Raw genomic sequence first — 57058 nt, 5'->3', positions numbered from 1 at the left:
GATCTCCCGCAGCAGCATGCCGCGGGTCTGCCCGGCCGTGGAACCGATCAGCGACATCGCCGAGAACTCTTCGCGCCTGCGGCCGAGCGCGGCCACCAGGTTGTTGGTCAGCGCGATCGCCATGAACACCGCGATCAGGACCACCACCAGGTAGTTGATCGAGGCCAGCACCTGCGCGGTGCCGCCCCCGGCGGAATGCCGGTTCTCGATGCCCTGCATGGCGAGCGTGCCCGCGGAAACCCCGACGAGCAGCGTGAGGAACGTGACCGCGGGCCGCACCCGCGCCGGGGCCGCGGCGAGGTTGATGGCCGCCAGGTGCCCCGCCGCGCCGCGCGGGGACAGGACCGCCAGGACGCGGTTGCCCACGCCCACGAGTTCCGGCGCCAGCATCGACAGTCCGATCGCGACGAACACGGTGGCCGGGCCGGTCATCGCGGTGGTCGCGATGCTGTCGGCCGGCAGGCCGAAAACCGCCGAGGCGGAACCGATCCCGGCCACCAGCAGCACGGCCGCGGCCACCCGCCGCGGGCGGGCCGACCGCCGCGCCACCGCGGGCGGCGGGCCACCGACCGGGCTGCGCCCGGCCGTCCCGCGGCTGCCGATCCACGCCGCCGCCGCGCTCGCGACGAGCACGACGACGGCCCCGGCGAGCGGCAGCCCGAGACCGGGCGAGTAGGCCGAGGCCGGGTCGGTCAGGCCGGACGACCGGACCGCGGCCAGCACGATCCAGCCCAGCAGGTAGCCGGCGCCCAGGCCGGGCAGCAACGCCACGGTGGCGACGGCGAACGTCTCGGCCGAGACCATGACCCGGATCTGCTTCGGCGTCGCCCCGATCAGGCGCAGCCCGCCGATCTCGCCCGCCCGGCCGGCGAGGGTCACGGTGACGGTGGAGACCGTCGCGAACACCACGATCGCCACCACCCAGCCACCCATGATCAGCGGGAACTGGGTCAGGAACGACCGGTCGGCCACGGTCGTGGTGTCCGCGAGCCCGGTCGCGAGCAGTGCCGTCATCGCGGTGACCAGCGCCATCCCGATCACCGCGATCAGGCCGGTCGCGACCGCCGCGCCGCGGTGGTGGCGGAACAGCCGCAGCGCCAGGCCCACCACGTCAGCTCACCCCCATCGCGGCGCGCTCGGCCGACTCGACCAGCGTCGCCATGCGGCTCGCGACCGCCGCCGCGGACGGGCGGTCGAGGCGGTCGACGATCAGGCCGTCGGCCAGGAACAGCACCCGGTCGGAGAACGACGCGGCGACCGGGTCGTGGGTGACCATGATGATCGTCTGGCCGCGGTCGGCGAGGCCGCGCAGCAGGCCGAGCACCTCCCGCGCACTGCGGATGTCCAGCGCGCCGGTGGGCTCGTCGGCGAAGACGACCTCGGGGTCGGTGATCAGCGCCCGCGCCACCGCGACGCGCTGCTTCTGCCCGCCGGAGAGCTGGTCCGGCCGGTGACCGCCGCGGTTGGCCAGGCCCACGCTCGCCAGCAGCGCGTCGGTGCGCCGCGGGTCCGTGCGGCGGCCGTCCAGCCGCAGCGGCAGCTCCACGTTCTCGCGGGCGGTGAGCGCCGGGAGCAGGTTGAACGCCTGGAAGACGAACCCGATGCGGCGGCGGCGCAGCTCCGCCAGCCGGGTCTCGTCCAGCCCGGCGAGGCTCACGCCGTCCAGCTCGACGGTGCCCGCGGTCGGGGTGCGCAGCCCGGCCGCGTTGTGCAGCAACGTCGTCTTGCCCGAGCCGGACGGGCCCATGATCGCCAGGAACGAGCCCTTGGCGGCGTCGAGGTCGACGCCGCGCAGCGCGTCGACCGGTCCGGCCTCTCCCTCGAATCTGCAGCGCAGCCCCCTGATGCGCACGGCAGGTGTGCCCATGGTGAATCCCCTTCGATGGTTTGAACGTACGTTTAAAACGAACGTTTATCTGATACGATAGCAGACGTGGGACACCGGGAGAACCTGCTGACGGCGGCGCGGGATTGTCTGTTGCGCGTCGGCTACGCGCGCACGACGGCGCGAGACCTGGCAGCCGCGTCGGGGGCGAACCTGGCGTCGATCAACTACCACTTCGGGTCGAAGGACGGGCTGCTCACGCGCGCGCTGCACGACCTGAACACCGAGTGGGGCGAGCTGCTGTTCGAAGCCCTCGGCGAGGGCGACACGAACGAGGCGCGGTGGGGCCGGATCATCGAGTCGATCCAGGCGAACCGGCAGCTGTGGTTCGTCAACTTCGAGGGGGTGGCCTACCTCCAGCACGACGAGCGCATCCGGGAGATGAACGCGCAGGCCCAGCAGGCCGCGCGGACCGCGCTGGCCCGGGCGTTCGGCGGCCTGGCGCCGGACGCGGATCCCGCGCGGGTCCGGATCGTGGGGGCGCACTACTACTCGCTGCTCGTCGGGGTGGCGCTGCAGTGGCTGACGGACCCGGACCAGGCCCCCACGGCAGCGGAGATCGTGGCGGCGGACCAGCACGTGGCGGTCTGAGGCGCGGATAGCTCGCAGCGCGGCGCACCACCGGGGCCCGCCCGACCGTGTGCCGCCCAGCGGGACGTTCTTCTTGCGATCCCCGCGGGCGCGCACGAGAGTTTCGACCATGGATGCCACAGCGGTGCGGGAGGCGGCCGACCTCCTGCTGCAGGCCTACGCGGCGGGCAAGCCCATCGCGCCCCTGATCGAGACCTACCCGGGCGCCACCGTCGAGGATGCCTACCGGATCCAGCTCGACCAGGTGCGCGTGTGGACCGAGGGCGGCGAGGAGGTCAAGGGCCACAAGGTGGGCCTGGCCTCGGCCGCGATGCAGCGTCAGATGGGCGTCGACCAGCCCGACTACGGGCACCTCACCGGCGGCATGTTCCACCTGGAGCACCAGCCGATCCCCGTCGCGCGCTTCCTGCAGCCGCGGATCGAGCCGGAGATCGCGTTCGTGCTCGGGCGGAAGCTGTCCGGGCCGGGCGTGACCGTCGCCGACGCCGTGCGCGCCGTCGACTTCGTGGTTCCGGCACTGGAGATCGTGGACTCCCGCATCGAGGACTGGCGCATCTCGATCGTCGACACCATCGCCGACAACGCCTCCTCCGGCGGCGTGGTGCTGGGTAGCAGGCCGACCGCACTGTCCACCGTGGACCTGCGCCTGGCCGGCTGCACCCTGCACGCGGGCGGTGAGCTGGTGGCGACCGGGGCGGGCGGCGCGGTGCTCGGGTCGCCGCTGAACGCGCTGGTGTGGCTGGCGAACACGGTCGGCCCGCTGGGCATCGACCTGGAGCCGGGGCACGTGGTGCTGCCCGGGTCGATGACGCGGGCGATCCCGGTGCGCCCGGGCGAGACGGTGGTGTCGACGGTGGCGGGGCTGGGCAGTGTGACGGCCGTGTTCGGGCCGGAGGAGGACGCGTGACCGAGTGGAGCATCGCGGAGGCGGCGCGGGTGCTGCTGGCCGCGGAGGACGCGGGAACCGCACGCGGCCCGCTCACCGAGGAGTGGCCCGGCCTGGATGTGCGCACCGCGTACGCCGTGCAGGACGAGGCGTTGCGGTTGCGGCTGGCCCGGGGCGAGAAGCTGATCGGGCTCAAGCTCGGGCTGACGTCGAAGGCGAAGCAGGAACGCATGGGCGTGGACCGCCCGGTGATGGCGTGGCTGACCGACGCGATGGTGTTGCCCGCCGCGGACCCGCTGCCGAAGCTGATCCACCCGCGCGCCGAGCCGGAGATCGTGTTCGTGCTGGGCTCCCGCTTGGCGGGCCCCGGTGTCACGGCGGCGACCGCGATGGAGGCGGTGGACCGCGTCTACGGCGGGATCGAGGTCATCGACTCGCGGTACGAGGACTTCCGGTTCGCCGCCGCCGACACGATCGCCGACAACGCGTCGTCGAGCGTGTTCCGGGCCGGGCCGGTCGGGGTCGCGCCCGCCGGGCTCGATCTGTCCCTGGAGGGGTGCCTGCTGGAGGTCGACGGAGCGATCGTGGACAGCGCGACGGGAGCCGCGGTACTCGGCCACCCCGGCGAGGCACTCGCGCTGGCGGCGAACTCGCTGGCGGAGCGCGGGCTGGCGCTGGAGGCCGGGTGGGTCGTGCTGACCGGCGGCCTCACCGACGCGGTGCCGATCTCCCCCGGTTCACGAATCGCGGCGCACTTCACGAGCCTGGGTTCGGTGACGCTCGCGGGCTGACTCACTCCGGCTCCGGGTGGCCCAGCTTCGTCAGCCACAGCCGGAACAACCGGTGCAGCGATTCGGCCCCCACCAGCTCGCCCGGCGGCTCGAACTCCTTGGGATGGATCAGGAACCCGCGCTCCTGCTCCCCGCCGAGCCCGCCGTGCGACCCCACGTGCACCTCGAACGGCGAGGCCTCCCCGGTCTCGGGATCCCACCGGCTGTTGATCATGATGTCGGCGCAGTGCGGGAAGGTGTCCACCCGCCGGATCAGGTCCGGAGCGTGCTTCCCGTACAGCGCCAGCGGATCCTCGCCGAGCACCTCCCCGGAAGCCAGCCGGTGCACACCATCGCGGCCCAGCACCACCGGCCCGTGCTCGTCACTGCGCACCAGCATGAACCCGACCCCGGGGTGATCCACCAGCGCGGGCAGCAACTCCGGGTACTCGCGCTCGATCGTCTCCAGCGAAACCCGGCCCTCGTGCTCGGTGAACGACACCATCCCGACGTGCCCGGACACCACTACGACCACCCCGGGCGCCACCCGCATGACCTCGTGCCGCGCGTCCTCCTTGGGCCGGTGCTCGATCCGCCGCGCGCCGGTCACCCGCTCCCGCAGCCGCGTCGCCACCGGACCACCGGCGACCGGCTCCGGCGCCGGCCCGCCGCACAGCCGTCCGACCAGGTCCTCCAGCGACTCGCCGAACCGGTGCGCGAACGCCCACCCCTGCGTCTGCCCGTGATCCGACAGCACCACCAGGTGGTAGGGCCGGGGCCCGAGCCGCGACGCCCGGTGCAGCCGCCCGATCTGCTGGTCGATCGCGCGCAGCACGGCGAGCGTGTCGAACCGTTCGATGCCGGAGTGGTGGGCGACCTCGTCGTAGCCGAGGAAGTCCGCGTACACCACGGGCCGGCCGTTGAGCATGTCCTCCAGCACCGCGGACACCACGACGTCGCGTGAGATGACCGTGGTGCCGGTCCGGGCGATCGGGTAGATCCCGCCGCGCGGCACCCGCGGCACCACGCCCGCCCGCCGCTGTCGTGCCGAGGCCGAGACCTCGCGGATGATGTCGGCCAGTGCGGAACCCAGGGTGCGCAGCGCGTTGACGGGGTTGGCGAAGTAGGCGTAGTAGCCCGTGCCGACGCGGTCCTCGCGGCGGCGGCGCAGGCCCTTGGGCAGCAGCACCGACACCGCGCTCATGGTGAGGCTGACGTGCGGGGCGTCGCCGGTGAACAGGTTGCCGTGGCCGGCGCGGCCGAGCGCGAGCAGGCCGCGGCCGTCGGAGTGCCGACGCTCGATTTCGGCCGCGTCGCGCGGGTGGGCGCAGGCCATCACGTGGTCGCGGTCCTTTTCGTACCAGCGGAACCCGAGGATGTCGTGGTTGGAGCCGTGCAGGATGCCGCACACGCTCGCGCCGGTCTGGGAGCTCCAGTCGGTCTGCCAGCGCACCAGCGCGTGGCTGTCCTCGGCGAGCCAGCGGGCCAGCGTCGGCATGTCGCCGTCCCGGACCGCGCGGCGGACGACGTCGTAGCCGAGCCCGTCGACCTGCAGGAAGATCAGCCCGGCCGGGACGTCGGCCGCGAGCTCCGGGCAGCGGCGCGAGCGGCGGCGGGCCCGGCGGAAGAACACCTCGTCCTCGTCGAGGGCGAGCACGCTGGACACGACACCGCTCACCGCGGACACCCCGACCACGACGAGGAACCCGGTGCGCAGCCCGGTGACCTCCACGCCGGGCACCACGGCGAACGCGGCGACCGCGCCCGCGCCGAGCAACAGGAAGCTGCCGATGCCGAGCGTGAACAGCGCCAGCGGCAGGGCCACCCGCAGCACCTGCGGCCACACGACGGCGGTCAGCAGGCTCAGCAGCAGGCCGCACACCAGTGGCTGCCACCAGTCCGGCATCGCGAAGCCGTCGAGCAGGTCGTCCATGCCGACCAGCGCGAGCGACGTGGTCAGCCACACGAGGGCGAACCGCGCGAGCGACCGTCCACGCCGGAGAAGCCGGCCTCCTTCAGCGGTTGTCATCCCACCCTCGCCCTTTCCCTGCGGCGCTTGGCCACCAGGTTGATCACACCAGTCACCAGCAGCACGAGCACGGCGGCCAGCAGGGTCGCGACCAGCGGCGAGTCGAACAGGCCGCCGCTGACCACGCCGAGCAGCGCGTACGCGACGGCCCACAACACGCACGCGACCGCCGTCGCCGGCACCAGCCGGCGCCACGGGTAGCCGACCGCGCCGGCGGCCAGCAGCACCGGGATGCGCCCGGCAGGCAGCAGCCGCCCGACGATCACCAGCTGCCACCCCTGCCGCGCGAACCGCTCCCGCGCGGCGACGAGCCGTTCCGGCTTCTGCCCGCGCGCCAGCCACCGGACCGCCGCGTCGCTGCCCAGCCGGGCGACCGCGAAGGTGACGACATCGCCGATCATCGCCCCGGCGGTGGACAGCAGAAGCACCAGCGGAAGCGAGAGGTGCCCGGTCGTCATGGCGATGGCGGCCGCTCCCCCGACGACGGCCCCGGTGGGAACGATGGGCACGATCGAGCCGATCAGGACGCCGAGGAAGAGGGTCGGGTAGCCGACGCTGGAGAGGTCGGTCCAGTTCACGGGGCCACCCCATCACGCGGTGCCAGGAGGTGCCGCCGGGGCACGCCGATCAGCCTCGCGGCAAAACGTCACAGGCCACGGATTTTTCACCCGGTCCGGCGATGTTTTTGGGCTCGAGCGGCCCCCGGGCGGCGGGCGGTGCCCAGGGGCGGGGCAGCCGCCGCGCTCGGCTCAGCGGGCGGAGCGTGTCGGCTCAGCGGGCGGAGCGTGTCGGCGCAGCGCCGAAGCCCCCGGCAGCAGCCCAGGCACCGCCGGCAGCGCCCGAAGCCCCAGCAGCAGCCGGGCCAGTCAGCGGCCTCACCGGGGCACCTCGTGCGGTTTCACCCTCTCTCCGGGCTCCGTCACCGCCACCACGGTCTCCAAACCCCGTTCCGCCACCGTCGCCGCGAAGGTTCTCGGGGGGTCCACCAGCAGGCGCCGCATCCGGGGTGTTCGCGCCACGCCCGGCACCGCCAGCGTGCCCCAATGCACCGGCACCGCCACGCGGGGCCGGACCCGGGCGACCGCCTCCGCCGCTCGCGCCGGGTCCAGGTGGCCCGGCCCGAGGTTCGGCCCCCAGCCCCACACCGGCAGCAACGCAACATCCACAGGGGCCAGCTCGGCCATCCCGTCGTGCAGGTCCGTGTCCCCGGCCACGTACACCCGCACCCCCGGCGCCTCCACCACATGACCACTCGCCCGCGCCTGCGGGCCGTGCGTGAACCGCGGCCCCCAGCGGTGCCCCGAATGCTCCGCCCGCACCGCCGTCACCCGCAGATCACCCAGCGACAACCGCTCCCCGATGTCCAGTTCCGCGACCTCGGCGAAGCCCCGCCGCCGCAACCAGCCGCCCGCGCCGCGCGGCACCACCACCGGCACGTGCCGCCCCAGCAACCGCAGCGACGGCACGTGCAGGTGGTCCCCGTGGAGGTGGGAGATCAGCACCAGATCGACGTCGGCGTACGCGGCGGGATCCAGCGGCGGCGCGACCCGGACCAAACCGCCCACCGTGCGCGTCAGCACGGGATCGGTCAGCACGACCCGGCCAGCGATCTCCATCCGGACCGTCGAGTGGCCGAGGAAACGCAGCACCAGACCCTCCACATCCCGAGTATCCCGGCCTCCGGCCGCACCGCGTCCGTAACACCTTGATTACTTGATCGGACATCCACCCGAACCGGTGAAGTGATCACGCGCGCACTTTTCCGCAGGTCAACGCTGGTGCAACGGTACTTCCACACCGGGGGCTGTCGCGTCAACGGCCGTATGGCATATGCCACGAGGTCCGGTCGACGTATGTCGATAACGGCGAATTCACACTACTGTCATAAGACCCGGCGAACCCGGGGGTAACTGGCGCGCCGCGGGAACCCGCCCACCACGACCCGGGAACCTCGCTGACGCGCGCCAGCGGCCCGAAGACGTGCCGACCGGCGGCCACCCGACGACGTGTGGCCGGTGTACCGAGTTCTGCCCTCGTTCAGGCGACTCGTACTTCTGCTCTCGACTGACCATCGCGCAGGAGGGCTGCTGTGTTAACAGCAGCCCGCGCCGCGCCCACGTGTGAGGAGACGGCCAGCCGTGACCCGCCACAGTGTTCGCAAGCCGGAAGGCTTGTACGACGCGCAATACGAGCACGATGCCTGCGGTGTCGCGTTCGTCGCCGATATGTCCGGCCGACGCAGCCACGACATCGTGTCCAAGGCCCTGACTGCCCTGCGCAACCTCGAACACCGTGGCGCCAGAGGAGCCGAACCCGAGACCGGTGACGGCGCGGGCATCCTGATCCAGGTCCCGGACGCGTTCTTCCGCGAGGTCGTCGGCTTCGACCTGCCCGAGGCCGGCCACTACGCCGTGGGCACCGCGTTCCTGCCGGTCGACGAAACCGCCCGCGGCCGCGCGATGAGCGCCATCGAGGGTCTGGTCGCCGAGGAGGGCCTGCGGGTCCTGGGCTGGCGCGAGGTTCCGGTGGACACCGAGCACGTCGGGCCGACCGCGGCCTCGACCATGCCGCACTTCGCACAGCTGTTCCTCGCCTCGCGCGAAGGTGTGCGCACCGGGCTGGACCTGGAGCGCGCCGCGTTCTGCGTGCGCAAGCGCGCCGAGCACCTGCTGGCCGACGAGGACGTGTACTTCCCGAGCCTGTCCGCCCGCACCATCGTCTACAAGGGAATGCTCACCGAACCGCAGGTGCCGCGGTTCTTCCCGGACCTGACCGACGAGCGCGTGACGAGCGCGATCGGCCTGGTGCACTCCCGCTTCTCCACCAACACGTTCCCGTCCTGGCCGCTGGCCCACCCGTACCGGTACGTGGCGCACAACGGCGAGATCAACACGCTGCGCGGCAACCGGAACTGGATGGACGCGCGCGAGTCGATGCTGTCCACCGACCTGATCCCGGGCGACCTCAAGCGGATCTACCCGATCATCACCCGTGGCGCGAGCGACTCGGCCAGCTTCGACGAGGTCCTGGAGCTGCTGCACCTGGGCGGCCGCAGCCTGCCGCACGCGGTCCTCATGATGATCCCGGAGGCGTGGGAGAACCACGAGGAGATGGACCAGGCGCGCCGCGCCTTCTACGAGTTCCACTCCACCCTGATGGAGCCGTGGGACGGCCCGGCGCTGGTGTCGTTCACCGACGGCACCCAGATCGGCGCCGTGCTGGACCGCAACGGCCTGCGCCCGGCGCGCTACTGGGTCACCGAGGACGGCCTGGTCGTGCTCGCCAGCGAGGTCGGCGTGCTGGAGCTGGACCAGTCGACGATCGTGCAGAAGGGCCGGCTGGAGCCGGGCCGCATGTTCCTCGTCGACACGGCGCAGGGCCGGATCATCGACGACGAGGAGATCAAGGGGCAGCTGGCCGCCGAGCACCCCTACGGCGACTGGGTCGACCAGGGCCTGGTGCGCCTGGAAGAACTGCCCGAGCGCGAGCGCGAGGTGCCCACCCACGCGTCGCTGGTGCGCCGTCAGCAGGCCTTCGGCTACACCGAGGAAGAGCTGGACACGCTGCTGTCGCCGATGGCGAAATCCGGCGCCGAGCCGATCGGCTCGATGGGCAACGACTCGCCGCTGGCGCCGCTGTCGTCCGGCCCGCGGCCGATCTTCGACTACTTCATCCAGCTGTTCGCCCAGGTCACCAACCCGCCGCTGGACGCGATCCGCGAGGAGCTGGTGACCTCGCTGGGCACCCAGCTCGGCGCGCAGCCGAACCTGCTGGAGGCCACCGGCGAATCGTGCCGCCGCGTCGTCCTGCCGTTCCCGGTGCTGGACAACGACGAGCTCGCCAAGCTGGTGCACATCAACGACGACGGCGACCTGCCGGAGTTCACCGCCGTCACCATCCACGGCCTCTACGACGTGCACGGCGGCGGCGACGCGCTGCTGGCTCGGCTGGAGGAGATCCGGACCGAGGTGTCCAACGCGATCTCCGAGGGCGCGCGGCTGATCGTGCTGTCCGACCGCGGGGTCGACGCCGACCACGCGGCCATCCCGTCGCTGCTGCTCACCGGCGCGGTGCACCACCACCTGGTGCGGCAGAAGACCCGCACGCAGGTCGGGATCATCGCCGAGACCGCCGACGCCCGCGAGGTGCACCACATCGCGCTGCTGCTGGGCTACGGCGCCGCCGCGGTCAACCCGTACCTGGCGATGGCCACGGTCGAGGAGCTGGCCCGGGACGGCAAGATCCCGGGCGTCACCGCGCAGCAGGCGACCCGGAACCTGATCAAGGCGCTGGGCAAGGGCGTCCGCAAGACCATGTCGAAGATGGGAGTGTCCACTGTGGCCTCCTACACCGGCGCGCAGATCTTCGAGGCGCTCGGCCTGTCGCAGGAGGTCATCGACACCTGCTTCACCGGCACCACCTCGCGGCTGGGCGGTGTCGGGTTCGACGTCCTGCACGAGGAGGTCCGGCAGCGGCACGCCCGCGCGTTCCCGCGCGACGGGTTCCGCCCGAACCACCGCGAGCTGGAGATCGGCTCGGACTACCAGTGGCGGCGCGAGGGCGAGCCGCACCTGTTCAACCCGCACACGGTCTTCAAGCTGCAGCACTCCACCCGCACCGGCCGGTACGAGGTGTTCAAGGAGTACACGAACGCCGTCGACGAGCAGTCGAAGAAGCTGTTCACGCTGCGCGGCCTGTTCGAGCTGAAGGAGGGCGTGCGGCCGCCGGTGCCGATCGAGGAGGTCGAGCCGGTCTCCGAGATCGTCAAGCGGTTCGCCACCGGCGCCATCTCCTACGGCTCGATCTCGCAGGAGATGCACGAGACGCTGGCGATCGCGATGAACCGGCTGGGCGGCAAGTCCAACACCGGTGAGGGCGGCGAGGACCCGGAGCGGCTGTACGACCCGGAGCGGCGCAGCGCCGTGAAGCAGGTCGCCAGCGGCCGGTTCGGCGTCACCAGCGAGTACCTGGTCAACGCCGACGACATCCAGATCAAGATGGCGCAGGGCGCCAAGCCCGGTGAGGGCGGCCAGCTGCCCGGCGCGAAGGTGTACCCGTGGATCGCCAAGACCCGGCACTCCACGCCGGGTGTGGGCCTGATTTCCCCGCCGCCGCACCACGACATCTACTCGATCGAGGACCTGGCGCAGCTGATCCACGACCTGAAGAACGCCAACCCGGCCGCCCGCATCCACGTGAAGCTGGTGTCCGAGGTCGGTGTGGGCACGGTCGCGGCGGGTGTGTCCAAGGCCCACGCGGACGTCGTGCTGATCTCCGGTCACGACGGCGGCACCGGCGCCTCGCCGCTGTCCTCGATCAAGCACGCCGGTGGCCCGTGGGAGCTGGGCCTGGCCGAGACGCAGCAGACGCTGCTGGCCAACCGGCTGCGCGACCGGATCGTGGTGCAGACCGACGGCCAGCTCAAGACCGGCCGCGACGTGGTGATCGCCGCGCTGCTGGGCGCCGAGGAGTTCGGGTTCGCGACCGTGCCGCTGGTGGTGTCCGGCTGCATCATGATGCGGGTTTGTCACCTGGACACCTGCCCGGTCGGCGTGGCGACGCAGAACCCGAAGCTGCGTGAGAAGTTCAACGGCAAGGCCGAGTACGTGGTGAACTTCTTCGAGTTCATCGCCCAGGAGGTGCGCGAGTACCTGGCGCGGCTGGGCTTCCGGTCGATCGAGGAGGCCGTCGGGCACGCCGAGGTGCTCGACACCCGCCCGGCCGTGGACCACTGGAAGGCGCGCGGGCTGGACCTGTCGCCGATCTTCCACGTGCCCGAGCTGGAGCCGCGGGCCGCGCGGCACCAGGTCGTCAAGCAGGACCACGGCCTGGAGAAGGCGCTGGACAACACGCTGATCCAGCTCGCCGAGGGCGCGCTCAGCTCCGGCGACAAGGTGCGGCTGGAGCTGCCGGTGCGCAACGTCAACCGGACCGTGGGCACCATGCTCGGATCGGAGCTGACCAAGCGCTGGGGCGGCGAGGGCCTGCCGGACGACACGATCGACGTGACCTTCACCGGCACCGCCGGGCAGTCGTTCGGCGCGTTCATCCCGAAGGGGATCACGCTGCGGCTGTTCGGCGACGCCAACGACTACGTCGGCAAGGGCCTGTCCGGTGGCCGCATCATCGTGCGCCCGCCGAAGGAGGCCAGGCTCGCGTCCGAGCAGAACATCATCGCCGGCAACGTGATCGGCTACGGCGCCACCGGCGGGCAGATCTTCCTGCGCGGCAAGGTCGGCGAGCGGTTCTGCGTGCGGAACTCCGGCGCGCTGGCCGTCGTCGAGGGCGTCGGTGACCACGGCTGCGAGTACATGACCGGTGGTCGCGTGGTCGTGCTCGGGCCGACCGGGCGCAACTTCGCCGCCGGCATGTCCGGCGGGATCGCCTACGTGCTGGACCTGTCGCCGCTGCGGGTGAACCCGGAGATGGTCGACGTCGACCCGCTGGACGACGAGGACGTCGAGTTCCTGCGGGACGCGGTCGAGGCGCACTTCGTGGAGACCGAGTCGCCGGTGGCGCGGGCGCTGCTGGCCGACTGGGAGACCACGATCGGGCGGTTCGGCAAGGTCATGCCCAAGGACTACAAGCGGGTCCTGGCCGCGCGGGCGGAAGCCGAGCGCGACGGCCGGGACGTGAACGAAGCCATCATGGAGGCCGCACATGGCTGACCCGAAGGGTTTTCTGACGACGCCGCGCGAGACGCCGAAGACCCGGCCGGTGCCGCTGCGGCTGCTCGACTGGCGCGAGGTGTACGAGGACTTCGCGTCGAACAAGCTGGAGCAGCAGGCCGGGCGCTGCATGGACTGCGGCATCCCGTTCTGCCACCAGGGCTGCCCGCTGGGCAACCTGATCCCGGAGTGGAACACGCTGGTCTGGAGCGACGACTGGCGGGACGCGATCGAGCGGCTGCACGCCACGAACAACTTCCCGGAGTTCACCGGGACGCTGTGCCCGGCGCCGTGCGAGACCGCGTGCGTGCTGGGGATCAACAACGACCCGGTGACGATCAAGCGGGTCGAGATCTCCATCGTGGACCGCGCCTGGGAGGAGGGCTGGATCACGCCCGAGGTCCCGAAGACGCGCACCGGCAAGAAGGTCGCCGTGGTGGGTTCCGGTCCCTCGGGCCTGGCGGCGGCGCAGCAGCTGACCCGCGCCGGGCACGACGTGGTCGTGTTCGAGCGGGCGGACGCGATCGGCGGGCTGCTGCGGTACGGCATCCCCGAGTTCAAGATGGAGAAGCGGCGGCTGGACCGGCGCCTGGAGCAGATGCGGGCCGAGGGCACCGAGTTCCGCACCGGGGTGAACGTCGGGGTCGACATCACCGCCGAGCAGCTGAAGTCGGACTACGACGCCGTGGTGCTGGCCGGTGGCGCGACCGCGTGGCGGGACCTGCCGGTGACCGGTCGCGAGACGACCGGCGTGTACCAGGCGATGGAGTACCTGCCGCTGGCGAACCGGGTCGCGTCGGGCGAGCTGGAGTCGTCGCCGATCACGGCCGAGGGCAAGCACGTCGTGGTGATCGGTGGCGGCGACACCGGCGCGGACTGCGTCGGGACCGCCCACCGGCAGGGCGCGCTGTCGGTGACGCAGCTGGAGATCATGCCCCGCCCGCCGGAGACCCGGTCGGAGGCCCACCCGTGGCCGATGTACCCGATGATCTACCGGGTGTCGTCGGCGCACGAAGAGGGCGGCGAGCGGCTGTACTCGGTGAGCACGCAGGAGTTCCTCGCCGATGAGCAGGGGAATCTGCGCGCGCTGCGCTTGGTCGAGGTCCGCAACGAGGGCGGGAAGTTCGTCGAGGTCGAGGGCACCGAGCGGGAGCTGCCCGCGCAGCTGGTGCTGCTGGCGATGGGTTTCGTCGGCCCCCAGCGTGAAGGCCTGATCGAGCAGCTCGGCGTCGAGCTGGACGCGCGCGGCAACGTCGCGCGGGACTCGGATTTCCGGACGAGCGTCGACAACGTGTTCGTGGCGGGCGACATGGGCCGCGGCCAGTCACTGATCGTGTGGGCGATCGCGGAGGGCCGCTCCGCCGCGGCCGGGGTGGACGCCTACCTGACCGGCCGGAACGTCCTCCCGGCCCCGATCGCACCCACGGACCGGCCGATCGCCTAGGACCAGGGGTGACCGCCGCGGCAACGGAGCCGCGGCGGCCCACCCCGCACCCAATTCTTCGCCACACAACACCAACCGCCACCCGGCAGCGCACAGCAACAACCCCCCGAACCACTCCCCCTCCCGCACCCGATCCCCAGCCCACATCGGTTGCCGAGCAGCGGGGTCAAGGCACGCTTTCCCGCCTTGACGCGACTTCTCGGCAACCGAACACTGAAAGATCGGGTTCGGGAGGGCTACCAATCCGGGCGTTGCGAAGCGAAGCCGGTGCAGTAGACACCCGCGTAGCGGCCCCCCGCTAATCCGATCGAGTGAAAACACGCCCATTTCGTACTTGACCGCCCTCCGCGGCGACTTAGGAGCAGGTGACGGCGCCGCACACGATCAGGGGCCTCGCGGCGCCGCCACCGTGACTGGGGTCAATCCACGAGGGGGCGTTCATGCCTGTCGACCTGTCCACCACGCTGTCCTGGAAGTCGGCCAGCGGCGAAGCGGCCGCCATGCTGGCCGAGCTGCAGCCGAACATCCTGAAGGCGCACGTCCGGGACCGCCTCACCGTGCTGTTCCTCGGCTTCGGCGACGCCGCCGAAGCACGTACCTTCCTGCGGGGCCTGAGCGGGCTGATGAAGTCCGCCAAGGCGCACCTGGAGGAAGTCGAGGCGCACAAGCGCACCAAGGCCGCCGGCACGCCTTATCTGGGCGTCGGCCTGTCCGCGCACGGCTACGCCACGCTCGGCGTCACCGCGCCGGCCGATCCGTCGTTCACCGCGGGCGCGAAGGCCGCCGTCGAGAAGCTCGCCGACCCGGCCGTCACCGAGTGGGAAGGCCACTACCAGCAGACGATCGACGCCGTGGTCCTCATCGGCGACGCCACCGCCGGACCGGTCCGCACCCTGCGCCGTCAGGTCGAGGCGCTGCGCCCGGCGTCGGTCACGATCCTCGGCGAGGAGTCCGGCCTCGGGATGGCCAACGCCAACGGCGACGGCATCGAGCACTTCGGCTACGTCGACGGGCGCAGCCAGCCGCTGTTCCTCACCGAGGACATCGACGCCGAGCGGGACACCACCGACGGCGTCAGCGAGTGGGACCCGTCGGCGCCGCTGGAGCAGATCCTCGTGCCCGACCCGGCCGCGCCGGACCCCACCGTCCACTTCGGAAGCTACTTCGTGTTCCGCAAGCTGGAGCAGAACGTCCGGCTGTTCAAGGAGGCCGAGCGCGACCTGGCGCACGACCTCGGGCTGCGTGGCGAGGACCGGGAGCGGGCCGGCGCGATGCTGGTCGGCCGGTTCGAGGACGGCACCCCGCTGACCGGGCAGAGCGCGCCCGGCTCGCACCACCCGGTGGGCAACGACTTCAGCTACGACAGCGACAAGCTGGGCCAGAAGTGCCCGTTCCACGCGCACATCCGCAAGACCAACCCGCGTGGGTCCGGCGGGGCGGAGGCACCGGAGGAGGAGCGCAAGCACCTGATGGCCCGCCGCGGCCAGACCTACGGCCGCCGCCACGACGACCCGAACGCCGACCTGCCGCCGCGGCTGCGCCCGGCCAAGGACGTCGGCCTGCTGTTCATGGCCTTCAACTCGAGCCTGGGCAACCAGTTCGAGTTCACGCAGCAGATCTGGGCGAACAACCCCGCCTTCCCGTTCCCGCCGGACGGTTCCCAGCCGGGCCTGGATCCGGTCATCGGACAGGGCATTCGGGAACCGCAGAAATACCCGCCGGAATGGGGCCACAACAACGTGGCCGAGGCCGCCGATCCCATTCCGCAGGCGGTCACCATGAAGGGCGGCGAATACTTCTTCATGCCGTCGCTGGCGTTCCTGCGGAGCCTGTGAGGAAAATTCCGACAGCCCGCCGGGTGCGCCGCCCGGCGGGCCGGTCTCATGATCAGTGTTCACAATGCGCGCGCGAGCGGGTATGACTGATGCGTGGACAGGCATGAGCGGTTGAACACGCTGCTCGAAATGATCGGCCAGCAGGGCCGGGTCGAGGTGGATCAGGCGGCGGAGAAGCTGAGCGTCTCCCCCGCGACGGTCCGCCGCGATCTCGATCATTTGGCAGGCCGCCAATTGCTCACGAGAACGCGCGGTGGCGCCCTCGCCGGTAATGTCGCCTACGACCTCCCCGGCAGGCACCGCGCCGCCCAGCACACCGTGGAAAAGCGCCGCATCGCCGAGGCCGCGGCCCGTCTGGTGGATCGCGGAATGGTGATCGGGTTCAACGGCGGCACCACCACGACCGAGGTGAGCCGCGCGATCGCGACCCGGCCGGAATTCAACGACCGCGGCAGTTCCCCGGCGCTCACCGTGGTCACCAACGCGGTGAACATCGCGTACGAGCTGACCGTGCGGCAGAGCATCCGGCTGGTCAGCACGGGCGGGGTGGCGCGGCCGCAGTCGTTCGAGCTGACCGGGCACCTGGCCGGGATGGTGCTGGAGGAGGTCAGCCTCGACCTGGCGTTCCTCGGGGTGGACGCGGTCGATCCGCTACGGGGCGCGTACGCCCACCACGAGGCCGAGGCGGCGATCGTCAAGCTGCTCGCGCACCGCGCCAAGAAGGTCGTGGTGGTCACCGACAGCTCGAAGCTCGGCGGCTACGCGTTCGCCCGCATCTGCCCGACGCTCGACATCGACCTGCTGATCACCGATTCGGCGGCGGAGCCGGACCTGGTGTCGGCCTTCGAACTGGAGGGCGTGCGGGTCACGCTCGTCTGAGGGCGCGAGTCCCACACCCAGGCCCGCGAGTTCCACACCCAGGCCCGCGAGTTCCACGTTCAGCGGCGGGGCGGGGCGCGGTCCGGTGGGGAACTCCCCAGCAGGAATGCAGAACTCGCTCGCGGGAACGTGGGACTCGCTCGCGGGAACGTGGAACTCGCGGACGGGAACGTGGGACTCGCGGGGGTCAGCCCACGCGGGGCAGGCCCTCCGGCGCGCCCCGCTCGATCAACCGCAGCAGGGCGCCGGTGTCCAGGCACTGCTCGACCGCGTCGGCGAGCCGGTCCAGCATCGACTCGCGCAGGGCCGCGAACCCGGGCGCCCCCGCCGCCGGTGACCAGGACACCCCGGCCTGCGCCGCCGCCTCCGCCAGCCACGCCCGGCGGAACCCGTCGTTGTCCAGGGTGCCGTGCCAGGTCGTGCCCCACACCGACCCGCGCCGCCAGCCGTCCAGGAACGGCTCGGCGCCGTCCCCGGTCGCCGTCGCGCTGCCGTGGTGGATCTCGTAGGCCGCCACCTCGTGCCCGCGCCACCGCGCGACCGGCCGCCCGAGCACCTTCTCCGCGCTGAACGACACCCGCGTCGGCAGCAGACCGAGCCCGGGCACGGTCCCGGCGCCGGACTCGACGTCGTCCACAATGGTTTCCGCGAGCATCTGGTAGCCGCCGCAGATCCCCAGCACCGGCTGCCCGGCGGCGGCACGCGCGGCGAGCGCGGGCTCCAGGTCGCGCTCCCGCAGCCACCGCAGATCACTCACCGTGGCGCGGGTGCCGGGCAGCACGACCAGGTCCGCGGCGCGCACCGTGTCGGGGTCCGCGGTCAGCGTGACCGTCACGCCCGGTTCGGCGGCGAGGGCGTCCACATCGGTCGCGTTCGAGGCGCGCGGGAACCGCACGACCGCGACCCGCAGCCCGCCCGTGGCCTGCTGTTCGTGCCGCCAGCCCGCGACGGCGAGCGCGTCCTCGGAATCGATCCACACCCCGTCCAGCCACGGCAGCACCCCCAGCACCGGCCGGTGCGTCAGCTCCGCGATGCGGTCCAGACCCGGCCGCAGCAGCGCCTCGTCGCCGCGGAACTTGTTCACCACCCAGCCCGCGAGCAGCGCCTGGTCCTCGGGTTCCAGCAGCGCGACCGTCCCGTACATCGCGGCCAGCATGCCACCGCGGTCGATGTCGCCGACGACCACCACCGGCAGCCCGAACCGCCGGGCCAGCCCCAGGTTCACGTAGTCGCCCTGGCGCAGGTTGATCTCGGCCGGGCTGCCCGCGCCCTCGCACACCACGACGTCGAACCGCGTGCGCAGCTCGTCGAACGCCTCGAAGGCGAGGCGCGCCAGCTCGCGGCGGCCGGTGGCGAACTCGCCGGCCTCCAGCGTCCCGAACGGCTTGCCGAGCGCGATGACGTGGCTGCGCCGGTCGCTGCCCGGTTTGAGCAGCACCGGGTTCATCGCGGCCTCCGGCTCGACCCCGGCGGCGACCGCCTGCAGCCACTGCGCGCGGCCGATCTCCGCGCCGTCCGCGCAGACCATCGAGTTGTTCGACATGTTCTGCGCCTTGAACGGCGCCACCCGCAGCCCACGGCGCGCCAGCCAGCGGCAGATGCCGGCGGTGACCAGGCTCTTCCCGGCGTCCGACGTGGTCCCGGCGACCAGCAGGCCCCTCATCGCGCCACCACCGCGGCCAGGGCGAGCGCGGCCAGCCCGGCCGCGCGCGACAACCGCACCGCCCGGCGCAGGTCGGCCACGCCGGGCGCGGGGCCGTCACCGAGCGTGCCGCGGTCCTCGGTCCGGCCGCCGTAGCTGTTCACCCCGCCCAGCCGCACGTCGAGCGCGCCCGCGAAGGCGGCCTCGATCTGCCCGGCGTTGGGGCTCGGGTGCTGTCCGGCGTCCCGCCGCCACACGCGCAGCGACCGCCCCGGGCGGCCACCCACCACACGCGCGCAGAGTGCCGTGATCAGCGCCCCGGCGCGGGCGGGTACCAGGTTGGCGAGGTCGTCCCCGCGGGCGGCGGCCCAGCCGAACCGCTCGAAGCGCGGGGTCCGGTGCCCGACCATCGCGTCGAGCGTGTTGAGCGCCCGGTACCCGAGCAGCCCCGGCACCCCGGCCACCGCGCCCCACAGCAGAGGCGCGACGACCGCGTCGCTGGTGTTCTCGGCGATCGACTCGGTGGCGGCCCTGGCCAGGTCCTTGTCGTCCAGGACGGAGGCGTCGCGCCCGCACAGGTGGCCCAGCCGCTGCCGCGCGGCGGGCACGTCACCGGACTCCAGCCGCACCGCCATCGCCTCGCCCTCGTTCGCCAGGCCGCGGCCGCCGAGGACGGTCCAGGTCGCCAGCGCGGTCACCGCGACACGCGCGGCCGGGCGCCGGCGCGTGGCGGCCTGGGCGAGCGCCCCCAGCCCGGCGGCGGCGCCGACGCAGGTCGCGGCGTACGCGGCGCCGCGCGCCCGCGAATCGGCCCAGACCCGCTGCTCCAGGGCTTTCGCGGCGCGCCCGAACAACGCGACCGGATGGCCGCGCCGCGGATCACCGAGGGCCGCGTCCAGCGCGTAACCGGCCACGAGACCGAGCGCGGTCAACGATCTTGCATACACCACACCCGGGACGGTAGCTCGTGCACGAGAATGCCGGGTATGACCAAGCTGACCCAGCGGCTGGCCGCCTCACTGGAGGCCGCCGCCCGGCTGCTCCGCCGGTACGGGGACGACGAGGTGAAGGTGCTGGTCCTGGGCGGGGTTCGCTCGGGCAAGTCGCGCCACGCCGAGCGTCTGATGGCCCGCCATCCCGAAGTCGTCTACGTCGCGCCGGGCCCGGTGCCCAGCGGCGACGATCCCGAATGGGCGGCGCGGATCGCGCTGCACCAGGCCCGCAGACCGGCGAACTGGCGCACGGTGGAGACCGGTGACCTCGCCACGACGGTCCGGAAGGCGTCGCGGCCGCTGCTGATCGACTGCCTGGGCACCTGGGTCACGCGCGTGCTCGGCGACGTCGGCGCGTGGGAGGCCAAGCAGGGCTGGGAGCTGCGGCTGGACGAGCGCATGGAGGAGTTCCTCGACGCGTGGCGGGACGCGCACGTGCCGATCGTGGCGGTGACGAACGAGGTCGGCATGGGTGTGGTGCCCGCGACAGCCTCCGGGCGGTTGTTCCGTGATGTGCTGGGGGCGCTCAACGACCGCGTCGCGGCCCAGGCGGACAGCGTCCAGCTGGTGGTCGCGGGGCGCGTCCTGCACCTCGGCGAAAGGGCTCTGCTGTGACCGGATTCGACATCCCGGCGCCCGACGCGGCCGCGCACGCCACCGCGCTGGAGCGGTTGGACGCGCTGGTCAAGCCGGTCGGCGCGCTGGGGCGGCTGGAGGAGCTGGCCGCGTGGCTGTGCGCCGCGTCCGGGCAGGTCCCGCCGCCGCCGATCGAGCGGCCGCGGGTGGTCGTGTTCGCCGGGGACCACGGGGTGAGCCGGCTGTCGGCGTACCCGCGCGAGGTGACCGCGGCGATGGTGCGGGTGTTCCTGGCCGGCAAGAGCGGGGTGAACGTGCTGGCCCGCGAGGCCGGCGCGGGAGTCCGGGTGCTGGACATCGCGGTGGACGACGACCTGTCGGACGTGCCCGCGGAGGTGCGCGCGTGGAAGGTCCGGCGCGGCTCGGGGTCGATCGAGGTCGAGGACGCGCTGGCGCCGGGCGAGGCTCGCCGGGCCTTCGAGGTGGGCCGCCGGGTCGCCGACGCCGAGGTGGACGACGGGGCGGACCTGCTCATCCCGGGTGACATGGGCATCGGCAACACGACGGTGGCGGCGGCCCTGGTCGCCGCGGCCCTCGGGGTGCCCGCCGAGGAGGTCGTCGGCACCGGGACGGGCGTGGACGAGGCCGGGCGGGCGCGGAAGGTGGCCGTGGTGCGGGCCGGGGTCGAGCGGGCGGGCGCGCGCGTGGCGGACCCGTTCGAGCTGCTGACGGCGCTGGGCAGCGCCTGCGCCGCCGCGACGGCCGGGTTCCTGGTGCAGGGCGCCGTGCGCGGGGTGCCGGTGTTGCTGGACGGCGTGTTCTCCGGCGCGGCCGCGGTGGTGGCGGCGGAGATCGCGCCGGAGGCCGCGCGGTGGTGGCTGGCCGGGCACCGGTCGACCGAGCCGTCGCAGGCGTTCGCGCTGAAGGCGCTCGGGCTGACGCCGATCCTGGACCTCGGCTTGCGTCTCGGCGAGGGCAGCGGGGCGGTCCAGGCGATCCCGACGCTGCGCGCGGCGCGGGCGATCATCGCGGACATGGGTCTGCTGGCCGACCTTGCCTGACCGGGTTTCCGACGCGCTGCGGATGGCGCTGGGCACCCTGACCGCGCTCCCGGTGCCCGCGCCGCGCGTCATCGACCGGCGGGTGGCGGCCGGGGCGATGCTGCTGGCGCCCCTGGCCGCCGTGCCGCTCGCGGTCCTGGCCGGGCTGGTCGTCCTGGCCGGCGACGCACTCGGGCTGCCCGTGCTGGCCGTGGCCGGCCTGGCGGTCGGCGCGGTGGGTCTGGCCAGCCGGGGGCTGCACCTGGACGGCCTGGCCGACACCGCCGACGGTCTCGGCGCGTCCTTCGACCGCACCCGCGCGCTGGAGATCATGCGCCGCGGCGATTCCGGGCCCACCGGCGTCGCCACGCTGGTCCTCGTCCTGATCATCCAATGTGGAGCACTCGGCGGCGCGATCTCCGCGGGGCACGGGGTGACGGCGGCGGTGGCCGGCACGCTCGCGAGCCGCTGGGTGCTGGCGCTGTGCTGCACGCGCGGGGTGCCCTCCGCGCGCCCCGAGGGCCTGGGCGCCACGGTTGCCGGGAGCATCCGTCCGCTGTGGACGGCCGCGACACTCTGCGCCGCCGCCGGGCTGGCCACGCTCGCCCCCGGCCTGGAGTGGTGGCGGGGCCCACTCGCGGTGGCGGCGGCCGTCCTCGCGGCGGGCCTCGTGTTGTGGCGCTGCACCACCCGGCTGGGCGGCATCACCGGGGACGTGCTCGGCGCCTGCGTGGAGTTCGCCGCCGCCGCGAGCTGGCTAGCGCTCGCGCCGTAACACGAGGAGCAGCGCGGCCGCCGTCAGCACCGCCCCGAACCAGACGACGCTGGTGACCCCCAGGTGGTCGGCGAACAACCCGCCGAACAACGCCCCCAGCGCGATGGACGTGTTGTAGGCCATGGTGTTGAGCGGCATCGCGGCCTCGAACGTCTCCGGCCCGGCCGCGAGCGTCAGGTTGACCTGCGCTCAGCCCGGCCCAGACGAGGAACGTGGTCCGCCAGTCGGTGAGGCTCTCCACGACCGTGCCGAGTGGAATCCCGGCGACGGTCGCGATGGAGCCGGACATCACGATCGCGGCCGCCCGGCTCGCCTGGCGTTCCGGCACGATGCGCATCGCCATGCTCACGCCGATCGCCCAGAACACGCCGCTGGCGAACCCCATCACCAGCACCGCGAGCAGCGCGGACAGCAGGACGCGCCGGTCGGCCCGCCGGGTCCAGGCGACGAGGAACGGCACGCCCAGCCCGGCCGACACGCCCTGCAGGGTGACCATCAGCCCGGCGACGCCCACGGTGACACCCAGACCGGGCGGACTTCCTGGGTGACCACGCCTGGAAGCCTGCTTGACCGCGATCAATGAGTCCAACACATGTTCGTCATCCCACGATGACTCAGCGCGAGTGATCCCTCAGCGCAGACGCCGTAGCGCGTCCAGGAAGCCGTCGGTCACCGCCGGGTCCCGCACGGCGATGCGGAGCCAGTCCCCGTCCAGGCCGGGGAACGTGTCGCCCCGGCGGAGGGCGTAGCCGGCTTCCCGCAGGCGCAGGCGTAGCTCGGCCGCGCCGGGGATCCGCACCAGCACGAACGGGCCCCGCGGCGTGCCGGCCACCTCGACGCCCAGCGAGCGCAGCCCGCTGACCAGGTACTCCCGGTCCTGCTCCGCCCGCACCGCCAGCTTGTCCGCCTCGTCCAGAGCGGATGGGCGGCTGCAGGTGACCACAGCCCGCGCGGCGAGCGTCGACACCGACCACGGGGGCTGCACGGCCCGCAGCGCCTCCACAACGGACGGTTCGGCCAGCACGTACCCGGCGCGCAGGCCCGCGATCCCCCACGTCTTCGTCAGGCTGCGGATCACCACCACGCCCGGAAGCCGTTCCCCCGCCAGGCTTTCCGGCTCACCCGGCACCGCGTCCAGGAACGCCTCGTCCACCACCAGAATCCGGCCCGGCCGCACCAGCGCACGCAACGCCGCCGCCGGATGCAGCACCGACGTCGGATTGGTGGGGTTGCCGACGAACACCAGATCCGCGTCCGCGGGTACCGGTCCGAGCGCGAAACCGTCCGAAGCGGACAGTACGACCCGGTCCACCGCGTGCCCCGCCGCGCGCAACGCCGCCTCCGGCTCGGTGAACTGCGGGTGCACGACCACCGCGTGCCGCGGCCGCAACGCGTTGGCCAGCAAGGTGAACGCCTCCGCCGCGCCGGCCGTAACCAGCACGTCCGGCACTTCCCGGCCGTGCCGCGCGGCCACCGCCTGGGCAGCCGCGTCAACCGAGGGATACGCGGCCAGGTCATCCAGCGCCGCGGCCAGTTCGGCGCGCAGCCACGCCGGTGGCGCCGGCAGCCGCACGTTCACCGCCAGGTCCACCAGGCCGTCCCCGACCTCGCGATCCCCGTGGTGGTGCAGGTCGTAGTCAGCCATGCGCGTGCACCGCCGCCGCGAACCGCCGCGCCAGCGCGGGATGCCCGGCCCAGTGGACGTGCAGGTAGGACGCGTGCAGCGTGGGCGAGGCGAACCCCTCCGCGGCGCCGTCCCACTCCCACGCCGCCACCGCGATGGCGGTGGGCGTCACCACGGTCCGGTGGAACTCGTGCCCGGTCACCCGCTCCCCGGCCCGGGCCAGCAGGTGGTCCTGCACGGCGGAAGCCGTGCGGTACCCCAGCGCGCCCCGCCGGGTCATCACCGCCGAGGCGTCCAGCGCCCCGACCATCGGCAGCCCGTCCAGCTCCCGGCACAGGTACAGCAACCCGGCGCACTCGGCCACCACCGGCATCCCGCGCCGGATCGCCGCGGCCAGCTCCTCGCGCAGCGGCGCGTTCGCCGACAGGTCCTCGACGTGCACCTCGGGGAACCCGCCCCCGAAGTACAACCCGGCGCACCCCTCGGGCAACGCCTTGTCGTGCAACGGATCCAGGTCCACGACGTCCACACCGGACGCCGCCAGCAACTCCACCGTCTCGGTGTACCGGAACGTGAACGCCGGCCCCGCGGCCGCCGCCACCACCCGCCGCGGCCCCGAGTACGACCCCGTCGGCTCCCACGCCGGCGCAGTCAGAGACGGAGCCGACCGCGCCACCCGCACGATCGCCTCCAGATCCACCCCGTCGGACACCCACGCGGCCAGCTTCGGCAACAGCTCCCGCGACTCGGCGTCCCGCTCGGCCGCCGGCACCAGCCCGAGGTGACGGCTCGGCGCGTGGATGTCGTCGCTGCGCCGCAACGCGCCCAGCACCGGAATCCCGGTGCGCACCAGGGCCGCGCGGATCTCCTCCTCGTGCCGCGGCGACCCCAGCTTGTTGAGGATCACCCCGGCGATCTGCACGCCCGGCTCGAAGTGCGCGAACCCGAGCACCATCGCCGCGACGCTGCGGCTCGCCGCGGACGCGTCCACCACGAGCACCACCGGCGCGCCGATCAGCCGCGCGACGTGCGCCGTCGACGCGTAGCCCTCGGTGCCGAGCTGCCCGTCGAACAGCCCCATCACGCCTTCGATCACCGCGATGTCCGCGCCCGCGGAACCGTGCCGCAGCAACGGCGCCAGCAGGTCCTCGCCCTGCAGGAACGGATCGAGATTCCGCGGCGGCCGGCCGGTGGCGAGCGAGTGGTAGCCCGGATCGATGAAATCCGGCCCGACCTTGTGCCCGGACACCGTCAGCCCACGCGCCCGCAGCGCGGCCATGAGCCCGGTGGCGATCGTCGTCTTGCCGTGCCCGGACGCGGGCGCGGCGATGACGACGCGGTTCACCATTCGATGCCCCGCTGGCCCTTTTGCCCGGTGTCCATCGGGTGCTTGACCTTCGTCATGCGGGTGACCAGGTCGGCGGCCTCGATCAGCTCCTCCGGGGCGTTCCGGCCGGTGATCACGACGTGCTGACGGCCCGGCCGGTCGCGCAGCGCGGCGACCACCTCGGCGGTGTCGATCCAGCCCCAGTGCAGCGGGTAGGTGAACTCGTCCAGCACGTAGAAGTCGTGGCGCCCCTCGGCGAGGCGGCGCTTGATCTCCGCCCAGCCCTCGCGCGCGTTGGCGGCGTGGTCCTCGTCGGACCCGGGCTTGCGCGACCAGCTCCAGCCCTCGCCCATCTTGTGCCACTCGACGGGCCCGCCCTGGCCGCTGCTCTCGTGCAGGGCACCCAGCGCGCGGAACGCGTTCTCCTCGCCCACCTTCCACTTCGCCGACTTGACGAACTGGAACACGCCGATCGACCAGCCCTGGTTCCACGCCCGCAGCGCCATCCCGAACGCGGCGGTCGACTTGCCCTTCATCTCACCGGTGTGCACGGCCAGCAACGGCCGGTTGCGGCGCTGGCGGGTGGTGAGCCCGTCGTCGGGTACGACCAGCGGTTTCCCCTGCGGCATCAGGCAGCCCTCCTGCGCACCTCGGTGGCCAGCTCGTCGGCGGCGACCTCGCCCAGCGGCACGTGCTCGCCGCCCAGCCGCGCGGCCAGTTCCGCCGCGAGACCCAGGCGCATCCGCCCGGCCTCGCAGTCCATCACCACGGACGCGATTCCCGCGCCGGCCAGCATCTCGGCGGCCCGCTGCGAGCGCTCGACCGCGTCCGCGCCGCTGGTGGCCCGTCCGTCGGTGACCACGACCAGCAGCGGACGGCGACGCGGGTCACGCACCGCCTCGACCCGCAGCACCCGCGCGGCCTCCAGCAGTCCTTCCGCCAGCGGCGTCCGCCCACCGGTCGGCAGCGCCTCCAGCCGCACGGCGGCGGCCTCGACGCTGACGGTCGGCGGCAACGCCAGCTCCGCGGCACCGGCGCGGAAGGTGACCAGCCCGACCTTGTCCCGCCGCTGGTAGGCGTCCAGCAGCAGGGACAGGACCGCGGCCTTCACCTCGCGCATCCGCGACTTCGCGCCCATCGAGCCGGACGCGTCGACGCAGAACAACACGAGGTTGCCCTCGCGGCCCTCGCGCAGCGCGAACCGCAGGTCGCCGGGGCGCAGCACCAGGCCCGCGCCGTCGCGCCCGCGGGTTTTCTGGTGCGGCGCGGCGGCCCGCACGGTCGCGACCAGGTGCGGCCGCCCCGCGCGCGTGCCGGGCGGCCGGACGCCGATGGTCCGTCCGGCGTCGGTCACCGCGCGGGATCGCTTGCCGTGCGCCCCTTCGCCGAGACCGGCGACGCTGAACATCCTGGCGCGATAGGGCTTTCCCGCGCCGACGGACTGCTGCTCGCTCCCGCCGCCGCCCGGACCACCGCCGCTGTCGTGCTGCGACCCCTGCGGGGTTTCCGCCGGGGCATCGGAGCCGGAGCCGGGGCCGTCGTCGTCCGGCGGGCCCGGGTCCTCGGGCGGCTCGGCGTCGCGCAACGCCTGCTCCAGCTGTTCCTCGTCGATGCCCGGCGCGTCGAACGGGTTGCGGCGGCGCCGGTGCGGCAACGCGAGCCGCGCCGCGACGCGGATGTCCTCTGTGGACACCTCGGTGCGCCCGCTCCACGCCGCGTGGGCGACCGCGGTGCGGGCGGTGACGATGTCCGCGCGCATCCCGTCCACCTCGAAGGCCGCGCACACCTCGGCGATCTGCCGCAGCGCTTCGTCGGTCAGCTCGACCGACGGCAGGAGCTTCTGCGCGGCCGCGATCTCGGCCGCGAGCTGGGCGTCGTCGTCGGCGTAGCGGGCGGCGAAGGAGTCCGGATCGGCCTCGTAGGCCAGCCGGCGGCGGATCACCTCGGCGCGCTGCTCCGGATCGCGGCTCGCGGCCACCTCGACGGTGAGGCCGAACCGGTCGACCAGCTGGGGCCGCAGCTCGCCCTCCTCCGGGTTCATGGTGCCGATCAGCACGAACCGCGCCGCGTGCGACACCGACACGCCCTCGCGCTCGACCGTCGCGCGGCCCATCGCCGCCGCGTCGAGCAGCGTGTCGACCAGGTGGTCGTGCAGCAGGTTGACCTCGTCGACGTAGAGCAGGCCGCGGTGCGCGGCGGCGAGCAGGCCGGGCTGGAAGTCGGTGACGCCCTCGGTCAGCGCGCGTTCCAGGTTGAGCGAGCCGATCACGCGGTCCTCGGCCGCCCCCACCGGCAGCTCGACCAGCCGGGCGGGACGCCGCGCGGCGCGGGTGTCGTGCGGGGCGTCCGGGCAGTCCGGGTCGGGCGCGGCGGGGTCGCACGAGAAGCGGCACCCCTCGACGACGCCGACCTCGGGCAGCAGGCCGGCCAGCGCGCGCACCATCGTCGACTTCGCGGTGCCCTTCTCGCCACGCACCAGCACGCCGCCGATGGCCGGGGAGATCGCCGAGAGCACCAGTCCGAGCCGGAGGTCCGGCATCCCGACGACGGCGGTGAACGGATACGGCCTCAAGCGAACTCCTTCGCCACGCGCGGGTGTCCTCGCCCGCCTGAACAGGGCACGTGCTCAGAGCACGTAACGGCCACCGAAGCTCTGGCTCCCGGCCCGCGGGCCGGTCACAGTGGCGGGACCGCCCCGGAGTCGCACCGGGTTCCTGCGGCGACCGTCGCCAGGATCATCGCATACGGTCTCCCCCCGTGAGGATCGTCGTTGTGGGTGTCCCGGCCGACGGGTGGGCCGGGCTGACCGAGCCCGCGCGCGCCGAGATCGCGGCGGCCGAGGTGCTGTTCGGCGGCCGCCGGCAGCTGGACCTGGTGCCGCTCGACGTGGACAAGGTGCCGTGGCCGAGCCCGCTGCTGCCCGCGCTGGACGGCCTGTTCGCCGAGCACGCCGGGCGCCGGATCGGCGTGCTGGCCAGCGGCGATCCGCTGCTGTCCGGCATCGGGACGACGCTGGTCAGGCGGTTCGGCGCGGACTCCGTGCGGATCGTGCCCGCGGTGTCGTCGGTGGCGCTGGCGCGGGCACGGATGGGCTGGTCGGCGGAGGAGACCGAGGTGGTCAGCGTCGTCGGGCGCAGCGTGCACCGGGTGAGCCGGGCGCTCGCGCCGGGGGCGCGGCTGGTGGTGCTCAGCTCCGACGGCGGCACGCCCGCGCAACTGGCGCAGGTGTTGGTGGCAAGGGGTTTCGGCGAGAGCAAGCTCACGGTGCTGGAGCAGCTCGGCGGTCCGGCCGAACGCCGCGTCGAAGGCTTCGTGCGAGACTGGTCACACCCGGCTGGGGATCCGTTGAACGTCGTGGCGGTCGAGTGCGCGGGCCCGGCGTTGCCGACGCTGCCCGGGCTGCCCGACGACGCGTTCGAACACGACGGGCAGATCACCAAGCGGGACCTGCGGGCGTGCGCGCTCGCCCGGCTCGCGCCGGTGGCCGGTGAGCTGCTGTGGGACGTGGGCGCGGGCGCGGGGAGCGTCGGGATCGAGTGGTCGCGGGCGCATCCGGCGAACCGCGCGATCGCCGTCGAGCGCAGTGCCGGACGGGCCGTACGCATCCAGCGCAACGCGGACCGGCTGGGGGTGCCCGAACTGCGGGTGGTGACGGGTGCGGCGCCGGAGGTGCTGGCGGACCTGCCCGCGCCCGACGCGGTGTTCGTCGGCGGCGGGCTGGCGTCGCTGGACGCCTGCCTGGCGGCGCTGCGGCCCGGCGGGCGGCTGGTCGCGCACGCGGTGACGCTGGAATCGGAGCAGGTCCTGGCGAGCGCGTACCGGCGGCACGACGGCGAGCTGATCCGGATCGCCGTCGAACACGCCGCCCCGCTCGGCGGGTTCACCGGCTGGACCCCCGCCCGGACCGTGACGCAATGGAGTTTCGTGAAATGACCGTGTTCTTCATCGGCGCCGGGCCCGGCGCGGCGGACCTGATCACCGTGCGCGGGCGCGACCTCCTGGCGCGCTGCGGCGTGTGCCTGTACCCCGGCAGCCTCACCCCGCCGGACCTGCTCGCCCACTGCCCCGCGGACGCGCGGCGGATCGACACGGCGGACCTGTCGCTGGACCAGATCGTCGGCGAGCTGGTCGCGGCAGACCGCGCGGGCCACGACGTGGCGCGGCTGTGCTCGGGCGACCCGTCGATCTACAGCGCGGTGGCCGAGCAGATGCGCCGCCTCGACGCGGCCGGTGTGCCGTACCAGGTGGTGCCCGGGGTGCCGGCGTTCGTCGAGGCGGCCGCGGAGCTGGGCCGCGAACTGACGGTGCCGACGATCGGGCAGAGCCTGGTCATCACGCGAGTCCAGGCCCGCTCGACGGCCATGCCGGCGGGCGAGACGCTGGCGAACTTCGCCGCCACCGGCACGACGCTGGCCGTGCACCTGGCGGTCAACCGGATCGAGCAGGTGGTGGCGGAACTGCTCCCGCACTACGGCGCCGACTGCCCGGTGGCCGTGGTGCACTGCGCGAGCCAGCCGGGGCAACGCATCCTGCGCGGCACGCTGTCCGGCATCGCGCCGGAGGTGCGCGCCGCGGGAATCGACCGCGCGGCGGTGATCTTCGTGGGCCGCGTGCTGGCGGCCGAGAAGTTCCCGGACAGCTACCTGTACTCGGCGGCGCGGGACCGGTCGGAGAAGATCCGGACCGTCCCGAATCCGGGTATCGATTAGAAAAAGGCGGTTGCCGCCACGATTCACCGCTCGCCACGACGTGCTCCTCCCGCCCCGTTCCGGGCGGCGGCAGGAGCTGGCGATGGACAGCCGGTCGGCGGGGTTCGACGCGCTCCTCGCCGATCCGGAGAACCAGCGAAAGCTCGCCCTCATCCGGGCCACACCCAGCAGCGCCGCGAGCCCCTACGACACCCACCCCGCCCACCGCCGAACGGGTTGCCGTCCTCGAAGCGATGCCCGGCAACGCCACGATCGCCGACCGTCCGGACCGCGACCTGGTGCGCCATGCCGAGGCGACGTTCGAAGCGGTCCTGCAGGGCATGCTCGTGGACGGCGCCACAGCGAAGTTCCGGATGGACTGGCCGCTGCTGACGCACCTGGCCGTGCGGCACGAAGCGGTCCGGGCGGTCGGTCAGCTGCTCGACTCCGCGGGCTGGACGATGCGGCAGCAACCGGCGACCCTCGGGACCGTGCTCGGCGCGTTCGAGGCCGGCCGCCTCGCCGGGCACACGGACCTGCGCCAACTCGTCGCCGACGGGGAGTTCCGCTGGGCTGGCGACCGCCGTCAGCTACCCGCACCCCTCGGCGGTTCGCTGACCCCCACCACGGTCCCGGCGCGGTCGATCACCAGCACGGCCACCGCCACCGGCGCCGGGTCCAGCACCGATGCCGCGAACGCGCGTGCCCGGTCGGCCACCACGTCGCCGATCGGGAAGCCCGCCTCCTGCGACAACTGCAGCGCGTGCAGCGCCGTGTTCGCCGACTGGATCCGGCCGGCGAGCCCCTCGGGCGCGAGCGAGGCCAGCAGCGCCAGGTCCACCTGCGACCGCTTCGAGTGCAGGTCCAGGTGCCCGGCCGCGAGCTTCGACATCTTCGCGAACCCGCCCGCGATCGTCAGGCGCTGCACGGGATGGCGCTTCACGTACTTGAGCACCGCGCCCGCGAAGTCGCCCATGTCCAGCAGCGCCGTCTCCGGCAACCCGTACCGCTGCGCGACCACCCGCTCCGACGTGCTGCCCGTCGCACCGGCCACGTGCGAATGCCCCAGCGCCCGCGCCACATCGACCCCGCGCCGGATGCTGTCGATCCACGCCGAGCACGAGTACGGCACGACCACCCCGGTCGTGCCGAGGATCGACAAGCCACCGATGATCCCCAGCCGCGGGTTCCACGTCTGCCGCGCCAGCTCCTCCCCCTCGGGCACGGAGATCTCCACCACGACGTCCCCGGAATCGCCGAACGCGGCCGCCACCCGCCGCACCGCCTCGGTCATCAGCCGCCGCGGCACCGGGTTGATCGCCGGCTCGCCCACCGGCAGCGGCAGCCCCGGCAACGTCACCGTGCCCACGCCGACCCCGGCGCGGAACGTCACCCCGCTGCCCGGCTCGCCACGACGCACCGTGGACAGGATCAGCGCGCCGTGCGTCACGTCCGGGTCGTCGCCCGCGTCCTTGATCACCCCGGCCGTCGCCGAATCCGCGTCCAGGCGCTCGGTGGCCAGCGCGAACGCCGGGCGCCGGCCCTGCGGCAGCTCCACCTCCACCGGGTCCGGGAACTCGCCGGTGAGCAGCGCGGTGTACGCGGCCGTGGTGGCCGCGGTCGCACACGCTCCGGTGGTCCACCCGTACCTCATCACCAGGCAGTATGGCTGGCGTGACGCAAGTACTCGTGCTCGGAGGCACCGGTGAGGCCCGCGCGCTGGCCGCCGGGCCCGTCGACCGCACCGACGAGGTCACGTCGTCGCTGGCCGGACGCGTCGCCAACCCGCGCCTGCCGGCCGGCGAAGTGCGCGTCGGCGGCTTCGGCGGACCGGACGGCCTCGCGCGGTGGCTGACCGAGCACGGCACCGCCGCCGTGGTGGACGCCACACACCCGTTCGCCGAACGCATCGGCGCGTCCGCGGCAACGGCCACGAGCCAGGCGGGCGTCCCGCTGCTGCGCCTGCAGCGCCCCGGCTGGCAGCAGGGCCCGGGCGACGACTGGCACTGGGTGGACACCCTCGACGAGGCCGCGACGGTGGCCGAACGGCTGGGCGACCGGATCTTCCTCACCAGCGGCCGCCAGGGCCTGTCCGCCTTCGCGCGCTGCACGCGGCCGTACTTCCTGGCCCGCTGCGTCGACCCGCCGGAACCGCCGCTGCCGCCGCGCCTGGACGTCCTGCTCGACCGCGGCCCCTACACCGTCGAGGGCGAGACCGCGCTGCTGCGCGAGCACCGCATCGACGTGCTGGTCACCAAGGACAGCGGCGGCGACATGACCACCGCGAAGCTCGTCGCGGCCCGTCAGGAGGGTGTGCCGGTGGTCGTCGTGCGGCGCCCGCCGCGGCCGCCGGCGCACACCGTCGCGGACGTGGATGCCGCGCTGCGCTGGGTGTCGGCGATCCTGGACGCATGATCGAGGAGTTCTACGAGGTCCTGCGGCGACGGCGGGACGTGCGGGCGGAGTTCACGGGCGAGCCCATCGACGACGACGTGCTGGCCCGCATCCTGGAGGCCGCGCACTCCGCGCCCAGCGTCGGCCTCACCCAGCCGTGGGATTTCGTGCTCGTCGAAAGCACCCGGACCCGCACCGCGTTCCGCGATCACGTCCTCGCCGAGCGAGAGGTGTTCGCCGCGTCGCTGCCCGCGCAGCGCCGCGAGACGTTCGCCCCGATCAAGATCGAGGGCATCCTCTCCGCGACGCTCGGCGTGGTGGTGACCTACGACGAAAGCCGCGGCGCGCCGGACGTGCTCGGCCGTCACGCGATCGCCGACGCCGGCCTGTACTCGGTGTGCCTGGCGATCCAGAACCTCTGGCTCGCCGCCACCGCCGAGGGCCTGGGCGTGGGCTGGGTCAGCTTCTACCGCGAGGATTTCCTGCGTGACCTGCTCGGCATCCCGGCCGGAGTGCGGCCGGTCGCCTGGCTCTGCCTCGGCCCGGTGAGCGAACTCCAGGAGATTCCGGACCTGGAGCGGCACGGCTGGCGGAGGCGGCGGCCGCTGGCGGCGGCGACGCACCGTGAGCGGTTCGGCACACCCCCATCCCGAAGCGAGCGCGAGGAAGCATCGCGATAGCGTTCTCCCAATGTGGATGGCCAGCAGGACACCTACTGTCGCACCGGATGAGGCGGCCGACCCGGACCAGCGGGGCGCGTCGGAGAGCACCTCACCGGAGCGACCTCGCACGTTCTTGTGGCGGCTGCTCGCCGTCGTACTGGGTCTGTTCGCCGCGGGCTGCGCGGTCGCCTACCCGTTGATGCCGGTCGTCCAGGACACGGCGAAGATCGTGTGGCCGGCGGGCAGCGACACCCGCCCGGTGAACGCCCCGCTCGTCGGCTACTGGGCGCAGGACCTGCAGGTGGCCCTGCCGTGCGCGACGATCCAGTCCCTGGACGGCCGCACCGCGGGCGCGGGGCTGCTGTTCTCCACCGTGCCGCCGGCCCGCGCGGGCAACGGCGCCGGGATGCAGCTCAACGTCCAGGACGGCCTGCTCACCGCCACCAGCCGCGGCCAGCAGGTCGCGCGCCAGCCGCTGCCCGCCACCGGGTGCGACGTGCGGGTGAGTTCGACCGCCACGCACACCACCCTGTCGGTGGCCGGCACCCCGGTCTACGACTCCAGCGGCGACGCCCGGCCGCGCGTGCTGGGCATCTACACGGACATCTCGTCGGCCCGGGACCCGATCGCGGGCCTGTCGGTCGGCATCACCCCGGACACCCGCTACCAGTCCTCCCCCACCGGGCTGAAGGTCGGCGTCGGCGTGTTCGCCCTGCTGTCGCTGATCGGCTGCCTCATCGCGGTCAACCGGCTGGACTCGGGCACCGCGCGCCGCGCGCCGCGGTGGGCCCCGATCGGCTGGTGGAAGCTCACCAAACGGGACGTCACCGTCTTCGGCGTGCTCGGCGCGTGGGTGTTCATCGGGCCGGTCACCTCCGACGACGGCTACATCCTGACCATGGCCCGGGTCGCCGACCAGGTCGGCTACCTGACCAACTACCACCGCTGGTTCGGCGTCGCGGAGGCGCCGTTCGGGTGGAACGACCACATCTACGAGCTGATGGCGACGCTGTCCACGGTGCCGCCGTGGATCCGGCTGCCGTCGTTCCTGCTCGGCGTCCTGAGCTGGCTGCTGATCTCGCGTGAGGTGCTGCCGCGGCTGGGCAAGGAGGTCCGGATCAGCCCGGCGGCGGGCTGGGCCGCGGCCGTGGTGTTCCTGGTGTGGTGGCTGCCGTTCAACAACGGTGTCCGCCCCGAGCCGTGGGCCGCGCTGGGCTCGCTGATCGCGCTGTGCGCCGTGGAGCGCGCGCTGGTCACGCGGCGCCTGCTGCCGCTGTGCCTGGGCCTGATCGGGGCCGCGTTCGCGCTGGCCGCGACGCCGACCGCGCTGATCGACGTGGTGGCGTTCCTGGTCGCCGCGAAGCCGCTGTTCCACCTGCTGCGCAGCCGCGCCCGCGACTCCGGCTGGCTCGCGGTGCTGGCGCCGATCGCGGCGGCCGGGTTCATCGTGCTGATCGTGGTGTTCGCCGACCAGACGTTCTCCACGGTGATGGAGGCGACCCGCCTGCGCGGCTCGGTCGGCCCCAACAAGTCCTGGTACGAGGAGCTGTCGCGCTACGAGCTGCTGTTCGAAAGCAGCGCGGACGGCGCGCTGACCCGCCGGTTCCCGGTGCTGCTGCTGATCCTGTGCACCGGCACCTGCCTGGTGGTGCTGCTGCGGCGCGGCCGCATCCAGGGCGCGGCCCTGGGCCCGGCCCGGCGGCTGATCGGCACCGTGGCGCTGTTCTTCCTGCTGCTGGCCCTGACCCCGACCAAGTGGACGCACCACTTCGGCGCGTTCGCCGGTGTCGGGGCGGCGATGGCGGCGCTGACCGCGCTGGCGACGAGTTCGACGGTGCTGCGGTCGCGGCGCAACCGCGCGGCGTTCACCGCCGGGCTGCTGGTGGTGGCCGCGCTGGCGGCGACCGGCCCGAACGCGTACTGGTTCGTGTCCAGCCTCGGGGTGCCGTGGTGGGACAAGGCGCCGTCGATCAAGGGCTGGCACCTGTCCACCGCGCTGCTGGCGGCCGCGGCGGTGGCGGCGGTGTTCGCGTTCGTGGAGAACGTGCGCATGCAGCGGCCGGGTGCGCCGCCGCCGGTGCAGGAGCGGCGCGGGCGTGCGCTGCGGCTGGGCGCGACGTCGCTGGTCGTGGTGTGCGGCGCGGTCGTGGTGTTCGAGGTCGCCAGCATGGCGAAGTCGATCCAGAAGCAGATGTCGACGGGTAGCTACAGCCTCGCCGCGGCGAACGTGGACCACCTGTTCGGCAAGAGCTGCAACCTGTCCGATCGCGTGATGGTCGAGCAGGACCCGGTGTCGAGCATGCTGAAGCCGGTGTCCGCGGTGACCGTGCCGGCCCGGACGCCGGCGCAGGAGAACTCGACGCTGCCGCGGCCCGAGGACGAGGGCAACGAGAAGACCTCGGCGGGCTTCCACACCGACGGCAACGGCGACGACGACCCGCTGAACGCACCGCCGCACGGCTTCACCACGGCGACCGTGCCGATGTGGAGCAGCTACCACGAGGGCTCGGCGACCGGCCGGCTGCGCACCGACTGGTACGCGCTGCCGGACCAGCACGCCGGTGCGCAGGTGACGATCGCCGCCGCGGCGCCCCCGGGCAAGGCGACGAGCGTGGCGCTGGAGTTCGGCAAGGACACCCCGGCCGGTGTCGAGGTGGTCCGGTCGACCACCGTGCTGGCGCCGAACGTCGGCACCGGAGCGACGACGGACGAGACGAAGTGGGCCGACGAGCGGCTGGACATCGGCGACCTGCCCGCGGACGTCAACCGGGTGCGCGTGGTGGCCAAGGACGACGACATCACCGGTGACGGCTGGGTCGCGGTGAGCGCCCCGCGCGTGCCGACGTTCACCACGCTGACGCAGCGGGTCGGCAGCGCCCCGGTCTACATGGACTGGCCCGCGGCGTTCGTGTACCCGTGCATGAACCCGGTCGCCTCGCACGACGGCATCTCGCAGATCCCGGCGTACCGCATCACCGCGGGCGATCTGGCCGCGGAGGCCGGGGTGGCGGACAACATCGGCGGCGGGCCGAACGGGTGGATCGAGGAGCTGGCCGACCAGCCCGAGGTGCCGAGCTTCCTGGAGGGCGACCGGTCCGGCCGGTCGTGGGGACGCCTGCTGCAGATCGAGCCGTTCACCGATGGCGTGGCACCGCAGGTGGAACACGGCACGGAGACGATGTGGGGCTGGCAGAGCCCCGGCCCCGGGCCGCAGCAACCGAACGGCTCGACCCCGACGCGGTGACGAAGAAGGCCCCTCCAGCCGGAGGGGCCTTCTTCCATCAGTAGGACCGGGGTGTCCACACCTGCCCGTGCGTCACCCGGGTCCGGGACGACCCGACGATCACCAGGCACCGCATGTCCACCGCGGCAGGATCGAACTCCCCCAGCGTGGTCACGAGCACCGATTCCTCGGCCCCGCCGACGTCCCGCGCCACCACCACCGGCGTCTCGGCGGCCCGATGCCGCAGCAGCACCTCCCGGGCCCGCACCAACTGCTCGGTCCGCGTCCGCGAAGCCGGGTTGTACATCGCCACCACGAGATCGGCCGCCCCCGCAGCCTCCAGCCGCCGCTCGATGACCTCCCACGGCTTCAGCCGATCCGACAGCGACAGCACGCAGTAGTCGTGCCCCAGCGGCGCCCCGGCCCGCGCCGCCGCCGCGGAAGCCGCCGTCACCCCGGGGATCACCCGCACCGGCACCGGCTCTTCCAGCTCGGCCGCCTGCTCCAGCACCGCGGACGCCATCGCGAACACGCCGGGATCGCCCGAGGACACCACAGCCACCCGCGCCCCAGCGGCGGCCAGCGAAAGCGCATGCCGGGCCCGGTCGGCCTCGACCCGGTTGCCCGACGCGTGCCGCACCTGCCCGGCCCGCTGCGGCACCTTCGCCACGTACGGCCCGTACCCGACGATGTGCTCCGCCTCGGCCAATGCCGCGGACGCTTCCGGCGTCAGCCACTCCGGCCCGGCCGGCCCCAGCCCGACCACCACGACCTCGCCACCGTCCACCTGAGCCGCCGCCGGAGCGGCGGCCGGCTCCTTCCGCGACGCGTAAGCCGGGCTCGGCACCAGCGCCAGCGAGAAGTACGGCACCGTCGACGGATCGACGTCGGCGAACGGCTCGACCCGCTGGTTGTCCCACGTCGCCCGCTCGACGTAGTACGCCTCGTCCAGCCGCCCCGACTCGGCCAGCGCCTCGCGCACCGACGAGAACGTGCGGCCCAGCTTCATCACCGCCGCGGCCTGCGTGTCCGCCAGCCGCCGCGCCAGCTCCGGCGCGGGCAGCGTCCCGGGCAGCACCGTCAGCACCTCGTCGCGCTGCACCTGCTGCTTGCCGAGGACCGCCGAGGCCGCCGACACCGACGTCACGCCGGGCACCGCCTCGGCCTCGTACCGGTCGCACAGCCGCTCGTGCATGTACATGTACGAGCCGAAGAAGAACGGGTCGCCCTCGCACAGCACCACCACGTCCCGCCCGGCGTCCAGGTGCTCGGCGAGCCGTTTCGCGCTCAGCTCGTAGAACTCGGCGATCGCGCCCTCGTACCCGCCCGGGTGGTCGGTGCCCTCGGTGGTCACCGGGTACATCAGCCGTTCCTCGATCTGCCCCTCGCGCAGGTACGGCTCGGCGACCGACCGCGCGATGCTGCGCCCGTGCCGCGCGCAGTGGTAGGCGATCACGTCGGCCTCGCCGATCAGCCGCGCCGCCTTGACCGTCATCAGCTCCGGGTCGCCCGGGCCGAGCCCGACACCCCACAGCTTGCCCGTCTTCATTCGATCTCGCTCGCGAGCGCGTTGATCGCCGACACGGCCATGGCGCTGCCGCCCCGCCGCCCGTGCACCACCAGGTAGGGCGCGGGCGCGCGCTTGACCAGCTCCTCTTTGGACTCCGCGGCGCCGACGAACCCGACCGGCACGCCGATGATCGCGGCAGGCACCCCGGCGCCCTCGTCGATCATCTCCAGCAGCCGGAACAACGCGGTCGGCGCGTTGCCGATCGCCACCACCGAACCGGCCAGCTCGTCCCGCCAGAGCTCCAGCGCGGCCGCGGGCACGGTCGTGCCCATCCGCTCGGCCAGCGCGGGCACCCGCTCGTCGGACAGCGTGCACAGGATCTCGTTGGACGCGGGCAAGCGCTTGCGGGTCACGCCGCTGGCGATCATCTGCGCGTCGCACAGCACCGGTGCGCCGTCGCGCAACGCGGCCCGGGCCGATTCGACCAGGTCCAGCGAGTAGGCGAGGTCGTCGACCAGGTCGACCATGCCGCACGAGTGGATCATGCGGACCGCGACCGGCTCCAGGTCCTCCGGCAGGATCGCGAGGTCGGCCTCCTCGCGGATCGTGGCGAACGAGTGGCGGTAGATCTCCGCCCCGTCGCGGATGTAGTCGATCACGCTGTTCCCTTCTGGTATCCCTCGCTGCCCGCGAGCACGTCGACGTGCGGCTCGTGCGGTCGCCCGCACCGCCGTTCGCATCCGGAGAAGTGCATCCGCACCCCGGCGGGAACGCGGGGCATCATCGCCCGCGCGTCGGCCCGCACGTCGGCCCGCGACTTCGCGCAGCCCGGCCGCCCGATGCACGCGCTGATCCCCAGTCCCGGCGCGGCCGGATCGGTCACCAGGCCCGGCGCGTCCAGGCCGCGGGGCACCACGACCGACCGCCACGGCGTCACCACGATCTCCCCCAGCGCCCGCAGGTCCGCGGCCGCGAGCTGCCCCAGCACCGGCGCGCCCACCACCCCGGCGAGCCCGTCGCCGCGGGTGAACGGCCCGATCGGCACACCCGGTGACGTGGGCAGACGCTCGCCGGACGGCAGGTCCAGCTCCCGCACCCGCCACGCGCTGCCCCGGACTTCCAGGAACCACAACGCCTTCCGCACGAGCGCGTCGACCGCCCCGGCGAACGGCACCCGCTCGCCGGTGTCCCGGCCCGCGAGCAGCACCGCGCCGGTCGAGGAGTCCAGCGCCCGCCAGCACACGTCCGCGTCCTCGCCGGACACGTCACCGCGGCCGTCGTCGAGGGCGAACAGGAACCGGCCCGGCAGGGCGGCCAGCTCGGGCCGCGCGCACACCGCCCGGTCCAGCTCGGCCACCACTTCCCGGACGTCGACCAGCCCGCCGGTGAGCCCGCTCAGCGGCGAGGCCAGGTAGTTGCGCACCCGCTCGTGCGCGGGCGCGGGCAGCAGCCCGGCGGCCGACAGCCGCGCTACCAGCTCACCGGTGTCCCGCGACAGGCCCCGCAGCTGGATGTTGCCGCGCGAGGTCAGGTGCACCGACCCGTCACCGAGGTCCTCGGCGCAGGAGGCCAGCACCCGCGCCTGCTCCGCGCTCACCCGCCCGCCCGGCAACCGGATCCGGGCGAGGGCGCCGTCGGCGGACTCGTGCGTGGCGAACACACCCGGGCACGCGTCGGGGCGGACACGTGCGGGAGGGGCCATGCGCTCACTGTAAACGGCGCCAGGAGCGCTAACTATTACCTGGATCATATGTAGTAGGTCTGCTACATTCCATCACACAGGCGTAGCACTGGGGAGAACACCTATGACAGCGATGAGCCAGGTCGCGACGCGACCACCGGAGCCGCCGGGCGACGAGCCCGCGCTCGACGTCCGCGACCTCCGCATGCGGTACGGCGCCAACGACGTGCTCAAGGGCGTGACCTTCCAGGCCGCCCAGGGCGAGGTGCTGGCGCTGCTCGGCCCGAACGGCGCGGGCAAGACGACCACCATCGAAATCCTGGAAGGCTTCCGGATGCGGTCGGCCGGCGAGGTGCGGGTGCTCGGCGTCGACCCGGCCCGGGGCACCGAGGCCTGGCGCGCGCGGCTGGGCATCGTGCTGCAGTCCTGGCGGGACCACGGCAAGTGGCGCGTACGGGAGCTGCTGGCCCACCTCGGCTCGTACTACGTCGACCACCGGCGGCCGTGGGACGTCGACGAGCTGGTCGAAACCGTCGGCCTCACCCCGCACGCGCACAAGCGGGTCAGCCGGCTCTCCGGCGGGCAGCGGCGGCGGCTGGACGTCGCGATCGGCATCGTGGGCCGCCCCGACCTGCTGTTCCTGGACGAGCCGACCGCCGGGTTCGACCCGGAGGCCCGCCGCGAGTTCCACGACCTGGTCCACCGGCTGGCCGACGAGTCGGACACCACGATCCTGCTCACCACCCACGACCTGGACGAGGCCGAGAAGCTCGCCGACCGGATCCTCATCCTGGCCGGCGGCACGATCATCGCGAACGGCTCGGCCGAGCAGCTCAGCCGCGAGATGTCCACCGACGCCGAGGTCCGCTGGACCCGCGACGGCCAGCGGTACGTGCACTCGACCACCGACGCGACGAAGTACGTGCGCGAGCTGTTCGCCCAGTACGACGAGGAGATCGAGGACCTGGAGGTGCGCCGGGCGAGCCTGGAAGACACCTACATGGCGCTGCTGCGCAAGTTCGAAGGAGGCGCCCGATGAACGGCACCGCACTGCGGGTCGGGTTCCGGCGCGGCCTGATCGAGCTGCGGCAGAGCTTCACGACCGTCCAGGACCTGTGGGGGTACTTCTTCCCGACGGTGGTGTTCCTGGTGGTGATGACCCTGATGAAGGGCTCGGTCATCCCCGGCACCACGTTCTCCCGCGGCTCGATGACGCTGCCCAGCCTGATCGGCGCGAGCGTCGGGTTCAGCGGGCTGATCAACACGATGCAGCTGCTCACCGTCGAGCGCGAGGACGGCACCCTGCTGCGCGCCAAGGCCCTGCCGCACGGCATGACCGGGTATCTGGTCGGCAAGATCGTGATGGTCTCGGGGATGACGCTGACCGGCATCGCGCTGCTCATCGTGCCCGGCCTGATCATGTTCGACGGCCTGGAGATCGACGCCATGACCTGGGTGACCCTGGCCTGGGTGCTGGTGCTCGGCCTGGTCGCGACGCTGCCGATCGGGGCGGTGTTCGGTTCGCTGTTCGAGAACCCGCGGACGATGGGCGTGGTGATGCTGCCGGTGATGGCGCTGGTCGGCACGTCGGGCATCTTCTACCCGATCGGCGAGCTGCCCACCTGGGTGCAGGGCATCGCGCAGGTGTTCCCGCTGTACTGGCTGGGGCTGGGCATGCGGTCGGCGTTCCTGCCGGACACCATGGTGCTGGTGGAGATCGGGCAGTCGTGGCGGACCTGGGAGACGCTGGGCGTGCTCGGCGCGTGGGCGGTCGCGGGCCTGGTCCTGGCGCCGATCGTGCTGCGTAGGATGGCGCGGCGCGAGTCCGGGTCGACCGTGGCCGCACGGCGGGAGAAGGCACTACAGCGGATGCCGGGATGAGTGAGTCGATCTACAACCGCATCGCGATGCTGCGCGCCGAACGCGGCATCTCGCGGCGGCAGCTGGCCGAGGCGGTCGGGGTGCACTACCAGACGATCGGCTACCTCGAGCGCGGCGAGTACAGCCCGAGCCTGTACCTCGCGCTGCGCATCGCGGAGTACTTCGAGGTGCCCGTGGAGGTGATTTTCTCCACGCGGCCCTTCCCCCGTCTCGGCGAACGGACTGCTTGACTGCGGGCCCGCTCAACGGACAGTGTTGGGGGGACCTAGGAGGGAACCCGCGTGATCCTGCTGCTGTCCACTTCGGACACCGATCTGCTCAGCGCCCGCACCAGCGAGGCCGGGTACCGGCTGGCGAACCCGGCCCGGCTCGACCTCGCCGAGCTGCCCGGCTTGCTGGAGGGCGCCGACGTCGTCGTGGTCCGCATCCTGGGATCGGCGCGGACCTGGCAGGAGGGCCTGGACGCGGTCCGGGCCAGCGGCAAGCACGTGGTCGTGCTCGGCGGTGAGCAGACGCCGGACGCGGAGCTGATGGCGTTGTCCACCGTGCCGGCCGGCATCGCCACCGAGGCGCACGCCTACCTCGCGCAGGGCGGCCCGGCCAACCTCACCCAGCTGCACCGGTTCCTGTCCGACACGCTGCTGCTCACCGGCGACGGCTTCGAGCCGCCCGCCGAGCAGCCCGCGTGGGGTGTGCTCCAGCGCACACCGCGCCGCACTGGCGATTCGCAGGGCGGTCCGGTGGTGGCGATCCTCTACTACCGCGCGCACCACCTGTCCGGGAACACCCGGTTCGTCGAGGCGCTGGCCGAGGCGGTCGAGGACGCGGGCGGGCAGGCGCTGCCGATCTACTGCGCGTCGCTGCGCTCGCGCGAGCCGGAGATGATGGCCGAGCTGCGCAAGGCCGACGCGCTGCTGGTCACCGTGCTCGCCGCGGGCGGCACGCGGCCCTCGGAGGCCGGCGCCGGGGGTGACGACGAGGCGTGGGACGTCGCCGAGCTGGCCGCGCTGGACGTGCCGACGTTGCAGGCGCTGTGCCTGACCAGCGACCGCGCCACCTGGGCGGACAACGACGACGGCCTGTCCCCGCTGGACGCCGGCAACCAGATGGCGGTGCCGGAGTTCGACGGCCGCCTGATCACCGTGCCGTTCTCGTTCAAGGAGATCGACGACGACGGCCTGCCGCACTACGTGCCGGACCCGGTGAGCGCCGCGCGGGTCGCGGGCATCGCGCTCGCGCACGCCCGCCTGCGGCACACCCCGCCGGAGCAGCGCAAGATCGTGCTGATGCTGTCGGCGTACCCGACGAAGCACTCCCGCGTCGGCAACGCGGTCGGCCTGGACACCCCCGCCTCGGCGATCGAGCTGCTGCGCCGCATGCGCGCGCAGGGCTACGACCTGGGCGACGAGCCGTTCCCCGGTGTGGAGCCGACCGGCACCGACCAGCCGGACGGCGACGCGCTCATCCACGCGCTGATCGCCGCGGGCGGCCAGGACCCGGAGTGGCTGACCGAGGAGCAGCTGTCCGGCAACCCGATCCGCGTCCCCGCCGCGCGGTACCGCGAGTGGTTCGCCGCGCTGCCCTCGGACCTGCGTGCGGACATCGAGGAGCACTGGGGGCCGCCGCCGGGCGACCTCTACGTCGACCGGTCGTCCAATCCGGACGGTGACATCGTGCTGGCCTCGCTGCGGGCAGGCAACGTGGTGCTGATGATCCAGCCGCCGCGCGGGTTCGGCGAGAACCCGGTGGCGATCTACCACAACCCGGACCTGCCGCCGAGCCACCACTACCTCGCCTGCTACCGCTGGATCGAGGAGGAGTTCGGCGCGCACGCGGTGGTCCACCTGGGCAAGCACGGGTCGCTGGAGTGGCTGCCGGGCAAGAACGCCGGGCTGTCGCCGTCCTGCGGCCCGGACGCGGTGCTGGGCAACCTGCCGCTGATCTACCCGTTCCTGATCAACGACCCGGGCGAGGGCGCGCAGGCCAAGCGGCGCGCGCACGCGACGATCGTCGACCACCTGATCCCGCCGATGGCGCGCGCGGAGAGCTACGGCGACCTGGCCCGGCTGGAGCAGCTGCTCGACGAGCACGCGAACATCGCGGCGATGGACCCGGCGAAGCTGCCCGCGATCCGGCAGCAGATCTGGACGCTGATCCAGGCCGCCAAGCTCGACCACGACCTGGGCATCTCGGAGCGCCCGCACGACGCCGAGTTCGACGACTTCCTGCTGCACATCGACGGCTGGCTGTGCGAGGTGAAGGACGCGCAGATCCGCGACGGCCTGCACGTCCTCGGCGCCGCGCCGGCCGGTGAGGCACGGGTCAACCTGGTGCTGGCGATGCTGCGGGCGCAGCAGATGTGGGGCGGCAAGGCCGGTGCGGTGCCGGGCCTGCGGTCGGTGCTCGGTCTGCGGGAAGGCGCGCCGACGTCCGAAGTGGACGCCATCGAGGCGTCGGCCCGGGCCCTGGTCGAGGCGATGGAGAAGCGGGACTGGTCGCCGGACGCGGTCGCGGAGGTGGCTTCCGATCCGGAGGTCGCGCGGGTGCTGGCGTTCGCGGCCACCGAGATCGTGCCCCGGCTGGCCGGCACGTCCGGTGAGATCGACGCGGTGCTGCACGCGCTGGACGGCGGGTACATCGCGGCCGGGCCGAGCGGGTCGCCGCTGCGCGGGCTGGTCAACGTGCTGCCGACCGGCCGCAACTTCTACACCGTGGACCCGAAGGCGATCCCGAGCCGGCTGGCGTGGGAGACCGGGCAGGCGCTGGCGGAGTCGCTGCTGCGGCGGTACCGCGAGGACACCGGTGAGTGGCCGAAGTCGGTCGGCCTGTCGGTGTGGGGCACCTCGGCGATGCGGACCTCCGGTGACGACGCGGCGGAGGTGCTGGCGCTGCTGGGTGTGCAGCCGGTGTGGGACGACGCGTCGCGCCGGGTGACCGGGCTGGAGCCGATCCCGCTCGCCGAGCTGGGCCGTCCGCGCATCGACGTGACCGTGCGGATCAGCGGGTTCTTCCGGGACGCGTTCCCGCACGTGGTGGACCTGCTCGACGACGCGGTGCGGCTGGCGGCGTCGCTGGACGAGCCCGCGTCGGACAACTTCGTGCGCGCGCACGTGCAGGCCGATCTGGAGGCGCACGGCGACGAGCGGCGGGCGACGACGCGGATCTTCGGCTCGAAGCCCGGCGCGTACGGGGCGGGGATCCTGCCGCTGCTCGATTCGGGCAACTGGCGCGACGACGCCGACCTGGCCGAGGTCTACGCGACGTGGGGCGGGTACGCCTACGGACGGGACCTGGACGGCGTCGAGGCGCGGCCGGCCATGGAGAGCGCGTACCGGCGCATCGAGGTCGCGGCGAAGAACACCGACACGCGTGAGCACGACATCGCCGACTCGGACGACTACTTCCAGTACCACGGCGGGATGATCGCGTTCACCCGCGCGTTGACCGGCCAGGCCCCGGCGTCGTACGTGGGCGATTCGACGAGCCCGGACGCGGTGCGAACGCGGTCGCTGTCGGAGGAGACGGCCCGCGTGTTCCGCGCCAGGGTGGTCAACCCGCGCTGGATCGCGGCGATGCGCAAGCACGGCTACAAGGGCGCCTTCGAGCTGGCGGCCACTGTGGACTACCTGTTCGGCTTCGACGCCACCGCCGGGGTCGTGCAGGACTGGATGTACGAAAAGCTGTCCCAGTCGTACGTCCTCGACCAGCAGAACCAGGAGTTCCTCGCGAAGGCCAACCCGTGGGCGTTGCGCGGCATCATCGAGCGGCTGACCGAGGCCGCCGACCGCGGCCTGTGGGCGGAGCCGGATCCGGAGCTGCTGGGGCAGTTGCGCGAGGTGTACCTGCGGACCGAGGGTGAGCTGGAGGACGAGTGACCGGGGTGGACCTGAACGCGGATCTCGGCGAGGGATTCGGGGTCTGGCGCCTCACGGAGGACGACGCGCTGCTGGAGATCGTCTCCAGCGCCAACGTGGCGTGTGGTTTCCACGCGGGTGACCCGAGCGTGCTGCGGCGCGTGACGGCGGCGGCCGCGGAGCGGGGTGTCGCGGTCGGTGCGCAGGTGGCGTACCGGGACCTGGCCGGCTTCGGGCGCCGGTTCCTGGACGTGACGCCGGCCGAGCTGACCGACGACGTGCTGTACCAGATCGGCGCGCTGGACGCGTTCGCCCGGGTGGCGGGGACGCGGGTGGCGTACGTGAAGCCGCACGGCGCGCTCTACAACGCGATCGTGCACCACGCGGAGCAGGCCGCGGCGGTGGTGGAGGCGGTGCGGTTGTTCGACCCGTCGTTGCCGGTGCTGGGGTTGCCGGGTTCGGAGTTCCTGCGCCAGGCGGAGGCGGCCGGGTTGCGCCCGGTGCGTGAGGCGTTCGCCGACCGGGCCTACACGCCGGCCGGAACGCTGGTCTCGCGGCGAGAGCCGGGCGCGGTGATCCACGACCCCGACGAGGTGGTCCGGCGATGCGTCCGCATGGCAACGAAGGGCGTGATCATCGCGGTGGACGGCAGCGAGGTGAAGGTGCAGCCAGAGTCGATCTGCCTGCACGGAGACACCCCAGGCGCCGTGGAGATCGGCCGCCGGGTGCGGGCCGCACTAACACAAGCCGGAGCCACAATCCGACCCTTCGCATAACTCACAACACAACCGCCACCCGGCAACGCAGAGCAACAACCCCCGAACCACTCCCCCTCCCGCACCCGATCCCCAGCCCAAATCAATGAAAGATCGGGTCCGGGAGGGGCAGATCCGGGCGTAGCGAAGCGAAGCCGGCGCAGTGGATACCCGCGTAGCGGAAATCCGATCACCAGCGCAAAGGCAAGTGCGTCACCCCGTTGATGAAGTTCGACGTCAACCGCCGCACCTCACCCTCCACTCGCACCTCGGGCAGCATCCTCACGAACTCCCGGAAGAACACCCGCATCTGCAACCGCCCGAAATGCGCCCCCAGGCACAAATGCGGCCCCTGCCCGAACGCCAGATGATCATTGGGCGTCCGCGCGACATCGAACCGATACGGATCCGGAAACTGCCGCTCGTCGAAATGGGCCGAAGCGAAGTACACCACAACCTTGTCCCCCGCAGCGATCCGCTGCCCACCCAGCTCGGTATCCACCGCAGCCGTCCGCCGGAAGGTCAGCACCGGCGGGTGCCACCGCAGCATCTCCTCCACCGCTGAGGGCACCAGCGACGGATCCGCCCGCAACCGCCGGTACTCGCCCGGGTACTGCACCAACGCCAGCACCCCGCCCGGCAACGCGCCGCGCACGGTGTCGTTCCCGGCGATCACCATGAGGAAGAAGAACATCCGCAGCTCGGCGTCGTCCAGCGAGCGTCCGTCCACAGTGGCCTGGACGAGCGCGGTCATCAGGTCGTCGGCCGGGTCGCGCCGCTTGGCCTCCGCCAGCTCCTGCGCGTAGGCGAACATGTCGGCGAGCATCGCCGGTGACCGCGGATTGATCGGTTTCCCGTCGGGGCCCCGCACGATCTCGGCGTGCTCCGGGTCCTGGTAGCCGATGACGCGGTTGGTCCACTTCAGCAGCAGGCCGCGGTCCTGCGGTGGCACCCCGATCAGATCGGCGAGGTTGAGCAGCGGGAAATCGTCGGTGACCTCGACCGGCAGATCGCACCGGCCGCGCGGCACCACCGCCCCGATCAGCGCCCGCGCCCGCTCGGCGATCTGGTCGGCCGAGCGTTCCAGCCGCCGCCGGGTGAACACCGCGGACACGATGCGGCGCAACCGGTTGTGCTCCGGCGGGTCCATGTTCAGGATCATGCGCCGGATGAAGGTGAGGTCGTCGGGCTCGGGGTCGCGGATCTGCGTCGCGCCGAGCCACGACGAGAACACCTCCGGCGTGCGCAGCACGTGCTTCACGTCGGCGTACCGGGTCACCGCCCAGTAGCCGGGTCCGGACGGCCAGCCGAGCACCTCGTGTTCGTCCTGCCACGCGACCGGTTCGGTGTCGCGCAGGCGGCGCAGGTCGTCGTGCGGCACGCCGCGGGCGAACACCCTCGGGTCGAAGACGTCCACATCGGACATCAGTGCTCGTCCAGGAACACTTCGATCATGTTGGCCACGGTCACCGGCACCTCTTCGGCCGCGTAGTGCCCGGCGTCCGGCAGGACCTCCAGCTCGAGCTTCGGGTACCACTGCCCGAAGGTCACGAGCATGACGTCCTCGCTGAGCGCGGGATCGTGCTCGCCGACGACGACCTTGATCGGCACCTCGTTGCCCGCGATCCGGTCCGAGAAATCGGTCTTCGCCCACGCCTCCAGGTACTCGGCGAACGCGGTCCGGTCGGAGTTCTCCAGCGAATGCCGGACCATGCCGTCGAGCCACGAGCCGGGGTGGCGGCCGCCGGTGGTGAAGTCGATGATCGCGCGGCGGCTGGCCGGATCGTCGGCGGCGCTGCTGAACAGTCGCCAGGTGTCCTCGTCCATCGGCACGCCGCTGGCCGGGACCGGGGAGATCCCGAACAGCGACCGGACGCGGCCGGGCGCCTCGGCGAGGACGTACTGCATGACGCTGCCGCCCATCGAGTGGCCGACGAGGGAGAACCGGTCGTGGCCGAGTTCGTCGGCGAGCAGCAGCACGTCACCGGCCGCCTCGGCGACGGTGTGCGCGCCCGCCTCGTCCTTGCGCGTGCCGTAGCCGCGGTAGTCGGGGAAGAGGTAGGTGAACCGCTCGGCGTCGAGGTGCGGGGTGAGTTCCTGCCACGCCTTCGACGACCCGAACCAGCCGTGCAGCACGAACACGACGTGCTCACCGGTGCCGACCCGCTCCATGTGCGCCTCCCAGTCCTCGCTGACCCGTTGCAGTGGCGAGCTTGGCACACTCGCGGCGCGTTGGCACGACGCGCAGAATGATCTTGTGGACTCCCTGCTCACCCGGCTGCCCGCGTGGCTGACGACGGTGCCCTACGACGGCTCCCGCATCCCCGGTTCCGCCGGTGACCCGGCCTCGGGCGCGAACTGCCAGGTCTACGCCTACGCAGTGCTCCGGCACTTCGGCCGGGCGGCGCCGGACCTGCGCTCCCGCGAGCTGTGGCACGACACGGCCTGGACGTCGCGGGTGACCGAGCCGGAGCCGCTGGACCTGGCGTTGTTCAACCGCACCGCCGACCCGTTCGGCGCGCACGTGGGCATCTGGACGGACGACGACCGGGTGCTGCACCTGTGCGCGGAGATCGGCAGCCCCGCGGTGTGGACGCCGGCACAGTTCGCGACACGCGAGCGCTACCGCACGCTGATCGGGTTCAAACGCTGCCACCGGCGCCACTGAACGCCGCCGACGAGGACCACTCCGCACAGCACACCGGCCGGTGCGACGAACCCGCCGCCACCCGGTCCGGTCCTGCCCCGCCCGGGCGCACCTCGGCGGCCCCCACCGCCACCGTGGCTGGGAACGCAACCGGCGCCGCTTCAGCACGGTCAGGGGCACTCCTCCGCGTGGTTCTGCCACCGCATCGCCGCGTGCAGGGCCTCGATCAGCCGCTCGTCGTCGGGCACGCTCGGCTCGCCGCCCAGCGGGATCCAGCGCTCGCACACCTTGCGATCGTCCTCGTACCCGGTCAGCAGCATCCCCGGGTACGACAACGTCACCGGCTCGCCGTCCGGCCCGTCCACGTCGACCCGCCGGAGGTGCATCGCCACCCGCACCTGCCGCTTCCCGCCCATCCGCACCTGCCCGACTCGACCCCGGTACCCCGAGGTCGCGGCCGGGCTCGCGTTGGTTACCGCGCCGATCCTCCCGATTCGGCAACGGCGGGCCCCCCTTGCGTGTCCCGCCGGGGACGGCGCAGGCAGAATTGGCCCCCGCAACCGCGAGCAGGGAGTGATCAGCATCGTGACAGTGGCCGTGCAGTCGATCGAGCAGAAGATCGCCGAGGAGCTCGGCGTCCGCGAAGGGCAGGTCAAGGCCGCCGTGGACCTGCTCGACGGCGGGGCGACCGTGCCGTTCATCGCGCGGTACCGCAAGGAGGTGACCGGCGCCCTCGACGACGCCCAGCTGCGCACGCTCGAAGACCGGCTGCGTTACCTGCGGGAGCTCGACGAGCGCCGGACCGCGATCCTCGAATCGATCGGCAGCCAGGGCAAGCTCACCGAGGAGCTGGCCGAGGCGATCCGCGCCGCGGACACCAAGGCCCGGCTGGAGGACATCTACCTCCCCTACAAGCCCAAGCGCCGCACCAAGGCCCAGATCGCCCGCGAGGCCGGCCTGGAACCGCTGGCCGACGGCCTGCTGAACGACCCGAACACCGACCCGCAAGCCGCCGCGGCCGTGTTCGTCGATCCCGAGAAGGGCGCGGCCGCCGCCCAGGCCGCCCTCGACGGTGCCCGCGCGATCCTGGTCGAGCGCTTCGGTGAGGACGCCGACCTGATCGGCGAGCTGCGGGAGAAGATGTGGACGCAAGGCTACTTCTCCTCGAAGGTCCGCCAGGGCAAGGAAACCGAGGGCGCGAAGTTCGCCGACTACTTCGACTTCGCCGAGCCGTTCACCAAGATGCCCTCGCACCGCGTGCTGGCGATGCTGCGCGGCGAGAAGGAAGACGTCCTCGACCTCACCGTCGAGCCCGAAGAGCCTTCCGATGAGCCGAAGGTCGGTCCCTCGGACTACGAGCGCCGCATCGCGCAGCGGTTCGGCATCACGAACGAGGGCCGCCCGGCCGACAAGTGGCTGCAGGACACGGTGCGCTGGGCCTGGCGCACGAAGATCCTCCTGCACCTGGGCATCGACCTGCGGATGCGGTTGCGGCAGAAGGCCGAGGAGGACGCGGTGAACGTGTTCGCCGCGAACCTGCGTGACCTGCTGCTGGCCGCGCCCGCCGGCACCCGCGCCACGATGGGACTGGACCCGGGCTTCCGCACCGGGGTGAAGGTCGCCGTCGTGGACGCCACCGGCAAGGTCGTCAACACCCACACGATCTACCCGCACCAGCCGCAGAACCGCTGGGACCAGTCCATCGACGAGCTGGCGAAGCTGTGCGCCGCCCACTCGGTGGACCTGATCGCGATCGGCAACGGCACCGCGTCCCGGGAGACCGACCGGCTGGCGATCGAGCTGATCAAGCGGCACCCCGAGCTGAAGCTGACCAAGGCCGTCGTGTCCGAGGCGGGCGCGTCGGTGTACTCGGCGTCGGCGTTCGCCTCGCAGGAGCTGCCGGACCTGGACGTCTCGCTGCGTGGCGCGGTGTCGATCGCGCGGCGCCTGCAGGACCCGCTGGCCGAGCTGGTGAAGATCGACCCCAAGTCCATCGGGGTCGGGCAGTACCAGCACGACGTGTCCGAGGTGGCGCTGTCCCGGTCGCTGGACGCGGTGGTCGAGGACTGCGTGAACGCGGTCGGCGTGGACGTCAACACCGCCTCCACCCCGCTGCTGACCAGGGTCTCCGGCATCACCGCCGGCCTGGCCGAGAACATCGTCAACCACCGCGACACGCACGGCCCGTTCCGGTCGCGCTCGGCACTGAAGGATGTCCCGCGGCTGGGCCCGAAGGCGTTCGAGCAGTGCGCCGGCTTCCTGCGGATCCGCGGCGGCGACGACCCGCTGGACTCCTCCAGCGTGCACCCCGAGGCCTACCCGGTGGTGCGGCGGATCCTGTCCAAGACCGGCACCGAGCTGCGGGAGCTGATCGGCAACGAGCGGGTGCTGCGCAAGCTGCGCCCGGAGGACTTCGTCGACGAGACCTTCGGCCTGCCGACGGTCACCGACATCCTCGCCGAGCTGGAGAAACCCGGCCGCGACCCGCGCCCGGCGTTCAAGACCGCGACCTTCGCCGAGGGCGTGGAGAAGATCGGTGACCTCAAGCCGGGCATGCGGCTGGAGGGCGTGGTCACCAACGTGGCCGCGTTCGGCGCGTTCGTCGACATCGGCGTGCACCAGGACGGCCTGGTCCACGTGTCGGCGATGTCGAAGAACTTCGTCAAGGACCCGCGTGAGGTGGTCAAGCCGGGCGACATCGTCAAGGTGAAGGTGCTCGAGGTGGACATCGCCCGCAAGCGGATTTCGCTGACCCTGCGCCTGGACGACGAGGTCGGCGGCGGCCGCGCCAAACCCGCTGGTGGCGGCGGTGGCGAGCGCCGCGGCGGGCAGCCGCGCAAGGGCGGTCAGCCCAAGCGCCGCGAGCCGTCCGGCGGTGGTGGCGCGCTGGCCGATGCCCTCCGAAAGGCTGGCTACGGTCGCTAAACCGCCGTTCGGGGTCCATCATCGAAGGGTGCGGTGGGCCGATTCCCTGGCAGATCGATCCGCGCGGCGGTGGCTGCGCGGAATCGCCGGGCGGCTCGACTCCGGCTGGCGAGCGCTGGCCGGAGACCCTTCGTTGTGGCGGACGTTCGACCGCCACCTGGCCGCGGTCGACGACGCGGTGCGCTGCGAGGCGGACATGGTCTCCCGCCAGGAGCCGGTGTCGCGGCTCGTCCTGCTGGCCGGTCACGCCCACGACGTGTGGACCGAGGCCGAGGAGCTGGACTGGCGCCCACCGGCGAACCCCGGCGGCTGGACCGAGCGGGAGTGGACGGGGTTGCGCCTGCTCGCCTGTCTCCGCCTGGCGGCCGACGAGCCACGCGGCCCGAAGCTGCCCGCCGACGCGGAGTTCGCCCGCACCCGGCCGGTCGAAACCGGTGAACAAGTGAACAATCGGCGCGAATACTTTCGCTGAATTTCGGGCGAAAGCCGCCGAACGGTACTGGTGAATCGTTGACGGGTTTGCCTACGATCGGATTTCCTTTTTTCCGGTCGGGGGCGATGCCGTTGGTGTTCTTCCGCATCCTGGGGCCGCTCGAAGTGGCGGTGGGGGCTCGTCCCGCGCCGCTCGGCGGTCCGAAACCGCGCCTGCTGCTGGCCGCGCTCCTGCTCCAGCCCGGCGTCGTGGTGTCCGCCGACGCGCTGACCGACGTGCTGTGGCCGGGGCGCGCGCCGCGGTCGGCGGCCGCGAACCTGCGCACCTACGTGCACGGCCTGCGGCGGGTGCTGGGCGACCGGATCGAGGGCCGCGCGGGCGGTTACCTGCTGCACGCCGGGCCGGACGAGCTGGACGCGACGGTGGCCGAGCGGCTCGTGGCGCGGGCGCACGCCGAGCGGGCGCCCGCGCTGCTCGACCGGGCCGCGGCGCTGTGGCGCGGTGCGGTGCTGGAGGACCTGCCGCACCACCACACGTGGTCGTCGGCCGTCGCGCGGCTGAGCGAGCTGCGGTTGTCGGTGCAGGAGGAACGTCTGCGGTTCCACGTGGCGGCCGGGCGGCACGCGGACGCCATCGTCGAGCTGCGTGGCCTGCTGGCCGAGCAGCCGCTGCGCGAGGAGCTGTGGCGGCTGCTCGTCGTCGCGCTCGGTGCGAGCGGGCGGCAGGGCGAGGCGCTGGCCGCCTACGCCGAGGCCGAGCGCGTGCTGCGGGCGGAGCTGGACACCGAGCCGGGTCTGGGGTTGCGGCAGGCGGTGGCCGGCTTGGACGCTCCGGCGCCGGTGTGCCAGCTGCCGCTGGACCTGCCCGACTTCACCGGCCGGGAGAGCCGGCTCGCGGAACTGACCGGCCTGCTCGACGGCGAGCGTCCGGCGGTCGTGGTGTTGTCCGGCCCGCCCGGCGCGGGGAAGTCGGCGCTGGCGGTGCACGCCGCCCACGCCGCGCGCGGCCGTTACCCGGACGGCCAGCTGTACGTGGACCTGCGTGGCACGTCCGAGTCGCCGCGGCGGCCGCTGGACGTGCTGGCCGAGCTGCTGCACGCGCTCGGCGTGCCCGACACCGGAATTCCGCGCGGGCTCGGCGAACGGTCGGCGCTGCTGCGGTCGCGGCTGGCCGGGCGTCGGGTGTGCGTGGTGCTCGACGACGCGGGCAGCGCCGGGCAGGTGCGGCCGCTGCTGCCCGGCGCGGGTGCGTGCGCGGTGCTGGTGACCAGCCGGGGGCGGCTGCCCGATCTGACCGTCGCGCGGCACGTCGACGTCGGGGTGCTGACCGGCGCGGAGGCCACGGAGCTGCTGGCCCGGATCGCCGGGGCCGGCCGGGTGGCGGCCGAACCGGAGGCGGCGGCCGCGATCGTCGAGCCGTGCGGACGGCTGCCGCTGGCGATTCGCATTGCCGGGGCACGGCTTTCGCACCGGCGCGAGTGGACACTTCGCACGCTCGCCGTCCGGTTGGCCGACGAGCGGCGGCGCCTGGACGAGCTGCGCGTCGGCGATCTCGCGGTGCGGGCGAGCCTCGCGTTGAGCTACGACCAGCTGCCGGGCAGCTGCGCGCGGGCGTTCCGGGCGCTCGGCGCGTTCGGGCCGTTCCCCGGCTGGGTGGTCGGGGCGCTGCTCGGCCGGGAGCACGCGGACGACGTGCTGGAGGTGTTGGTCGGCGCGCACCTGGTGGACCTGGTGGGCGAGCCGCCCCGGTACCGGCTGCACGACCTGGTGCGCTGCTACGCGCGGGAACTCGGTGAGCCGGACTCCGATGCCGTCCGCCGCGTCGTCGAGGGGTACCTCTCGCTCGCCACCGAGGCGGCGGAACGGATGCCGGTGCGCTTCTTCGGCGCCGCACCGGAGCCGAGGCCGGCGGACCTGTGGTGTCCGGGCCGGGTCGAGGATCCGGTGGCGTGGTTCGCGGGCGAGCGACCGGTCCCCCTCGTCGAGCTGGCGGTGGACCACGGCTTCGACGCGCTGGCGTGGCGGCTGGTCACGGCGTTCACCCCGTACTTCGACCTGCGCGGGCACCACGAGGACTGGCGCCGCACGCACGAGCTGGCGCTGGGCGCGGCCGAGCGCGCGGGCGATCCACGCGGGCGGGCGGTGGTGCTGCGCAGCCTCGGGCAGCTGGAGGTCTACCAGGACGACTACACCGCCGCGCGTGCGGCGTTCGAGCGGTCGCTGGCATTGTTCCGGGGCATCGGCGACGACCAGGGCGCGGCGGTCGCGCTGGCCGGGCTGAGCACGATCCGGCGCGTCTCGGGAGAGCACGAGATGGCGCTGCGGCACTGCCACGACGCGCTGGAGTTGTTCACCCGCAGCGGCGACCGGCACGGCGAGGCCGTGGTGCGGCTCGCGATCGGGTCGGTGTGGCTGGCGCGCGGCTGTCACGCGACCGCCGAGCGCTGGTTCACCGACGCGCGTGAGGCGTGCGTCGAGATCGGCGACCGGCACCGCGAGGCGCACGCGCGGCACCGGATGGCGTTGCTGCACCAGCAGCGCGGCAACCTCGGGCGGGCCCGCGAGGAACTGGACCGGGCCATCGCGATCTTCGGCGAGCTGGGCGACGACCACTGCGTCGGCTACGCGCACCAGAGCCTCGGCGAGCTGTGCCTGCGCAGCGGCGACCTCGCGCACGCGAAGCTCCTGCTGGTGAACTCGCTGTCGGTGCACCGGCGCGACGGCGACCGGCGGTCGGAGGCCGAAGCCGGGCAGCTGCTGGGCGAGGTGCACGAGCGGCTCGGGCAGGTCCTCGAGGCCCGCGGCCTGTTCCGGCGATCGCTGGAGATCTGGTCGGAGCTGGGCGCCGAAGAAGCGGCGGCCGCGCTGCGGGAACGGTTGAGTCACCACCCATTGACCATGATCGCCGGCGGGTCCATCCTGGTGCCCTCCGAGAGAGCCGGGAGGGAGCCATGAGCACCTTCGTCGTGGTCGGCGGCAACGGACGGACCGGACGCCGGGTCGGGGAACGGCTCGCCGGTGGCGGTCACCGGGTGGTGGTGGCGAGCCGGAGTTCGGAGCCGCCGCTGGACCTGACGACGAAACCCGATCCGGCGATCTTCGCCGGCTCCGAGGGGGTCGTCATCGTGGCGGAACCGCCGAAGGAGCCGGACGCGGCGGAGGCGGCGATGCACGGGGGTGTCGCGGCGATCGCGGAGATCGCGGCGCGCGAGGACATCCCGGTGGTGCTGGTGTCCCAGATCTACCTCACGCGGCCGGCCGAGCACCCGGAGATGAGCGCCCGCATCGAAGCCCGCGCGCGGGGCGAGCAGGCGCTGCGCGAGAGCGGCGCGCAGTACACGATCATCCGGCCGAGCTGGCTGCACGACCTGCCGGCCGGCGGGGTGCGCATCGAGCAGGGCGACACCGGCGAGGGCCGGGTCAGCCGGGAGGCGGTGGCCGACGCCGTGGTCGCGGCGCTGTTCGACCCGGCGGCGTCGGGCAAGACGTTCGAGCTGTACGACGACGAGGACTCGCCCCGTCCGGACTGGCCGTCGGTGTTCGCCGCGCTGCACCCCGATCAGTGACGCGCCTCCGGTAGCGGGTCCAGCACCTGCTTGCTGTGGTGCTGGTAGATGATCGACGTCCGGAAGGTGACCATCTCCCGGCGGCTGGTGAACCGTTCGAGCAGGAACGCGTGCAGGTGGTCGATGTCCTGCGCGGTGACGTGCACGAGGAAGTCGTCGCTGCCCGCGATCGTGAAGACCGAGATGACCTCGGGCAGCTGCGCCAGCGAGCGTTCGAACGCGTCCACCACGTCACGCGTCAGCGGCCGGATCTGCGCCGCGACGATCGCCTGCACGCCGCGGTTGAGGGCGTTGTAGTCGATGTCGGCGTGGTAGCCGCGGATCACGCCGCGCTTGCGCAGCAGGCGGATCCGTTCCAGGCAGGTCGACGGTGCGATGCCGACCTTGCGGGCGATGTCCCGGTTCGACTGCCGCGCATCCTCCTGCAGAAGCCGCACGATCGCCGAATCAAGTTCGTCCATGTTCGCAGCTCCGATGTTCGTGCCGAATATCGTTCGGCGGCGACGCTTCGTCGTTGTGCATCAGCCTAGCTTTCCCGGCATGGAGCATGAAGAGGTGAAGGTCCGCCGCGGTCCCCGCTCGCGGCTGCCGATCGTCGTCGCGATCCACTCCCGCGCCCTCGGCCCCGCGGCCGGCGGCATCCGGCTGCGCCGCTACCCGGACTGGCGGGACGGCCTGGCCGACGCGCTGCGCCTGTCCGAGGCGATGACCGCCAAGAACGCGGCCGCCGGGCTGGACTTCGGCGGTGGGAAGAGCGTGATCACGCTGGGGCCCGGTGTGGAGCTGACGCCGTCGCTGCGGGAGGCGGCGCTGCTCGACGTGGGCGAGCTGATCGAGTCGTTCGGGGGAACGTACTTCGGTGGTCCGGACGTCGGGACGGGGCCGGACGACATGGTGGTGGTGCGGCGCTCGACGTCGCGGGTGTTCTGCCTGCCCGTGGAGCACGGTGGGACGGGCTCGTCGAGCATCCCGACGGCGCTGGGGGTGTTCGCCGCGGTGCGGGCGGGGGCGCGGCACGTGTTCGGGAGTCCGGAGCTGAGCGGTCGCACGGTGGTGATCAGCGGGCTGGGCTCGGTGGGGGCGCTGGTGGCGCGGCACGTGGCGGCGGCGGGGGCGCGCGTGGTGGTGTCCGATGTGGACCCCGTGAAGCGCGATTCGGCGTACGAGTGGGTGGATCCGGAGAAGGCGCTGCGGACGCCGGCGGACATCCTGGTGCCGGCCGCGGTGGGTGGTGTGCTGTCGCCGGAGCTGGTGCCCGAGCTGGCCGCGCCGCTGATCGTCGGGCCGGCGAACAACCAGCTCACGGCGGATCCGGTGGCGGACGAGCTGGCCGCGCGGGGGATCGTGTGGGTGCCGGACTTCATCGCCAGCGCGGGCGGCGCGGTCTACACGCTGCTGCGCGAGGTGGAAAGACTGGACGAGGCGGCGGCGAACGCCCGAGTGGAGTCGATCGGCGCGACGGTGTCCGCGGTGCTGGACACCGCGCGGGACAAGGGAACGACACCATTGCGGGAAGCCCGCCAACGGGTCGAGACCCGGTTGACGGGGCGATGAGGGGTGGCTGGCGCAGCTTCCCCCAGTGCCCACCCGCCCAACGTCACCTTCAACGGTCAGCGCAACTTCTGGTCGTAAGCCTCACGGGCGTCCAGCATCTCCTCCCAATGCTCACCCGCCCAGGCACACACCGCCTTCATCGGTTCCAGCATGCTGCGCCCCAGTGGCGTGAGCTCGTACTCGACGCGGGGTGGCGGGGACTGTTTCAAGATCGGTGTTTCTGGCCCGACACGCCGGGCTGAGGTCCGGCGGGATGGGCACTGTGAGTGATGACATCTGGGGCTGTGACTCCACGTAAGAGTGAGAAGCGGTTGTCACCGGAG

Annotated in this window: 48 protein-coding genes and 1 riboswitch (1 of these 49 cut by a window edge); of the genes, 27 read left to right on the top strand and 21 right to left on the bottom strand. The window is 72.9% G+C overall.

Annotation, left to right across the window (positions count from 1 at the left end):
- A protein-coding gene (locus tag D0D28_RS12130) for an ABC transporter permease (RefSeq protein WP_116110655.1) crosses the window boundary here: on the bottom strand, positions 1–1110 show its 5' portion. Its footprint begins 207 nt before the window's first position; the window shows 1110 of its 1317 coding nt (coding positions 1–1110); the start codon lies at positions 1108–1110; the stop codon falls past the left edge of the window.
- Position 1111: 1 nt separating this feature from the next.
- On the bottom strand, positions 1112–1867 hold the full coding sequence (locus tag D0D28_RS12125) for an ABC transporter ATP-binding protein (protein WP_116110654.1): 756 nt from the start codon (positions 1865–1867) through the stop codon (positions 1112–1114).
- Positions 1868–1933: 66 nt separating this feature from the next.
- Between D0D28_RS12125 and D0D28_RS12120 the strand changes: the two genes are divergently transcribed.
- The 3 genes from D0D28_RS12120 to D0D28_RS12110 all read left to right on the top strand — a co-directional run bounded on the left by D0D28_RS12120 (position 1934) and on the right by D0D28_RS12110 (position 4153).
- Positions 1934–2476: a TetR/AcrR family transcriptional regulator gene (locus D0D28_RS12120; RefSeq protein ID WP_094006248.1), complete on the top strand. Its 543-nt coding sequence runs from the start codon at positions 1934–1936 to the stop codon at positions 2474–2476.
- A 109-nt stretch (positions 2477–2585) separates the two neighbouring features.
- Positions 2586–3383, top strand: coding sequence for a 2-keto-4-pentenoate hydratase (locus D0D28_RS12115; protein WP_094006247.1), 798 nt, complete (start codon positions 2586–2588; stop codon positions 3381–3383).
- The gene (locus D0D28_RS12110) at positions 3380–4153 is read left to right on the top strand and encodes a 2-keto-4-pentenoate hydratase (RefSeq protein ID WP_162830667.1); all 774 of its coding nucleotides are present in this window, start codon (positions 3380–3382) and stop codon (positions 4151–4153) included. Before D0D28_RS12115 ends, D0D28_RS12110 begins: the two co-directional genes overlap by 4 nt.
- Position 4154: 1 nt before the next feature.
- On the opposite strand, the gene D0D28_RS12105 is transcribed toward D0D28_RS12110, so the two are convergent.
- The 3 genes from D0D28_RS12105 to D0D28_RS12095 all read right to left on the bottom strand — a co-directional run bounded on the left by D0D28_RS12105 (position 4155) and on the right by D0D28_RS12095 (position 7822).
- On the bottom strand, positions 4155–6161 hold the full coding sequence (locus D0D28_RS12105; protein ID WP_116110653.1) for a phage holin family protein: 2007 nt from the start codon (positions 6159–6161) through the stop codon (positions 4155–4157).
- The gene (locus D0D28_RS12100; protein ID WP_094006245.1) at positions 6158–6739 is read right to left on the bottom strand and encodes a DedA family protein; all 582 of its coding nucleotides are present in this window, start codon (positions 6737–6739) and stop codon (positions 6158–6160) included. Before D0D28_RS12100 ends, D0D28_RS12105 begins: the two co-directional genes overlap by 4 nt.
- A 297-nt stretch (positions 6740–7036) precedes the next feature.
- Positions 7037–7822: an MBL fold metallo-hydrolase gene (locus D0D28_RS12095; protein ID WP_116110652.1), complete on the bottom strand. Its 786-nt coding sequence runs from the start codon at positions 7820–7822 to the stop codon at positions 7037–7039.
- Positions 7823–8299: 477 nt separating this feature from the next.
- Here D0D28_RS12095 and gltB point away from each other — a divergent pair, with 477 nt between their 5' ends.
- The 4 genes from gltB (at position 8300) to D0D28_RS12075 (ending at position 16987) form a co-directional block, all read left to right on the top strand.
- Positions 8300–12829 carry a glutamate synthase large subunit gene (gltB, locus tag D0D28_RS12090; RefSeq protein WP_116110651.1) on the top strand — a complete coding sequence of 1510 codons (4530 nt, stop codon included), beginning with the start codon at positions 8300–8302 and terminating at the stop codon, positions 12827–12829.
- Positions 12822–14273 (top strand): glutamate synthase subunit beta, encoded by a 1452-nt coding sequence (locus D0D28_RS12085; RefSeq protein ID WP_116110650.1) that lies wholly within the window; start codon positions 12822–12824, stop codon positions 14271–14273. Before gltB ends, D0D28_RS12085 begins: the two co-directional genes overlap by 8 nt.
- Positions 14274–14713: 440 nt before the next feature.
- The gene (locus tag D0D28_RS12080) at positions 14714–16108 is read left to right on the top strand and encodes a Dyp-type peroxidase (protein ID WP_116110649.1); all 1395 of its coding nucleotides are present in this window, start codon (positions 14714–14716) and stop codon (positions 16106–16108) included.
- A gap of 93 nt (positions 16109–16201) precedes the next feature.
- Positions 16202–16987 (top strand): DeoR/GlpR family DNA-binding transcription regulator, encoded by a 786-nt coding sequence (locus D0D28_RS12075; RefSeq protein ID WP_094006240.1) that lies wholly within the window; start codon positions 16202–16204, stop codon positions 16985–16987.
- Positions 16988–17174: 187 nt separating this feature from the next.
- Here D0D28_RS12075 and D0D28_RS12070 read toward each other — a convergent pair whose 3' ends face one another.
- Positions 17175–18650 carry a cobyric acid synthase gene (locus tag D0D28_RS12070; RefSeq protein WP_116110648.1) on the bottom strand — a complete coding sequence of 492 codons (1476 nt, stop codon included), beginning with the start codon at positions 18648–18650 and terminating at the stop codon, positions 17175–17177.
- Positions 18647–19579, bottom strand: coding sequence for a cobalamin biosynthesis protein (locus D0D28_RS12065; protein WP_162831046.1), 933 nt, complete (start codon positions 19577–19579; stop codon positions 18647–18649). Before D0D28_RS12065 ends, D0D28_RS12070 begins: the two co-directional genes overlap by 4 nt.
- Before the next feature lie 36 nt (positions 19580–19615).
- Here D0D28_RS12065 and cobU point away from each other — a divergent pair, with 36 nt between their 5' ends.
- The 3 genes from cobU to D0D28_RS12050 are packed head-to-tail and all read left to right on the top strand — an operon-like array spanning position 19616 to position 22012.
- The gene (gene cobU / locus D0D28_RS12060; RefSeq protein WP_094006237.1) at positions 19616–20236 is read left to right on the top strand and encodes a bifunctional adenosylcobinamide kinase/adenosylcobinamide-phosphate guanylyltransferase; all 621 of its coding nucleotides are present in this window, start codon (positions 19616–19618) and stop codon (positions 20234–20236) included.
- Positions 20233–21258 carry a nicotinate-nucleotide--dimethylbenzimidazole phosphoribosyltransferase gene (gene cobT, locus D0D28_RS12055; RefSeq protein WP_116110646.1) on the top strand — a complete coding sequence of 342 codons (1026 nt, stop codon included), beginning with the start codon at positions 20233–20235 and terminating at the stop codon, positions 21256–21258. Before cobU ends, cobT begins: the two co-directional genes overlap by 4 nt.
- A 22-nt stretch (positions 21259–21280) precedes the next feature.
- Entirely contained in the window at positions 21281–22012 is a 732-nt protein-coding gene (locus D0D28_RS12050; protein WP_094006235.1) for an adenosylcobinamide-GDP ribazoletransferase, read from the top strand.
- Here the strand turns inward: D0D28_RS12050 and D0D28_RS36720 are convergent.
- Positions 21995–22150 (bottom strand): hypothetical protein, encoded by a 156-nt coding sequence (locus tag D0D28_RS36720; RefSeq protein WP_240323187.1) that lies wholly within the window; start codon positions 22148–22150, stop codon positions 21995–21997. The genes D0D28_RS12050 and D0D28_RS36720 overlap by 18 nt on opposite strands.
- 89 nt (positions 22151–22239) lie before the next feature.
- On the opposite strand from D0D28_RS36720, the gene D0D28_RS36715 reads away from it, so the two are divergent.
- Positions 22240–22560, top strand: coding sequence for a hypothetical protein (locus D0D28_RS36715; protein WP_240323186.1), 321 nt, complete (start codon positions 22240–22242; stop codon positions 22558–22560).
- A gap of 83 nt (positions 22561–22643) precedes the next feature.
- On the opposite strand, the gene cobC is transcribed toward D0D28_RS36715, so the two are convergent.
- The 4 genes from cobC to D0D28_RS12025 are packed head-to-tail and all read right to left on the bottom strand — an operon-like array spanning position 22644 to position 27535.
- Positions 22644–23657 carry an Rv2231c family pyridoxal phosphate-dependent protein CobC gene (cobC, locus tag D0D28_RS12040; protein WP_116110645.1) on the bottom strand — a complete coding sequence of 338 codons (1014 nt, stop codon included), beginning with the start codon at positions 23655–23657 and terminating at the stop codon, positions 22644–22646.
- The gene (locus D0D28_RS12035) at positions 23650–24984 is read right to left on the bottom strand and encodes a cobyrinate a,c-diamide synthase (protein WP_116110644.1); all 1335 of its coding nucleotides are present in this window, start codon (positions 24982–24984) and stop codon (positions 23650–23652) included. Before D0D28_RS12035 ends, cobC begins: the two co-directional genes overlap by 8 nt.
- The gene (cobO, locus tag D0D28_RS12030) at positions 24978–25592 is read right to left on the bottom strand and encodes a cob(I)yrinic acid a,c-diamide adenosyltransferase (RefSeq protein ID WP_116110643.1); all 615 of its coding nucleotides are present in this window, start codon (positions 25590–25592) and stop codon (positions 24978–24980) included. The genes D0D28_RS12035 and cobO overlap by 7 nt, the downstream gene beginning before the upstream one ends.
- Complete coding sequence (locus D0D28_RS12025; protein ID WP_116110642.1) at positions 25592–27535, bottom strand: putative cobaltochelatase; 1944 nt, start codon at positions 27533–27535, stop codon at positions 25592–25594. The genes cobO and D0D28_RS12025 overlap by 1 nt, the downstream gene beginning before the upstream one ends.
- A gap of 83 nt (positions 27536–27618) precedes the next feature.
- A riboswitch (cobalamin riboswitch) is annotated at positions 27619–27678 on the bottom strand.
- Positions 27679–27735: 57 nt separating this feature from the next.
- Between D0D28_RS12025 and cbiE the strand changes: the two genes are divergently transcribed.
- Together cbiE and cobM are read left to right on the top strand one after the other, a co-directional pair.
- Positions 27736–28896, top strand: coding sequence for a precorrin-6y C5,15-methyltransferase (decarboxylating) subunit CbiE (gene cbiE / locus D0D28_RS12020; protein WP_116110641.1), 1161 nt, complete (start codon positions 27736–27738; stop codon positions 28894–28896).
- Positions 28893–29672, top strand: a complete 780-nt coding sequence (gene cobM / locus D0D28_RS12015; protein ID WP_116110640.1) for a precorrin-4 C(11)-methyltransferase — start codon at positions 28893–28895, stop codon at positions 29670–29672. The genes cbiE and cobM overlap by 4 nt, the downstream gene beginning before the upstream one ends.
- Positions 29673–30237: 565 nt before the next feature.
- On the opposite strand, the gene D0D28_RS12010 is transcribed toward cobM, so the two are convergent.
- Positions 30238–31305 carry a cobalt-precorrin-5B (C(1))-methyltransferase gene (locus tag D0D28_RS12010; protein WP_116110639.1) on the bottom strand — a complete coding sequence of 356 codons (1068 nt, stop codon included), beginning with the start codon at positions 31303–31305 and terminating at the stop codon, positions 30238–30240.
- Positions 31306–31316: 11 nt separating this feature from the next.
- Between D0D28_RS12010 and D0D28_RS12005 the strand changes: the two genes are divergently transcribed.
- The 3 genes from D0D28_RS12005 to D0D28_RS11995 are packed head-to-tail and all read left to right on the top strand — an operon-like array spanning position 31317 to position 35951.
- Positions 31317–32066, top strand: a complete 750-nt coding sequence (locus D0D28_RS12005; RefSeq protein ID WP_240323184.1) for a cobalt-precorrin-6A reductase — start codon at positions 31317–31319, stop codon at positions 32064–32066.
- Positions 32063–32725 carry a 5,6-dimethylbenzimidazole synthase gene (gene bluB / locus D0D28_RS12000; protein WP_094006226.1) on the top strand — a complete coding sequence of 221 codons (663 nt, stop codon included), beginning with the start codon at positions 32063–32065 and terminating at the stop codon, positions 32723–32725. Before D0D28_RS12005 ends, bluB begins: the two co-directional genes overlap by 4 nt.
- A 16-nt stretch (positions 32726–32741) precedes the next feature.
- Positions 32742–35951, top strand: coding sequence for an arabinosyltransferase domain-containing protein (locus tag D0D28_RS11995; protein WP_116110684.1), 3210 nt, complete (start codon positions 32742–32744; stop codon positions 35949–35951).
- A gap of 37 nt (positions 35952–35988) precedes the next feature.
- Here the strand turns inward: D0D28_RS11995 and D0D28_RS11990 are convergent, their stop codons facing one another.
- From D0D28_RS11990 to D0D28_RS11980, 3 genes are read right to left on the bottom strand one after another with little or no spacing between them, the layout of a single operon-like run.
- Entirely contained in the window at positions 35989–37479 is a 1491-nt protein-coding gene (locus D0D28_RS11990) for a precorrin-2 C(20)-methyltransferase (RefSeq protein ID WP_116110637.1), read from the bottom strand.
- Positions 37476–38099 (bottom strand): precorrin-8X methylmutase, encoded by a 624-nt coding sequence (locus D0D28_RS11985; protein WP_116110636.1) that lies wholly within the window; start codon positions 38097–38099, stop codon positions 37476–37478. The genes D0D28_RS11990 and D0D28_RS11985 overlap by 4 nt, the downstream gene beginning before the upstream one ends.
- Positions 38096–39142: a nitrite/sulfite reductase gene (locus tag D0D28_RS11980; protein WP_116110635.1), complete on the bottom strand. Its 1047-nt coding sequence runs from the start codon at positions 39140–39142 to the stop codon at positions 38096–38098. Before D0D28_RS11980 ends, D0D28_RS11985 begins: the two co-directional genes overlap by 4 nt.
- A 112-nt stretch (positions 39143–39254) precedes the next feature.
- Here D0D28_RS11980 and D0D28_RS11975 point away from each other — a divergent pair, with 112 nt between their 5' ends.
- From D0D28_RS11975 to D0D28_RS11955, 5 genes are read left to right on the top strand one after another with little or no spacing between them, the layout of a single operon-like run.
- A complete protein-coding gene (locus tag D0D28_RS11975; RefSeq protein WP_116110634.1) occupies positions 39255–40160 on the top strand; it encodes an ABC transporter ATP-binding protein in 906 nt (301 codons plus the stop codon).
- Positions 40157–41002 (top strand): ABC transporter permease, encoded by an 846-nt coding sequence (locus D0D28_RS11970; protein ID WP_094006287.1) that lies wholly within the window; start codon positions 40157–40159, stop codon positions 41000–41002. The genes D0D28_RS11975 and D0D28_RS11970 overlap by 4 nt, the downstream gene beginning before the upstream one ends.
- Positions 40999–41232, top strand: coding sequence for a helix-turn-helix transcriptional regulator (locus tag D0D28_RS11965; RefSeq protein WP_094006221.1), 234 nt, complete (start codon positions 40999–41001; stop codon positions 41230–41232). The genes D0D28_RS11970 and D0D28_RS11965 overlap by 4 nt, the downstream gene beginning before the upstream one ends.
- A gap of 51 nt (positions 41233–41283) precedes the next feature.
- Positions 41284–44877 carry a cobaltochelatase subunit CobN gene (locus tag D0D28_RS11960; protein ID WP_116110633.1) on the top strand — a complete coding sequence of 1198 codons (3594 nt, stop codon included), beginning with the start codon at positions 41284–41286 and terminating at the stop codon, positions 44875–44877.
- On the top strand, positions 44874–45632 hold the full coding sequence (locus D0D28_RS11955) for a LamB/YcsF family protein (RefSeq protein WP_116110632.1): 759 nt from the start codon (positions 44874–44876) through the stop codon (positions 45630–45632). The genes D0D28_RS11960 and D0D28_RS11955 overlap by 4 nt, the downstream gene beginning before the upstream one ends.
- Positions 45633–45801: 169 nt before the next feature.
- Here D0D28_RS11955 and D0D28_RS11950 read toward each other — a convergent pair whose 3' ends face one another.
- Both D0D28_RS11950 and D0D28_RS11945 read right to left on the bottom strand, forming a co-directional pair.
- Positions 45802–47037, bottom strand: a complete 1236-nt coding sequence (locus D0D28_RS11950; RefSeq protein WP_116110631.1) for a cytochrome P450 — start codon at positions 47035–47037, stop codon at positions 45802–45804.
- A complete protein-coding gene (locus D0D28_RS11945) occupies positions 47037–47783 on the bottom strand; it encodes an alpha/beta fold hydrolase (RefSeq protein ID WP_116110630.1) in 747 nt (248 codons plus the stop codon). Before D0D28_RS11945 ends, D0D28_RS11950 begins: the two co-directional genes overlap by 1 nt.
- A gap of 85 nt (positions 47784–47868) precedes the next feature.
- Between D0D28_RS11945 and D0D28_RS11940 the strand changes: the two genes are divergently transcribed.
- Positions 47869–48279, top strand: coding sequence for a hydrolase (locus tag D0D28_RS11940; RefSeq protein ID WP_116110629.1), 411 nt, complete (start codon positions 47869–47871; stop codon positions 48277–48279).
- 149 nt (positions 48280–48428) lie between these two features.
- Here the strand turns inward: D0D28_RS11940 and D0D28_RS11935 are convergent, their stop codons facing one another.
- Positions 48429–48674 (bottom strand): hypothetical protein, encoded by a 246-nt coding sequence (locus D0D28_RS11935; RefSeq protein ID WP_116110628.1) that lies wholly within the window; start codon positions 48672–48674, stop codon positions 48429–48431.
- A gap of 157 nt (positions 48675–48831) precedes the next feature.
- On the opposite strand from D0D28_RS11935, the gene D0D28_RS11930 reads away from it, so the two are divergent.
- The 4 genes from D0D28_RS11930 (at position 48832) to D0D28_RS11915 (ending at position 55181) form a co-directional block, all read left to right on the top strand.
- Positions 48832–51183, top strand: a complete 2352-nt coding sequence (locus D0D28_RS11930) for a Tex family protein (RefSeq protein WP_116110627.1) — start codon at positions 48832–48834, stop codon at positions 51181–51183.
- A gap of 28 nt (positions 51184–51211) precedes the next feature.
- A complete protein-coding gene (locus tag D0D28_RS11925; protein WP_116110626.1) occupies positions 51212–51655 on the top strand; it encodes a DUF6401 family natural product biosynthesis protein in 444 nt (147 codons plus the stop codon).
- 86 nt (positions 51656–51741) lie between these two features.
- Complete coding sequence (locus tag D0D28_RS11920) at positions 51742–54570, top strand: AfsR/SARP family transcriptional regulator (RefSeq protein ID WP_116110625.1); 2829 nt, start codon at positions 51742–51744, stop codon at positions 54568–54570.
- Positions 54567–55181 carry an SDR family oxidoreductase gene (locus tag D0D28_RS11915; protein WP_116110624.1) on the top strand — a complete coding sequence of 205 codons (615 nt, stop codon included), beginning with the start codon at positions 54567–54569 and terminating at the stop codon, positions 55179–55181. Before D0D28_RS11920 ends, D0D28_RS11915 begins: the two co-directional genes overlap by 4 nt.
- On the opposite strand, the gene D0D28_RS11910 is transcribed toward D0D28_RS11915, so the two are convergent.
- Positions 55175–55642 carry an Lrp/AsnC family transcriptional regulator gene (locus tag D0D28_RS11910; RefSeq protein ID WP_094006209.1) on the bottom strand — a complete coding sequence of 156 codons (468 nt, stop codon included), beginning with the start codon at positions 55640–55642 and terminating at the stop codon, positions 55175–55177. The two genes, D0D28_RS11915 and D0D28_RS11910, sit on opposite strands and share 7 nt — an antisense overlap.
- Before the next feature lie 79 nt (positions 55643–55721).
- On the opposite strand from D0D28_RS11910, the gene D0D28_RS11905 reads away from it, so the two are divergent.
- Positions 55722–56735: a Glu/Leu/Phe/Val dehydrogenase dimerization domain-containing protein gene (locus D0D28_RS11905; protein ID WP_240323182.1), complete on the top strand. Its 1014-nt coding sequence runs from the start codon at positions 55722–55724 to the stop codon at positions 56733–56735.
- Between the two features lie 56 nt (positions 56736–56791).
- Here D0D28_RS11905 and D0D28_RS11900 read toward each other — a convergent pair whose 3' ends face one another.
- Positions 56792–56944: a winged helix-turn-helix transcriptional regulator gene (locus D0D28_RS11900; RefSeq protein ID WP_240323181.1), complete on the bottom strand. Its 153-nt coding sequence runs from the start codon at positions 56942–56944 to the stop codon at positions 56792–56794.
- Positions 56945–57058: the final 114 nt, after the last annotated feature.

This window comes from Amycolatopsis ruanii, from assembly GCF_003385175.1.
Taxonomy (GTDB): domain Bacteria; phylum Actinomycetota; class Actinomycetes; order Mycobacteriales; family Pseudonocardiaceae; genus Amycolatopsis_E; species Amycolatopsis_E thermalba.
Note: the sequence above shows the minus strand (reverse complement) of the source record. Positions and strands in the feature narration are given on the sequence as shown.

What these genes read in the sequence shown, in the direction of transcription:
- D0D28_RS11950 (WP_116110631.1), bottom strand. Translation starts at nt 47,037, where the DNA reads ATGTCCGATGTGGACGTCTTCGACCCGAGGGTGTTCGCCCGCGGCGTG.
- D0D28_RS12115 (WP_094006247.1), top strand. Translation starts at nt 2,586, where the DNA reads ATGGATGCCACAGCGGTGCGGGAGGCGGCCGACCTCCTGCTGCAGGCC.
- D0D28_RS11990 (WP_116110637.1), bottom strand. Translation starts at nt 37,479, where the DNA reads ATGAAGACGGGCAAGCTGTGGGGTGTCGGGCTCGGCCCGGGCGACCCG.
- D0D28_RS11935 (WP_116110628.1), bottom strand. Translation starts at nt 48,674, where the DNA reads ATGGGCGGGAAGCGGCAGGTGCGGGTGGCGATGCACCTCCGGCGGGTC.
- D0D28_RS12080 (WP_116110649.1), top strand. Translation starts at nt 14,714, where the DNA reads ATGCCTGTCGACCTGTCCACCACGCTGTCCTGGAAGTCGGCCAGCGGC.
- D0D28_RS12035 (WP_116110644.1), bottom strand. Translation starts at nt 24,984, where the DNA reads ATGGTGAACCGCGTCGTCATCGCCGCGCCCGCGTCCGGGCACGGCAAG.
- D0D28_RS11975 (WP_116110634.1), top strand. Translation starts at nt 39,255, where the DNA reads ATGAGCCAGGTCGCGACGCGACCACCGGAGCCGCCGGGCGACGAGCCC.
- D0D28_RS12105 (WP_116110653.1), bottom strand. Translation starts at nt 6,161, where the DNA reads ATGACAACCGCTGAAGGAGGCCGGCTTCTCCGGCGTGGACGGTCGCTC.
- D0D28_RS36720 (WP_240323187.1), bottom strand. Translation starts at nt 22,150, where the DNA reads ATGCCGCTCAACACCATGGCCTACAACACGTCCATCGCGCTGGGGGCG.
- D0D28_RS12050 (WP_094006235.1), top strand. Translation starts at nt 21,281, where the DNA reads ATGGCGCTGGGCACCCTGACCGCGCTCCCGGTGCCCGCGCCGCGCGTC.
- D0D28_RS11915 (WP_116110624.1), top strand. Translation starts at nt 54,567, where the DNA reads ATGAGCACCTTCGTCGTGGTCGGCGGCAACGGACGGACCGGACGCCGG.
- cobM (WP_116110640.1), top strand. Translation starts at nt 28,893, where the DNA reads ATGACCGTGTTCTTCATCGGCGCCGGGCCCGGCGCGGCGGACCTGATC.
- cobU (WP_094006237.1), top strand. Translation starts at nt 19,616, where the DNA reads ATGACCAAGCTGACCCAGCGGCTGGCCGCCTCACTGGAGGCCGCCGCC.
- D0D28_RS11965 (WP_094006221.1), top strand. Translation starts at nt 40,999, where the DNA reads ATGAGTGAGTCGATCTACAACCGCATCGCGATGCTGCGCGCCGAACGC.
- cobO (WP_116110643.1), bottom strand. Translation starts at nt 25,592, where the DNA reads ATGCCGCAGGGGAAACCGCTGGTCGTACCCGACGACGGGCTCACCACC.
- D0D28_RS11970 (WP_094006287.1), top strand. Translation starts at nt 40,157, where the DNA reads ATGAACGGCACCGCACTGCGGGTCGGGTTCCGGCGCGGCCTGATCGAG.
- cobC (WP_116110645.1), bottom strand. Translation starts at nt 23,657, where the DNA reads ATGGCTGACTACGACCTGCACCACCACGGGGATCGCGAGGTCGGGGAC.
- D0D28_RS11995 (WP_116110684.1), top strand. Translation starts at nt 32,742, where the DNA reads ATGGCCAGCAGGACACCTACTGTCGCACCGGATGAGGCGGCCGACCCG.
- bluB (WP_094006226.1), top strand. Translation starts at nt 32,063, where the DNA reads ATGATCGAGGAGTTCTACGAGGTCCTGCGGCGACGGCGGGACGTGCGG.
- D0D28_RS11920 (WP_116110625.1), top strand. Translation starts at nt 51,742, where the DNA reads ATGCCGTTGGTGTTCTTCCGCATCCTGGGGCCGCTCGAAGTGGCGGTG.
- D0D28_RS11905 (WP_240323182.1), top strand. Translation starts at nt 55,722, where the DNA reads ATGGAGCATGAAGAGGTGAAGGTCCGCCGCGGTCCCCGCTCGCGGCTG.
- D0D28_RS12125 (WP_116110654.1), bottom strand. Translation starts at nt 1,867, where the DNA reads ATGGGCACACCTGCCGTGCGCATCAGGGGGCTGCGCTGCAGATTCGAG.
- D0D28_RS11980 (WP_116110635.1), bottom strand. Translation starts at nt 39,142, where the DNA reads ATGGCCCCTCCCGCACGTGTCCGCCCCGACGCGTGCCCGGGTGTGTTC.
- D0D28_RS12010 (WP_116110639.1), bottom strand. Translation starts at nt 31,305, where the DNA reads ATGAGGTACGGGTGGACCACCGGAGCGTGTGCGACCGCGGCCACCACG.
- D0D28_RS11945 (WP_116110630.1), bottom strand. Translation starts at nt 47,783, where the DNA reads ATGGAGCGGGTCGGCACCGGTGAGCACGTCGTGTTCGTGCTGCACGGC.
- D0D28_RS12085 (WP_116110650.1), top strand. Translation starts at nt 12,822, where the DNA reads ATGGCTGACCCGAAGGGTTTTCTGACGACGCCGCGCGAGACGCCGAAG.
- D0D28_RS12005 (WP_240323184.1), top strand. Translation starts at nt 31,317, where the DNA reads ATGGCTGGCGTGACGCAAGTACTCGTGCTCGGAGGCACCGGTGAGGCC.
- D0D28_RS12070 (WP_116110648.1), bottom strand. Translation starts at nt 18,650, where the DNA reads ATGAGGGGCCTGCTGGTCGCCGGGACCACGTCGGACGCCGGGAAGAGC.
- D0D28_RS11910 (WP_094006209.1), bottom strand. Translation starts at nt 55,642, where the DNA reads ATGGACGAACTTGATTCGGCGATCGTGCGGCTTCTGCAGGAGGATGCG.